Genomic DNA, 57,266 nt, shown 5'->3' with positions numbered 1-57,266 from the left:
AGGTCTCCGTCCCAGGCCAGTGACGCTATCCGCCACCCGGACAGGCAAGAAGTGGTGGATTCATCCATAGTCGCGATGCCGTATGGATGATCTGCACACCGAACGAGGTCATGCGTTCCGCGCAGGGCATGGCGACATCTGTTTCCTGGGCATCGGCGCACCCACGGGGAAATCACTCATTGACGCGCAGAGGACATGTCCCTACTGTTGCGCCACGCGGTCGCCGGGCTGAGGCAGACCGCATGTACCGGATCGTTCCTTTTTCCGCGGATCGCCTGATCGTGATCGCGGATGCGAACGAGTTCCGGAATGTCATGGCCGTTGGCGACGGCTATTGGCTCCTCGGGTCACATGTCGACCTGATCGTTCATGACGCAGTTCTCAGATTCCCCTGTTCGCCCCTTTGGCGCTGATCCCTGCCGCACCCCGTATTCACCGCGCCCCGCACCTGTCATCGGTGCGCTCCACAACGCGGGGCCGTCGTGTTCCCAGTCGTGTTTCCAAGAAAGGCATGGCCACAATGAACGAGCAGTCACACAGAAGCATGAGCCGCCGGTCGGTCCTGCGGGCGGCCGGAGCCTCCGCGCTCGCGGCACCCCTCGCGGGGAGTCTGCTCACCGGGTGCAGCACCAAGTCGACCCCGTCGGCCAAGCCGAACACCACGGTGACCGTCACCTCGTACGGCGGCTCGTACAACGACCAGCTGACGAAGACCCTGCTCAAGCCGTTCGAGAAGAAGTCGGGTGTGCGCCCGTCGCTGCTGGCCAACACCAGCCTCGCCGGGCTCAAGGCCCAGGTCCAGTCCGGCGATGTCCAGTGGGATCTGGTGGAGTTGACGGCACCGGAATACCTCCAGGCCGTCGATGAGGGGCTGTTGGAGAAGCTGGACTACGGCGTCATCAGCGACAAGGGGCTGCCCGCCTATGCGAAGGCCGACTACGGCATCAAGTATCTGAGCTTCCTGTTCGTGATGGCCTGGGACCAAAAGCACATCCCCGACGCGCAGGCGCCCAAGAATTGGGAGCAGTTCCTGGACCAGGGGCGCTACAAGGGCAAGCGATCCGTCTACGCGCAGTTGTCCGACAGCTCGATCCTGGAGGCGGCACGACTCGCGGCGGGCGTACCCTTCGACAAGATCTACCCCCTCGACGTCGATGCCGCCCTGAAGTACCTGGCCCAGCACCCCGGGCGGGACGGACTGATCTACCACACGGCCAATCAGGAGCCGATCCAGCAGCTGACCTCCGGTGAGGTCGCGCTCTCGACCAGCTTCAACAACCGGATCAGCGCCGCCCGCAAGGACGGGGCAAGGCTCAACTTCACCGCGAGCAACAGTGTCGTCGCGGGTGACTACTTCGTGGTCCCCAAGGGCGCCAGGAACAAGGAGGCGGCCTTCCGGCTCCTGGACTTCATGAGCAACGACGCCGCGGCCGGCGCCGACTTCATCCAGACCACCAACCTCACCCTCGCCAACACCCCGGCCCTGGCCAAGCTGCCTTCCTCGGTGGCCGATTCGCTGCCCACCAGCCCCAAGCTGGCGCACTCCATCCTGGTACGCGACGACGCCTGGTGGGCCAAGAACCTCAAGGCGACCGAGCAGCGCTTCAAGCTGTGGCAGGCGGGCAGCTGATGACCTCCACCATCACGCCTGCCGCGGCGTCCGCATCCACTTCCGCCGGTGCCGGTGCGCCGCGGCGGCGCCGGCGCCTGCGCGGCACCTGGTTGCTGCTGCTGGCGCCCGTACTCGCCTTCGACGTCGTACTCTTCCTGACGCCGCTCGGCAAACTCGTCGCGGCGAGCACGCACGGCCACGCCTACCAGCGCGTGCTGAAGGACCCGCTGGTGTCGCGGTCGCTGCTCAACACCTTTGAGATCAGCGCGCTGTCGACGCTCGCCACGGTCGTGCTCGGATACCTGCTGGCCGTGGTGATCTGGCGGCGCGGGCCGCTGGCGCGGGTCATCCTCTTCGCTCTTGTGCTGCTGCCCTTCTGGACGGGCGTCCTGGTGAAGAACTTCGCCTGGGCGGTCCTGCTGCAGGACAACGGGCTGGTGAACACCGCACTGCAGGGGCTCGGCATCACCGACGCCCCGCTGGCCCTGCTCCACAACCGTTTCGCCGTGGTGCTCGGCATGGTGCACTACCTGCTGCCGTACGCCGTCTTCCCGATCTTCGCAGCCCTGACCGCCATCGACGACCGGCTCGAACTCGCGGCCCGTTCGCTGGGGGCGGGCGAGGCGTCCGTCTTCCGCCGGATCATCCTGCCGCTGACCGTGCCGGGCGTCTCCGCAGCCGGTCTGCTGGTGTTCATCATCAGCACGGGATTCTTCATCACGCCCGTCGTGCTCGGTGGCCCCGGCGACATGATGATTGCCAATCAGATCGATTTCTACGCAAGGCAGTTGACCGATTTCGCCGGTGCCTCGGCACTCGCGCTGCTGTTGACCGTCATTGTCAGCGTGCTCGTCGCGATATACCAGCGGATCCTTCGTGCAGGAGGCGAATATGAGGCTCGCTAGACCTCGACATGTGTCCTCGCTGATCGCCTCGGTGCCGGTCTTCGTCTTTCTGGTCGTGCCGACGCTGATCGTGCTGCCGGTGGCGTTCACCGGCAGCCGCTACATCACCTTCCCGCCCCGGCAGTTGTCCACCGAGGCGGTCACCGGCTTCTTCAGCGATCAGGCGTGGATGTCGGCCCTGTCCGCCAGCCTCCAGGCCGCCGGTGTCGCGGTGGTGATCGCGGTGCTGCTCGGCGGGACGGCCGCGGTGGCGCTGCACGGGCGTACGTTTCCCGGGAAGGCGGCGATCACAGGCCTGCTGCTGGCACCGATGATCGTGCCCGCGGTGGTGCTGGCTCTGGCGTTCTACCAGTTCTTCATCTCCGTCGGCATGGTGGGGACGGTCCTGCCGATCGGCCTCGCCCATGCCGTGATCGCCGTGCCGTACGCCTTCCTCACCGTGCGGGCCAGTCTCGCCGGGCTGAACCCGGCGCTCGTCCGCTCGGCGAGCAGCCTGGGCGCGGGAGCGTTCTCCGTCATGCGGTTCGTCTATCTCCCGGTCATCCGGCCGGGGCTCGTCGCGGGGGCCCTGTTCGCCTTCTCGGTGTCCATCGACGAGACGGTCATTGCGCTGTTCCTGCAGTCCCCGAACGCGACGACGCTGCCGGTGAAGATGTTCACCGACATCCAGTACAACCTGACCCCGAAGATCGCCGTGTCCTCGGCGATGCTCGTCACCGTCGCCACGCTCGGTCTGCTCGTACAGGTCTGCTTCACCATCCGCCGCCGCTCCGTCGCGCGGCTGCTCCCCTTGACCGCCCCCGAACAGACAGGGTGATCCATGACGACCACGACCACGACCACGACCACACAGCAGACCTCCGCCTCGGCTCCCCACGAGGAGTGTCGGGGCGCCATCGAGCTGCGGGGCGTCCGCAAGATGTACGGGAATGTCGCCGCCGTCGACGATCTCGATCTGGCGGTCGAACCCGGCGAGTTCGTCACCTTGCTCGGGCCGAGCGGTTCGGGCAAGACCACGACGATGATGATGGTCGCCGGCTTCGAGGAACTCACCTCCGGCACCGTGCTGATCGACGGCGAACCGGTGGACCGGCTGCCCCCCAAGGACCGCAACCTCGGCGTCGTCTTCCAGAGTTACGCGCTGTTCCCGCACATGAGCGCCGCCGAGAACGTCGAGTTCCCGCTGCGCATGCGAGGGGTGCAGCGCGGCGAGCGGCGCACGCGCGCGGAGGAGGCGCTCGCCCGGGTCGGGCTGGCCGGGCTCGGCGACCGTCGTCCGCGTCAGATGTCCGGCGGCCAGCAGCAGCGCGTCGCGCTCGCGCGTGCCCTGGTGTTCAACCCCGCGGCCCTTCTCCTGGACGAGCCGATGGCCGCCCTGGACAAGCGCCTGCGCGAGCAGATGCAGGACGAGGTCAAGACCCTGCAGCAGTCGCTCGGTATCTCCGTCCTGTTCGTCACCCACGACCAGGACGAGGCCATGTCCATGTCCGACAGGATCGTGGTCATGCGCGACGGCAGGATCGTGCAGGAGGGCGCCCCCGAGGACGTGTACGCGCATCCGCGTACCGACTGGGTGGCCAACTTCCTCGGCGACACCAATCTGCTGCCCTGCACGGTGCTGGAACGCAAGGACGGCGAGGCCGTTGTCGACCTCGGTGCCTGGGGAGTGGGCCGGGTTCGGGACCGCGGGGCCAAGGGCGACGCGTACGCGGTCTCCATCCGCCCCGAGCATCTGCGGTTCGTCGACGCCGACCGCTGCGAGAACCGCGGCTCCGGCCGGGTGCTGTCGTCCACCGGCCTCGGCGCCACGATCCGTCATCGGCTGCACGTGGGTGGCCAGGACGTGGTCATGCGCGAACTCGGCACGGGCTCGCGCGCGACGGGCATCCTCGACAGCGAGGTGACGGTCGGCTGGTCCCCGGAGGAGGCTCAGCTGCTCGTCCTGGAGCCCTGAGGACTGCCGGGACGGGGTACTTCAAGGTGGTTTCGCAGCGGGTCGCTCGGGCCCGTCGCGGAACTCATCGCAACGAGGTGCGCCCGTCCATGGCCCGTGCGGCCACCCACAAGGCGATCTGCGTGCGCGATCGTACGCCCAGTTTGTCGCGGACCTTGTCCAGATGCGTGGCGACCGTACGTATCGAGAGACCGAGCCGGTCCGCGATGTGCCGGTTGGTCAGTCCGTCGGCGACCAGTTCGGCCACCATGAACTCCCTCGCGGTGAGCGTGGACTGGTCGTCGACGACCTGTCCGGCGTCCGTCCTCGTTCGGTGGTCACCATCCCTGTTCCGCAGGGCGTACGCGACAAGCCGGTCCCCGAGCAGCCGGTGGCCGCCGCTGACGGCCGCGTCCCGCGCGGCCGCCGACAGCCGTGTCCTCGCACGAGTCGCCGTCTGTTCCACCTGGCGGCGCCATGGAGCCTCGGGCTCGGTGTCCAGCCTGCGGCGTGCCTGCGCACTCGCCTCGTACAGCCGTAGGGCTCGCTGCAGGTCGCCGCTCTCGGCGGCCACGAGGGCCAGGCCCTCAATGGGGTACAGAGCGTGGAAACTTGCTTCGGGGACGATCCGCAGGACTTCCGCGAACAGCGCCTCGGCGCTGTCCAGCCGGCCCAGAGCCAGCCGCACGGCGCCCGCGGTGTGCAGAGCGGCCGCGGCCCGGCTCCACGGCGCGTGCTCCCTGAGCACCGGCAGGCAGCGGGACATGAGCGCGTCGGCCTCGAGTTCCCGGCCGGCTTGGAGCAGCGCCCACGCCAGGTGATGGGTGCACCAGGCCGTGTCCTGCGGTTTGCCGAGCGCGGCGACGAGGTCCAGGCAGGCGCGCAGATCCTCGACGGCCGCGGCGAATTCGCCGCGGCACAGCCGTGCCGCGGCCCGCGCGTCCAGTGCGTTGGCGAGGCCGGCAGGGTGGTTGCGGGTGCGCTCCAGGTCCACCGCCTGCTCGCCGAGGCGCAGTGCCTGTGCCAGGTCGGCCTGCTGGCAGGCCACGCGAGCGGCGAGCGCCGGCACCGCACCGCCGAGCGCCCGGCCGTCGGCCTCCTGCAGAAGTCCGCTCAGCAGCGTACGGGCGGCCGACGGCTGCTCCTGCTGGAAGTGCACCCGAGCCAGTTCCAGCGCCAGCCGCACGTGCGAGCAGCTGTCGCGGCCGGTCGTCCACGCCAGGGCCGCCGCGAGATTGTCCCGTTCGACGGCAAGCGGGCCGCCGGCCTGGTCGGCGAACACCTCGTCGCCCACCCGCTCCGCCAGATCGATCAGCCACTCGGTGGCCCGTTCCCAAGTGGTGTGCAGCTCGCCGGACGCGTGCAGGCGCTCCAACGCGTAGACACGGATGGCGCCCAACTGTCTGAATCGCGCGGGCTGCGCGTCTCCTGGCACACGTGCGATGAGGGACTTGGCCTCAAGGGCGCACAGGACACGGAGTATCTGCCGCGGTGCGATGCCGTCACCTGCGCAGACCGCCTGCGCCGCAGCGGTGTCGAAGCCGCCGACGAGGACCGCGAGTCGCCGGAAGACGGCCTGCTCCGCCGGTTCTAGCAGCCGATGGCTCCAGTCGATCGCGGCGACCAGTCCGCTGTGGCGCGGCGGCCCGGTTCTGCTTCCGTCGGTCAGCAGAGACAGCTGGTCGTCCAGTCCGGCCAGGATGTCATACAGGGGAAGGGTGCCGACCCGGCGAGCCGCCAGCTCGACGGCGAGAGTCAGACCGTCCAGTCGGCGGCAGATCTCGGCAACGGCCCGGCCATTGTCGCGGCGGAGCGTGAATCCGGGTGCGCAACTCGAGGCACGTTCGACGAACAGCCGGACGGCATCCGATCGCAGCAGGGCTATCGGGTCCTCCCCGGCGTCGGCCGGTGGCAGGGACAGCTCGCCGACCCTGAACACGATCTCGCCGGGTACCCGCAGGGCCTCCCGGCTGGTGGCCAGGATCCGTAGCCGAGGGCAGCGGCCGAGGAGCGCCGCGGTCAGTCGGGCGCACGGCTCGGCCAGATGCTCGCAATTGTCCAGGATCAACAGCCGGGAAGCGTCGCCGATCGCGCGGGCCAGAACGTCGAGGCCGGATGGTCCCGCCCCTTCGCCCACGGCGAGCGCGGCGGCCACGGACTGCGCCAGCAGAGCGCCGTCCTGCAGTGAGTCGAGTTCGACCAGGTCGACACGTCCGTCACGGCCGGGCAGGCCCTTGGCGAACTCCAGCGCCAGGCGCGTCTTTCCGACGCCGCCGGCACCGGTCAGCGTGACCAACCGCGAGGTCCTCGGCAGGCTGCGCAAGCGCGACAGTTCCTGCCGTCGGCCGACAAAGGAGTCGAGCGCCCGTGGCAGATCGCGCGCCTGGGCGATCGAGGAGACAGCGGCCGACGCGGCAGGTGATGCAGGTGACGCGGCCGTCAGGGCCCGACGGGAATCCCCGCGCGCCGCCCGTTGCCTGAGCGCCCGTTGTCTGCACGCGTTGGAGCAGTAGCGAGCCGGGCGACCGCCGTGCGGTCTCGGGGTCAGCGCTGCGCCGCACACCTCACACGTCTGCCTCCGGCTCATCCTCGATTCCTGGCCGCACATTCCACGGACGAAACACTGACGGTGGCGCCCCGAAGCGGAGTGCAGGGCAGTCCTGCACTCCGACCATCGCTGGTGGGACCGGGTCAGGGCGTGGCGGCGGGAGCTATACCGAGTACGACGGTGCCGGTCACTCCCTTGCTGAGGTCGCTGCCCACCGGTGTGATGGTCAGCAGGGTCGAGGATCCGCCGTTGCGGTAGATGCCGTCCCTCGCGTTGAGCGTGCGGGTGGCCGTGTTGTTCCTGTAGGGGGCCAGAGCGGCGACCCTGGTGTTGTACGTCTCCGGGAAGTAGAGCTGGCCGGTGTGGGCCACGTGACCTCCCCGGTACACCCCGCCGGAAACGGTCCCGCCGACATGTGTCTTCACGTGGATGTGCAGGGCACGGCCGACGTACCAGCCCGGGTAGACCGTGGTGAATTCCGCGACACCGGCGGAGTCGGTCAGTTGGACGCCGCGCAGGAAGGTCGTATCCGGGGTGGAGCCGCCGGCCACGTAGCCCGAGTAGATCCCCAGCGCGTCACAGTGCCAGATGTCGACCGCTGTGTTGGGCAGCGGGGCGCAGGTTGCGGTGTCGATCACCGTGACGCGGAGGGTGAGCGGGACGCCGGCCTTGCCCTCGGTGATGTTCTTGCGGACCGTTTCCAGGTCCAGGTAGTAGGGCCCCTCGGTCTGTTCGGGCGTGAGGACGCAGGCGGCGGCCGGCTGGGCGGGTAACTGGGCTGCGGCGTTCCGGTCCGTGGCAGCGGTCGGCTCTGCGGCCGCGGAGCCCGTCAGCCCGAGGGCGGCCACTCCGAGGGTCGCCCCGCCGAGGGCGGCGATGACGGATCTGCGGGTTGCGCGGGCCGGACCGTCGGCGGGCTCAGGGGCGCGCTCCGGTTCCGCGGACAGGGGGTGGGGGGTATCAGTCATGCTTCGACAGTGGCGCGTGCGGCGGTCCAGGGCATCGATCAGATGACCGGTGAATTGGGCGTGTTACGAAACTCGGCGCGCCGACGTCCCACCGCCCGCGGACGGGTCCGGAGCATCGCCGGGTGCGGGCCCGCGTGGAACACGCCTTCGCCCGCATGAAGCACTACAGGATCCTCCGCGACTGCCGGCAGCGCGGAGAGGGTCTCCCCCACGCCGTCCAAGCCGTCGCCCGCATGCACAACCTCGCCCTTGCCGCACCAGCACGCCAACAGCCCACCTCAGGCTGTCTGATCACGGCCTTCTGCAGCACGCTTCAGTAGGGAACCGTCCCGCACCAGGTCTCCGCCCAGGCGGAGGCACCGTATTTGTTGGCCGCGCGCACCGCGACGCAGATCTCGTCACCGGAGTACGGGCCCTGGATCGTGTAACTGGTGTTGCCCGTGGAGTAGACGGTGTCGACGTTCTTCTCGGTAAAATTGCTGCCCTTGTTGGTGTAGTGGATGTCGTAGCGGGTCGCTCGGGACACCGCCGACCAGCTCACCTTGAGCGGCATGGAGCACGCGCCGACGCAGGAGTTCGTGTACTCGACCCTGTAGCTCTTCATGGCGGGCGGCGCGGAGCCGGTGGACGAGCCGCCGGAACCGGTCGAACCGGTGCCGTCCGTGCCCGAGGAGGCGGTTGAGCCCCCTGCGTCCGAGTCCGAGGAGCCGGAGGGCGAGTCGCCGGAGGCGGCTGAAGTCCCTCCGGGCGTTTCCGAACTCCCGCCGTCACCCTGCTCCTTGGGCCTTTCCTTGACCTTCCCGCTGTCCTTGCCCTTCCCTCCCTTGGAAGGTGAGCCGCTCGGCCTGCTCGGCGAGGTGCTGCCGTCGGGGGTGGCGCTCACGCTGCTGTCGGGCGACTCGGCGTGCGCTCCGTCGCCGCCGCCGCTCCAGGGCTGGAGTACGGCCAATGTGCCTCCGCCGACGGTGAGAACGACGACAACGGGCAGCGCGATGATCGTCCGGCGCCGACGGGGGCGCCGAGCACGCTGCTCCTCCCGCTCGGAGCTGTTGCCCGCCTGGACGACAACGGGCGGCTCGGCCTGCGGGCGCAGGCCGACGGTCGCCCGGTCCGCGGGCTTCTCGCGCAGTGGCTGCACCTCGGCGTCGAGCAGCCGGGCGGCCTGCTGTGCGAGGTGCGTGACCACCTCGGCGGGCAGCCACGCCCGCCCGGCGGTCTCCGGCCCGACCTGCTCGAGATCCGCCAACAGCCCGTCCACACCCGGCCGTTGCTCGGCGTCCTTGGTCAGAGACCGCGCGATGAGCGACCGGAGAGCGGGATCCTCGACCCCCTCCAGATCCGGCTCTTCCTGCACGATCCGGTACATGACGGCGTGCTGGTTACTGGCCCCGTGCCCGAAGGGCAGCCGCCCCGTCGCCGCGTACGTGAGCACGCACCCGACGGTGAACACATCGCTCTTGGGCCCGGCGCTCTGCCCGCGAATCTGCTCCGGCGACATGAAACCGGGCGACCCGACGACCATCCCCGTGCTGGTCAGCAGCGACTCGACGGAGGTCTCGAGGGCCCGCGCGATCCCGAAGTCGATGACCTTGGTCCCGTCCACGGTCAGCATGACGTTCGAGGGCTTCAGGTCGCGGTGCACGATCCCCGCGTCATGGATGTCCTTCAGGGCGCGCAGCAGCCCGTCGGCGAGGGTGTGCAGCGAAGCGGTGGGCAACGGCCCGTGCCTCCGCACGACTTGCTCCAGCGAGAGACCCGGCACATACCCGGTCACCACCCACGGGGGCTCTTCGTCGGGCCCGGCGTCGAGGACGGGCGCGGTGTACCGCTCGGCGACCCGCCCCGCCGCCTCGATCTCCCGCCGGAACCGCGCCCTGAACCGCTCGTCGGACACATGCTCCTCGTGCACCACCTTCACGGCGACGGTGCGCCCGCTGTCCGACCGCGCGAGGAACACCCGCCCCATGCCGCCGGCACCGAGCCGGCCAAGCAGCAGATACGGCCCGATGCGTGCCGGGTCGAAGGCGGTGAGCGGCTTGATGCCCCCGTCGACGTAGTCCTCCCGCTCGCTGCGCCCGTCCCCGTTCGTACCGCTCATGGTGGTATGGGTCCCCCGAACTCGTTCCGCATGGTCATCAATGCAACGTCGTTGAGAATAGGGGCCGTTGATGATTCCGGTGAAACCGAGGACGTCCGGAACGGCCGGGACGGTTCTACTCCTGCGGCAAGCAGCACCGGCGTCCAGGCCTGGTGAGGACGGCAGCCCGCTGCCGCCCTACATGGCGTGCGACGTGGACGGCGGAAGAAGAACATGGCGCGGCTCGCCCACGATTGGGTGACCTACTGGCGGGCGGCAAGCTGCGCAACAACTCTGGAGTCAAGGACTCTCACACGCAGGAGCCTCACCGCGGCCTTCACGTCCCGCGCGCCCAAAGCCGTTGCGCCGTCCGGCATGCCGGAAGGCAGGCCGGACGGCGCAACGGAGTTGAACGTGTGGGTCAGTGCGCCGCGGTTGCGGCGCCGGTCGTCGTGCCGGTGGTGGCTGCCACCGGACGAGGTGACAGGAGACGTTCGGCGAGGTGGCCGAAGACCAGGCCGAAGGACACCCACAGCGTGGCCTGGATGGCCAGGGCCGCCAGGCGGAACTGCCACAGCAGGGTCGCCGAAAAGTCCTTGGGCACTTCGTTGATCGCCGGCAGGAACGCGTAGGCGAGACCGACGGCCGCGACGAAGGCCGCCGCCGCGGCCACCGTGGCGTACCAGTTGCCCAGGCGCGGGGCCAGGCGCTTGCCGAGGATCGTCGCCGCGACGGCGAGGAGCACGCTCAGCGCGACCATCAGGAAGTACAGCGTGGTGCGCTTGCCGATGGTGTCGGGGTCTCCCACCGACGGCGGGTTGGCCGGGTACTTCAGGAACGGCACGACGTATACGGCGATCAGCGCGCCCAGGGAGACCAGGGCCGCTGTGGCGCGCGGACCGAAGCGGCCGATGCGGCCCAGGGCGACGCAGACGGCCAGGCCCGCGATGCCGCCGATGGCGACGCCGTAGATCAGGACACCGGTGGCCAGACCGGCGGTCGACTGCATGGTGCGGCTGACGAGTTCGACGCCGTGCTCATGGCTGTGGCCGTCCTCGTAGGCGATGGCGGAGTCCACGCGGGGCTCGCCGAGCAGGTAGGCGACGATCAGCGCCAGCACGCCGGCCGCGAGGCCGGCGAGCATGCCGCGGACGAGTAGCGCCCTTACCGATATGGAGTTCATGATTTTTCTTCGATTCCCCCGGGGACGAGGCCGAGACTGTGAGCGGTGTCAGCTGTGTCAGTGGCAGGGGAAGCCGAGCAGGTGGCGGCCGTCGTGCACCCACTCGTGCACGTTCTCGCCGGAGATCAGGGCGGTGGCGCCCTGCTCGGCACCGACGAAGTACAGGAGGATCAGCGCGAGGATGCCGATGAAGGCGGCCCACGGCGCGATCGCCTTGAGGGAGATGGGGGTGATCTCCGACACCTGGGGTGCGCTCGGCGCGGGAATGGCGGACTGGGCCATGGAGAACCTCCTGGGAACAACGCGTCCCGGTCATTGGTGCACTTCCGACGGCCTGGGTCTGACTCGCCCGGCGGTGGCCCCGAAGTGCGGGTCCTGTGCCGGACATACAGTGGCGCGACCGTGCCGGGTTCTCACCGGACTTCCATACGCCGTCGATGTCCATGAGACCGTAGCGCGCGGCGGCCACGGCCGCTACGGCGCACGTGGCGGAATGTGCGCCCCTACGTGGGCGAATCGGTACAGATGAAAGGAAAGTTGGTGGCGCGTATCACCATGCTGTCACCGGCGGTCAACGCGGCCCTGCGACAGGTCCGGTTCGACGACGCGCCGCTGGACGAGTCGGCCGCGCAGCGGGCCCGTGCGGCCGCGGGTGCTCTGCCGCCGCAAGAAGTGATGTGCACCGCCCCGTCGGAGCGGTGCCGCGGTACCGCCGAAGCCCTCGGCCTGGATGCCGCTGTGGTACGGGAGTTGCGGGATCTCGATGTGGGTCGTTGGCGGGGCCGATCGCTGGACGACGTCGCCCAGGAGACCCCGGAGGAAATGGCCGAATGGCTGCACGATCCGGCCGGGGCGCCGCACGGCGGTGAGTCGGTGCTGGATCTGGTGGACCGCGTGGGGAACTGGCTGGAGTCGTGGTCCGGACACGGCGGGCGGATCCTCGCCGTCGCCGAGCCCGCCGTCGTGCGGGCGGCCCTTGTGCACGCTCTCGCGATCCCGGCGCAGACCTTCTGGCGGCTCGACGTGGCCCCGCTGAGTGCGACGGAGCTCAGCGGCCGGTCGGGGCGGTGGAATCTGCGCTGCGGGCGGCCGTTGACCGCAGCGGGGTAACGGGTGGTGTGGCCACGTCGACCTCAACGCGTGTTCCCTGCTCATCGTGGGTTCTCCCTGGCGCTGGGGCGAGGGACCGCCGTGCGTGCGTTCCCGCGCGGCGGCCCCTCGCATGTCAGGACTCGGTGCCGGTCGGGGCCCGCAGGAGAACAACATGCGGGCGGGCAGCGCGTTGACCTGGGAGGTCAAGTCCCAGAGCCCGCAGGTAAATTCTCTCCGAGCCCTCGGGGTGGAGCGGACCTGGCGGGCGGCGATGACGAGGTTCTCCAGGGAGGCGCGGGCCTCGGGCCGGCCGCGGGTCTTCAGGCCGCAGTCGAGGTTGACCCGGAGTCGTTCGCTCGGGATTACCTCAAGTCCCCTGTGCGACAAGTTAGTTGCCTCGGTGGCGCCGGGGATGCGCGGTGAGTGGATGTCGTAGATGCTGGGGCCGACCGCGCGCGGGTGACAGACCGCGGCGAGTTCGTCGACGACCGGGACGACGACTTCGCTCGCCCGCCGTGTGGCCGACAGCGGCGGATCAGGCGGCACGGCGGGCGAGCGGGGCGCCCACTGTTCCGTCGGCCCTTGTGGGGACGAGAGTTGCCCGCCCTTGGGTGATCAACGGTGCACCGTCTGGGTGATACGCCACAGGCGACGGGGCAGGTCGCCTTCCTCGAAGGGGAAGACATCTTCCAGAGTCCAGCCGTCGGCGAGTGCGTCGACCAGGTCGCGGGAGAAGTAGTGCACGGCGAAACCTCCATGCTCGTAGATGTCATCGCCGTGAGCGGTGCCGGCGCCGTAGTGGGCGTCACCAGTGTGCCGCACGGTGTAGACGAACACGCCGCCCGGTCGCAGGACGCGGCGGACCTCGCCGACGAGAGCGCGGATCTCCGCGGTCGACAGCGCCATGCACAGCAGCATGTGCGCGAAGACCGCGTCCACCGAGGCGTCCGGAAGAGGCAGCGGGTCGCGGACGTCATGCAGGACGGTGGTGACTCGCCCTGTGACGTCCTGGGCCTTGGCGCTCGCCCGGAGCTGGTCGAGGCCGGTGGCGCTGAAGTCGGTGGCCCGCACGGTAAAGCCTTCGCGCGCGAAGTAGAGGGCGTCGCGGCCGTGGCCGGCTCCGAGTTCCAGTACGTCCCTCGCCCCTGCCGCACGAAACACTGCGCAGGCGTGGACCGCGGGCGCGGACGGCTGCTCGCCGTACATCCCCGGATGCGCGGTGTACGTGTCCTGCCAGTGCACACGCTGGGCCTCGGCCAGTTCGTTCTCGTCCGCCATGACTCCTCGGTTCCCACGTCTGCCTGAAGCCCGTCAGGAGCCGGGCATCCTCGCCGCTATCGTGCCAGCAGGTCCCTGAGTGCTTCGGCGATGTCGGTGGGAGCCTCCTCGGCCATGAAGTGGCCGCACGAGACGGTGGAGTGCCGCAGGTCGCGCGCCCACGCGCCCCACAGGGCGGCGGCTTCATAACCGAGCGCGGCGCCCCAGTCCTGCTGGAGGACGGTCACCGGCATGGTCAGCTTGTTGCCGGCCGCGCGGTCGTCCTGGTCGTGTTCGACGTCGATACCGGCGGATGCGCGGTAGTCGGCGACGATCGAGGGCACCGCGTTGCGGCAGGCCCGGAGGTAAGCGGCGCGGATGTCGCTCGGAATGGCTTCGGGGTCGTTGGCCCACAGATCGAGGAAATGACCGAAGAAGGCGTCTGGGTCGGCGGCGATCATGCGCTCGGGCAGCCCGGCCGGCTGGGCCATGAGGTACAGGTGGAAGCCGACGGCCGCACTCCTGCCGTGCAGCGCTTCCCACATGTCGACCGTCGGCAGCACGTCGAGACACGCCAGGTGGGTGATCACATCGGGGTGGTCCAACCCCGCCCGGAGGGCCACCAGGGCTCCGCGGTCGTGACCGGCCAGGGCGAAGCGGTCGTGTCCCAGCTTCCTCGCCAGGGTGACGATGTCGCGGGCCATGGTCCGCTTGGAGTAGGTGTCCGGCCCGCCTTCCACGGGCTTGTCACTGTCCCCATAGCCGCGCAGGTCGGGGCAGATGACGGTGTGGTCGGCAGCGAGGTCCCTGGCGACGTGCCGCCACATCAGATGGGTCTCGGGGAAGCCGTGGAGAAGCACGACCGGCGTGCCGGACCCGCCCACGGCGACGCTGAGGGAGACATCGTCGGCCACCGCTACGCGCTGATGGCCGAAACCGGTGAGGGTGGGTTCCATGGCTGGGCTCTCTTCGTTCCCGTGGGGCTTGGTCATCCGGCTGTCCGCGACGTGTCCCGGTCACCCGATGTGTCCAGCGTGCGGGGCCTCAATGAGCAGCCGATGAACGCCGGACACGCTGTACGTTGGGCCGGGAGCGGGAGCAGCAGAGAAGGACGGACGCCGGCATGAGCGTGGACTTCGGGGTCCTGGGGCCCGTCCTGGCCTGGGACGAGACCGGAGAAACCGTCCCGCTCAAGGGCCCCATGCACCGCGCGGTGCTGGCCCGTCTCATCGTCGCCCGCCGACAGGTCGTACCGGTCTCGCGGCTGGTGGAGGATCTGTGGGAGGAACCGCCCGCGGACGCGGTCGGCACGATCCGGACCTTCGTCGCCGGCCTGCGCCGCTCCCTCGAACCCGACCGGCCGCCTCGGGCCCCGGCGCGGCTGCTGGTCACCGAAGGCCCCGGCTACGCGCTACGGGCAGCGCACGACGATGTCGATGCCTGGCGGTTCGAGAAGGCCGTGGGTTCCGGGGCCGGTCTTCGTCCCGCTGACCTCGTGTCCCGGCTCACCGACGCGTTGGGATCGTGGCGGGGGCCCGCCTACGCCGATTTCGCGGACGAGCCGTGGGCCCGCGTGGAACGCTCCCGCCTGACCGAACTCCGCCTCCATGCCGTCGAGCGCCGTGCCGAAGCCCGGATCGCCCTGGGCGCGGCCGCCGAGGCCGTACCGGATCTCGATGCGCATGTTGCGGAACATCCATGGCGTGAAGAAGCCTGGCAGCTTCTCGCACTTGCCCTGTATCGCTCCGGACGGCAGGCGGACGCGCTGTCCGTGCTCCGTCGCGCGCGGCAGATGCTCAGAGACCACCTGGGCGTGGATCCCGGCCCGAGGCTGCGCCGGCTGGAAGCGGACGTACTGCAGCAAGCCGATCACCTGGACCCGGGGCCCGGCGGTACGGCGGACCAGGTCTGGGCTCAGGCGGCAGCAGCCTACGAGAGCGCCGTCGCCTCCCGTGCCCGGACCCGGCTCGAGTCCACCGCCGGCCTGATGCGCGACCTGGCGGTGACGGGAGGGGGCGGGCTGGAGGCCGCCCGACGCCACCGGGTTGCGGCCGTGGCCGCGGCGGAGCAGCTGGGCGACCCCGAACTCACGGCACGCGTGATCGGCATCTACGACGTGCCCGCGATCTGGACCCGGTCGGACGACCCGGTGCAGGCCGCGTGGTTGGTGGGGGCAGCGGAACGGACCTTGCAGCTCCTGCCCGCCACGAACCAAGGCGGGACACATGGACGGCTGCCCGCCACGAACCAAGGCGCGGCACATGGACGGCTGCTCGCCACCATCGCCGTGGAGTCCCGCGGAACACTCCCCACCGAACCCGCGACTGCGGGAGCAGGTGCACGCGCCTTCCAGGCCGCCCGGCAGGCCGAGCAGATCGCACGGCGCCTCGACAACCCGTCGCTGCTGGCCTTCGCCTTGAACGGCGTCTTCATGCAGACGTTCCACCGGGCCGGTCTGGCTGCCCGTCGCGACGCGATCGGCGCCGAAGTGGTGTCCCTGTCCGCGCGCGACAACCTCGTCACGTACGAGGTACTGGGCCACCTCATTCGCCTTCAGGCACGATGTGCCCTCGCCGACTTCTCCGGAGCCGGCCGGCACGCGGCGGCTGCGAACGCGCTGTCCGAACGACACGAACTACCGCTCGTGTCCGTCTTCACCACGTGGTACCAAGCATTGCGCGCCGCCATGACGCAGCCTCTGCGGGCGGCCGAATCCGCGTACGAAGAGGCCGCAGGCCGCTTGGACGGGGCCGGTATGCCGGGGCTGCAACGCGGTCTGCTGCCGCTGGCCCGGCTGAGTCTCTACGTCCGCCACGGCAAGCCGGCACTCATCGGCGAGATGGACGGGCAGACCGATTGGGGTCCCTACGAACCCTGGGTGCGCCCCCTTCTGCTCGTTTCCCAAGGGAACGACGACGATGCCCGCCAGGCGCTGCGGGACATCGCTTCCCCGCCGCGCGATCTGATGTTCGAGGCACTCTGGTGTCTTCTCGCGCAGGCAGCGATCAGTGTGGGCGACCACACGGTGATGCGGCGTGCGTACACCCAACTGGAGCCGGCTTCCGCCGAACTCGCCGGAGCCGGAAGCGGTCTGATCACCCTCGGACCGGTGTCCGAACAGCTCAAAGCGCTGGCCTCGGCGCTCGCCCGCCCATAGCGCCTCGCGGCACGTGTGGCTTCATTCAGCGTAAAGGCGTCTGCATTCTTCCGACAAAGTGCAAGGGCGGCGGGTAGCCTCCAAGCCGCATTCCGCGAACTCGCAGCGAAGGAGATCCACATGGCGTTACGCCGATCTGCGCTCAACCTTGCCGCCGCGGCGGGCCTGGCCCTGTCCGCGGCGCTGACGGCACCGGCCGTCGCGGCGGCTCCGGCGACGCCGGCAGCGCCGACCACGGCCGCCGCCCGGACCGCCACGGTGGACATTGAGGACCAGAGCGGCAGCTACGTCTACGGCACCTTGACCTGGTCCAATCGGGCGGTCGGCTTCCAGGGAGTGCTGATCGCCAAAGGCTGCCGAAGGGCGTGGTTCAGCACGTACGATGCCTCTGACAACCCGCTCGCCGCCAGGAGCACCAGTACTCACTGCAACACAGCGGATTCGATCCCCCCGTTCTCGATTCCCGCGAATGTCGTCGGCGGCGCTGCGTACGTCCGGGTCTGTCTCGAGGACGAATACGCCGTCCCCACTACAGGCTGCCAGGTCTACTTCCCGAGCTGACCAATTACTGGCCGTTTCCCCCACGGCTGGAATCGGTGGGGGAAGCGGCCAGTAAGCCAGCTCGCTCCGAAGCCATGATCCACGTCGCGGCGATCGACCTCATAAGCCGCAGATTCACCCGTGAATCCGCCCCGAACTGGCGCGACACCCAAGCCTGGAACCAAACACGACTGGCCGGAAAAACGCTCTTCAACAAAGGAGAGCCGCGATCCTCCGCGCACCGTCCGACGAAGTCGTCGTCAGCCGGGCCCACGACCCGTCCCGGAAGGAGATCTTGAAGTCGGACTCGGCCATGCTGAATCGCTTGATCTCCGCGCCGACGATTTCCTTCCGAGGCAGCGACCAGAGGACGGCCTCGGATCCCGGAACCTTCTCGCCACCGCCCCATGCGAGGAACCGACTGCCCCGCGCCGTGTCCTCGTACGACGTGATGCGCACGAGGCCATCAGACTCGTCCAGTTCGATCTCGGTCACCATGCGCCAGGACCGCCTGGAGGGGTCGAGCTGCCAAGGCAGCGTACGAGCCGTCTCGCCCACGCCCGCCCACATGACGGGGAAGTCGTCGACTTCGTTCTCGCGCTCCTCCAGCTTCCCCCGCTTGTCGGGCGACGCGGGACTGCCGAGGGCGCTGGCGATGATGTACAGCGGCAACATCAGCAGCCCGGTGACGAGAGTATGGACGTGTCGGCCGAGCTTGCCGAAGAACCCCCGCACCGCGAAGGTCTGTCCAGGGGGCCAGCCGGGCAGGTCGGGTTCTATATCGTTGCGCTCGTGGTCGCGGAAGGAGCGCCGCTTCTCCACCGAGGCGGCAGTACCACTCGCGAACTCGACCCGGTGGCGCTCCGGTTCCTCGTCCATGACCCTTCCTTCCTTGCCGCCTTGGCGAGGTCAACTATGCCAAGTGAGGGCACAGCACCCGCACCCCGGACCTGACTACAACCACCGCGGTGTGAGCCGTGCGCGGTGAGCTCGATCCTCTGGGACCGTGATGCCGTCACCGCCGACCTCACCCACAAGTGGAGTTCCGGGAATGGTGGAAGGCCACGTCAACCGCGTGAAAACCCTCAAGTGGGCCCTATACGGCCGTGAATCCTTCCGACTCCTCCGCATCCGGATCCTCAACCGGACATGAGGTTCACGGAACTCCGACAGCGTTTTGCTCTGTCCGCAGTTGCGTGACTCTGTCGGTGCGGTCGGGCGGCGCATCCACGAAACCGCGGACAGAACCCCGAGATTTCCCGGCTCTGCTGGTGATCCGCAGCTGGTTGGTTCTCAGGCGGTGTCGGGCTCAGTGGACGGAGAACCCGCCGTCGACGAAGATCGACTGCCCGGTGACGTAGCCGGAGGCGCGGCCGGCCAGGAATACCGCCGCTCCGGCGAAGTCCTCGGCCAGGCCGTTGCGCCCGACCATCGTGCGCGCGGCCAGCGCCGCCACCTTCTCCGGGTCGGAGGACAACCGCGCGTTGAGCGGTGTCATGACGAAGCCGGGCACCAGCGTGTTGCAGGTGACGCCGTGGGGCGACCACGCCTCGGCCTGCGAACGGGCCAGCGACTCCAGCGCCCCCTTGGAGACCCCGTAGACGCCGCTCTGGACGAACGCCCGGTGCGCCTGCTGGGAGGTGATGTGGATGATCCGCCCGAAGCCCCGCTCGGCCATGCCGGGCCCGAACCGCCGGCCCAACAAGTAGGGCGCCTCCAGGTTCACCGCCATCGTCGCGTCCCACGTCTCCTCGCCCAGCTCGTCCATCGGCGGCCGCAGGTTGATCCCGGCGCTGTTGACGAGGATGTCGGGCTCGCCGAACACCGCGGCTGCCTGCTCCGCCGCCGCGCGCACCCCGTCGCGGGTGCTCAGGTCGGCGCTCACCCAGGCGGCCCGGCAGCCGTCCGCCGCCAACTCGTCGACCGTGGCGGCCAGTTCCGACTCCTTGCGCGCCACGATCACCACGCTCGCCCCCGCTCGCGCCAGAGCCCCGGCAATCGCCCGGCCGATGCCGGAACTGCCGCCCGTCACCACGGCGACCCGGCCGTCCAGCGAGAACAGTTCGGAGAGGTAGTTTTGCGAGATCATGTCCGCACCCTAGACGGCGCGTCCATGGCGAGAGTGTCCAGGGCGGAACGCGGCGGGTGGGGAGATCAACCGCTCAGCTCTGGCCATCCCATGGGCGCCGTGTGGGGAATGCAGACCTCCGCCTCCCGGCGAGGCGCCTGATCGTGGTCTCCCCTTCTCGGAAACTCCCTCAGAGACGGTCGGCATCCAACGCTTCCCACTCCGGCGCCGGGATACGGAGGAGCCGTTCCATCTCTTCCGTGCCGGGCAAGGCGCCGTGATCTCCCGTCACTTTGAGCGCGGACACGGCCGTGACGTGACCGAGGCGGAGGGCTCGCGTCATGGTCACTCCTCGTACCAGGCCCGTGAGGAAGCCGGCCGCGAAGGCGTCACCGGCGCCGACCGGCTCCACGACCGTCGTCCGCAGGGCCGGCACCGTCCGGATGCCGTCCGCGGTGAGCGCGGACGCGGCGCGAGCCCCGTCCTTGACGACCAGGATCCGCGGATGCGGGAGCAGCGCGCGGATGCCCGTGGCCGTCAGTTTGGCGCCCCACAGGTCCTGCGCCTCGTCGAGCCCCACGAAGACGATGTCCGCCCGGTCTGCCAGCTCACGCAGAAGGGCGGGAGCCGCGCCGTCCGGCCACAACGCGGCGCGGTGATTGACGTCGAAGCTGACCGCATGGGGTCGCTCACCGGCGGGAACGGCGAGAGCACGCGTCACCAGGCGCCGACAGGAGGAGGACAGTGCCGGTGTGATGCCGGTGAAGTGGAGTACGGAGGCCGTGCGCACCACGTCCTGTTCCAGGAGTTCGGGACCGAGGGCGGAGGCCGCCGAGTCGCTGCGGTAGTAGTGGACACGGGTGCCGGTGGACAGCGGGTTCTTGACGAGAAGGCCCGTGGGACGGTGGGGGTCGGTGCGCACGTGCGAGACGTCGACTCCGGCGGCCGCGACGGCAGCCCGGACACGCAGTCCCAGTGCGTCGTCCCCAACGGCCGAGACCCAGGCCACGGGGATGCCGTGATCCGCCAGGTACATGGCGACGTTCGACTCGGCTCCGGCAACCGACAGGTGCAGCGCCTCGGCGTCCAGCAACGGCCGGGGCGGGTCGGGGGCCAGGGCTGCCATCGTCTCGCCGATGCACACAACCGGGTCGGTGCGGGGAAGCCAGGGGGTGTTCATGCCGGCTCCGCCGCGACCGTCGGCCGCAGCCGCCCAGCGGTGTCGAGTCGGCAGGCGGGCGCCGGTGTCCCCGGTACGTCGACCGGCACGGCGAAGAGTGCGCCGTCGTGCGGGCCGGGTGCGGCAAGACCGACGCGGGCGGTGGTGACGTGCAGGACGTCGTGTCGAAGGCAGACACCGGCGGGTTGACGCGCCGGCAGTTTCACGGTGCGGTCGAGTCGGCCGTCCGGCAGATACCGGCGTACCTCTCCCGTACCCCACATGGCGATCCAGACGGCTCCTTCGACATCGACCACCATGCCGTCGGGGCTGCCTTCGTCCACGGTGACATAGGTCTCGGGTGCGCCGAGGTGGGCGGTCATCGGGTCGACCGGGAAGCGCCGGACGATCCCCCGGGCACTGTCGGCCAGGTACATGGTGCGGCCGTCGGCGGTGAACGCGGGCCCGTTCGGCACAGTGATGCCGTCGAGGACGCGGACCACCGTGCCGTCGTGGTCCACCCGGTAGAGCGCGCCGACGCCCTCGTCGGCCTCGTAGGACATGCTGCCCGCCCAGAACCGGCCGGACGGATCGGCGGTGGCGTCGTTCATGCGCATGGGCAGCGGAGCCGTCGCCTCGGGGCGCGCCAGCCACGTCGTGGAGCCGTCGGGGGCGAGCAGGCAGATCCCCGTCCCGGCCGCGGCGATCCAGGTGCCGGGGCGGTCGGCGACGGGCGCCACCGCTCCGAGAGGTTCCGGCAGTTGAGCCAGTTCCCTCAAGGGCGCTCCAGGGTCGTCGGGGGCGCTCAGCAGCCGGCCCGCGAGGATGTCCACGAGCACCATGCCGTGCTCCGTCCAGCGGATGCCCTCGCCGAGTTCCAGTCGGTCGGGACGGAGGGCTTCGATCACTGCGTGACCTCCTCTACGGCGGCTCGAAAGGCGCGGGCACGGGCACGGAGGCCGGTGAGGCTGCCGCCGTCGGCGGCGTCGCCGACAAGCGGTGAGCCGACGCCGACGGCGGTTGCTCCGGCGGCCAGATAGGCGCGGGCGGCCCGTTCGTCGATGCCGCCCACCGGGACGAACGGCTCGCGCGGGAACGGTCCGCGCAGGGCCCTGAGGTAGGCGGGGCCGCCGGCCTGGGCAGCGGGGAAGATCTTCAGCGCGGCGGCACCGAGGGCACGTGCGCTCAGGATCTCGGTCGGAGTCATGACGCCGGCCAGGACGGGCATGTCCAGTTCGCGTGCGGCCTCGGCGCCGTCTCCCAGTGCGGGGGTGACGGCGAAGTCCGCCCCGGCCAGGTGGGCAGCACGGGCATCGGCGGCGGTCAGGACGGTGCCGACGCCGAGGGGCCGGTCGGGGCCGAGGTCCCGTCGCGCCCGCTCGATGACGGACAGGGCGTCCTTTCCGGTCAGCGAAACCTCGATCAGCTCGATGCCCGCGTCGGCCAGGGTCAGCACAGTGCGCAGCGCGGCGTCGGGGTCGGATCCGCGAATGATCGCGACCAGGCGGTGGGCGGCCAGGGCCGCTCGAAGATCCATGGACGAGTCTCCTTGTCTCACAGGCCGGTTCAGGGACAGCGGCAGTTCGCGGTCAGGGTCAGCCGCCAGCGGACTTCCCCGGACGCCGGCACGCAGGCGGCGTCACCGGGGCCCGCCTCGGCGAGGTCGAAGACCCGGCCGAGCATCGGCTCAACTCCCGTACTGCGATAAGGACGTTCGGCGGGAAAGCCCCCGAGATTGCGCCACAGGCCGATCGACATGGGCTGCCCGTCGGCTTCGAGAGTCAGCGCGAGGCGGTCCTCGCGGTCGTGGACGCAGCAGCGTGATACGTCCACGACGGCTCCGACCGCGGTGCCGTCGTCGGGACCGAGCCGGTCCAGGCTCAGTCCGCAGGGGGCGGGCCAGCCTCCCTCCACCCAGCGGGCGCCCGTCGGCCATGCCCGGCCCAGCAGCGGGGCCGCTTCCGGGAAGAGACGGGTGCTCGCTCCCGCGCGGGCGTGCAGAGCAGCGTGCTCGGACAGATCGAGCAGCGCGTGCGCGGCCCAGACGAAGCGGAAACCCGCGTCGGCGGTCAGGAGGTAGTCGGCCTCGGCGCCGTCGGCCGTGGGCCGCATCGCGCGCGTCAGAACGAATCGGCTCCCGCGCACGGTTTCCGTGCCGTGCTCGTCACGCGTCCAGGGCCGTGACCAGGCTTCACCGTGGTCGGGCGCACCCCGCACGGTGGGGACGCATTCCTCCAGCCCTCCCGCATCCACGAAGGCATCGCCGGGGGACACGCTCTCGCGCTGCGGGGACTCGCGCCTCCACAGCCACTCGCGGTCTGCTGCCCGCAGCGACGTCCACCGACCGCCGTGCGCGGGATCGGTGACGATGTCCAGGGGCACCGTCACCACTCCGTGAAGGAGCCGTCGGCATGCCGCCACACCGGGTTGCGCCAGGCGTGACCGGTGCGGTCGGCCGCGCGTACGGCCGCCTCGTCAACGGTGACGCCCAGGCCGGGTGCCTCGCCGCGAGGTGCGTGCCCGTCCACGAACCGGAACGGTTCGGGGTCGACGACGTAGGAGAGCAGGTCGGCGTCCTTGTTGTAGTGGATGCCTCGGCTCTGCTCCTGGATCAGGAAGTTCGGTGTCGCGAACGCGATCTGGAGACTGGCCGCCAGGGCGATCGGGCCGAGGGGGCAGTGCGGTGCGAGGAGGGCGCCGTAGGTCTCGGCGAGCGACGCGATGCGGTGCACTTCGGAGATACCGCCGGCGTGGGACAGGTCCGGCTGGGCGACGGCGATGCCCGCGGCGAGGACGGGCAGGAACTCGCTGCGCCCGTAGAGCCGCTCGCCGGTGGCGAGCGGTACGTCGGTCGCCGCGACAAGGCCGGGTAGCAGGTGCCCTTGTTCGGGTACGACGGGTTCCTCGACGAACAGCGGGTGCAGACAGGCGAGTTCGGCCAGGACCCGGCGAGCGCCGGCGGCCGTGAAGCGGCCGTGGAAGTCGACGGCTACGTCACGGTCCGGGCCGAGGACCTCGCGGGCGGCTGTCACACGGGCGACGACCGCCGCGGTCTCGGCCGCGGTGGCCACCGGCGATGTGGCCCCGGCACCGTTCATCTTGACGGCGGTGAAACCGGCCTCCACCTGGGCGGATATCTGCTCGGTGAGCTCGGCGGGTTCATCACCGCCGACCCAGGCGTAGACCCGGACCCGGTCGCGCACGGGGCCGCCCAGCAGGGCGTGCACCGGGGCGCCGTACGTCTTTCCCGCGATGTCCCACAGGGCCTGGTCGAGACCGGCGACGGCACTGGACAGGACGGGGCCGCCGCGATAGAAGCCGCCCTTGGTGAGTACTTGCCAGTGGTCCTGGATGCGCAGCGGGTCCTGGCCGACGAGGTATTCGGCCAGGACGTCCACGGCGGCCCGGACCACCTCGGCGCGTCCCTCGACGACCGGTTCACCCCAGCCGACCACGCCGTCGTCGGTCTCGATGCGACAGAACAGCCAGCGTGGCGGGACGAGAAAGGTTTCGATGCGAGTGATCTTCACTGAGCGCGCGAGCCTTCCGTCTCGTCGGAGCCGCCGATGCGGTCCAGATCGCGGCCGGCCTGGTCGAGCAGGGCGCGCATCGCGGCCTCGGCCGCCTGCGGGTTCTGCTCCCGTACGGCGTCCAGGACGGCGTGGTGGGCCGGTACGGGGTCCTCGCTGTGCGGGTGGCTGTGCACGATGCGGTCGCGGTGGGCCAGGCCCGACTCGATCACCATCTCCATGCGTTCGAGGAGTTCGTTGTGGGTGGCGGCGAGCAGGGCGCGGTGGAAGGCGAGGTCCGCTTCGACGGCGTGTGCCGCGTCGGTGCCGCGCTCTGCCATCGCCTCCAGGGCCTTGTCGAGGGCGGCGAGGTCCGCGTCGGTGCGCCGTTCGGCGGCGAGGCGCACGGCGGCCGGTTCGATGATGGCGCGCACTTCGGCGAGGTTGTGCAGCAGCGCGCGGTCGGCCTCGGTGGTGCGGCCGCCCTCGAACTGCCAGCGCAGTACGTCGGCGTCGAGCAGGTTCCAGTCGGCCCGGGCCCGTACGAAGGTGCCGCGCTTCTGGCGGGCGTCGACCATCCCCTTGGCGGCGAGCACTTTGAGGGACTCGCGCAGGGCGGTGAGGCTCACGTCCAGCTCGCTCTGCAGTGCCACCAGGTCGAGCGTGGCGCCCTCGGGGATCTCGCCGCTGAGGATACGGCGGGCGAGGGCTTCCACGGTCTGACCGTGCACGCCGCGACGGGCGTAGGGCGTCATGTCGTACAGCCTTTCTGCTTCGGAGGTGAGCGTGGTCATGCCGAGGCCTTGACGACGCTCCAGCCGCCGTCCACGACGAGACTCGTCCCGGTGATGTAGGAGGCTTCGTCGGCGGCGAGGAACGCGATGGCCGCGGCCACCTCCTCGGGGGTGCCGAAGCGAGCGGCCGCGGTTTCGGCGATGCTGCGTTCCCTGTCCGCGGGGCGCACCCTGTCCCAGGCGGCGGTCAGGATCGGCCCGGGCACGACGGCGTTGACGCGTACCTCGGGACCGTATTCGACGGCGAGTTGACCGCACAGGGACAGCAGGGCTCCCTTGGAGGCCGCGTAGGCGGGATGTCCGGGGATGCCCTTGTAGGCGTGGACGGACGAGGTCAGTACCACCGCCCCCGAGCGGACCCGCAGATCGGGTACGACCGCCTGGAAGCCGAGGAAGCTGCCGGTCACGTTGACGGCGAACTGTCGCTGCCACGAGGCGAGGGACATCTCGTGAGCCGGGGTGACGTCGACGGTGTAGGCGTTGCTGACGAGGACGTCCACAGGTCCGAAGTCGTGGGCGGCGGCCACGATCCGTGTCCAGTCGTCCTCCGCGGCGACGTCGGCTGCGACGAACCGGGCGAGGCCGCCCTCCTTGGTGATCTGCTCGGCCACGGCTTCGCCGCGCTCCTCGGCGATGTCGGCGAGCACGACGGCGGCTCCCTCCAGGGCGAGGCGTTCGGCCGTGGCGGCTCCGATCCCGGAGGCGGCGCCGGTGACCACGGCCGTGCGGCCGGTGAAGCGGGCACCGTACCGTCGTGCGGACTGGTCCATCGTGGGGTTCGACTCCTTTGTGGGAACGGAACTGCTGGTCTGCCGTGCTGGGCAACATATGCCGGACCGGGTTCTACTGCCGTGTCAGCACCACCAGTTCGGCGTCGTGGCCGGCGCTCCAGGTGAAAGGCACCCCGTAGTGGAGCAGATGGGCTCCGCTGTACGTAGTTCCCGTGGCGTTGTCGCGGTAGCGGGCATCGGGGTCCAGGCCTCGCAGCCGGAGCCGGTCGGCACGGCCGGGCACGAGCGGAGCGCCGTCGAGGCGTCCCGTGCTGAGCGCGGCGACGACCGTGCGGCCCGCGTCCGGGGCGTCGTACTGCACGCCGCAGGTGGAGTCCTCGGGGGTGCCGAGCAGCCGGGCCTCGCCCTCGTGGATGACCTGACGCGCCTCCTTGTAGCGGGCGATCCACCGGGCGGCCTCGGCTTGCTGTTCTCCCGTCCAGGCACGCAGGTCGGCGCCGATGCCGAGCACGCCGCACATGGCGCTCACGAAACGGAAGGCGAGACTGCGAGGGCGTGGGTCGAAGACTCCGGGGGCGTCGGTGACCCAGGAGCTCATGACGTGCGGGGCGTGGGCGTGCAGGAAGCCGTACTGGATGGACAGTCGGTCCAGGGGGGCGGTGTTGTCGCTGGGCCAGACGACATCGGTCCGCGCGAGGGTCGCGTGGTCGATGCGGCCGCCGCCGCCCGCGCAGCCCTCGACGGTGACGGCAGGGTGGGCGGCGCGCAGGTGGTCCAGGACGCGCAGATATCCGGCGACGTGCCGGGCGTCCAGGTCGAGCCGGTCGGCGCGGTCCGTGCCCGGACGGCCGCGTTCGGTGGGCGGCCGGTTCATGTCCCACTTCAGGTAGCCGATGTCGTACGCGGTCAGCAGCCGGTCGAGCGTGCTGATGACGAAGTCCTGGACGTCGGTGCGGCCCAGGTCCAGCAGCAGCTGGTTGCGGACCAGGCGGGCCGGGCGGTCGTCGATCCGGTAGACCCAGTCGGGATGTTCGGCGTACAGGCGGCTGCCCGGGCTGACGGCTTCCGGCTCGACCCACAGGCCGAAGTCGAGGCCCAGGGCGCGTACGTCCTCGACGAACCGGCCGAAGCCCTGGTGGAAGGCCGCCGGGTCCGGGTACCAGTCGCCCAGTCCCCCGGTGTCGTCGGCGCGGCCGGTGAACCAGCCGTCGTCCACGACGAACAGTTCGACCCCGATGTCCGCGGCTGTCTTGGCCAGCTCCAGCTGGCCCGCCGCGTCGACGTCGAAGCCGGTGGCCTCCCAGGAGTTGTAGAGGACCTTGCGGGGGCGGTGCAGCCGCTCACCCGCCAGACGGCGCTCGTAGCGGTGCCAGACCCGCGCCAGTCCCTCCAGCCCATCAGGGCTGAACGCGCAGGCGAGACGAGGGGTGGTGAGGGTCTCGCCGGGAGCGAGGAAGACCGCGCCCTCGTGCGGGACTCGGCCGGCCCGGACGCGGACGGTACCGCCGGGTTCGGCCTCCGCGGTGATGTGCCAGTTGCCGGGCCATTCCAGGGCGACTCCGTAGGCGGCCGGCGCGTCCCCGTCCTGCACGGCGAGCCACGGCGCGTACGCGTGTCCGGGCACGCCCTGAAGGCTGCCCATGGTGAACGTGCCCCGGTTCAGGTGGAGTTGGGTGCGCTGGAACTCCTGCGACCACTGACCGGTGAGGTACGTCAGCCGTGCGCCGGCGGTGACGGGGATGTTCACGGCCGCCGAGTCGAGCCGCTCCAGGCGCAGTTCCTCGTCTCCCGTGCAGGTGAGTTCGGTCCAGCGCAGGACGACGTCCGTGTCCGGCACGGTCGCGTAGCACAGAACGGTGCGCAGACCCAGGACGTCGTCGGTGAAGGCGAGCCGCAGGGCCCCCGCTGCTTCCTCCGCGCCGTCGAAGTCCCACCACACGCCGCGCTCCGCGCCCGGACGTGCCGCCACGAGGTCGGCACCGGTGAACGGGCGCAGCCCATAGGGGAGATATTCGGCGGGCGCGGCATCCGCGGGGGTGATGAAGTGGGTGCGTCTCGACCAGTCCAGGGCCGACGGGCCGTCTTCGGCGCCGAGCGGCCCCCAGGCGTCGAGCTCGGCCCACCGGTCGTCCGGGGAGAGGCGCACGGTGTAGCTGGTGTTCTCGGTACGCAGGGTCCAGCGCCGGTACGACGTCACTTCACCGCTCCCAGGTTGAGGCCCGCCACGAAGTGCCGCTGGAACCGCAGGAACACGGCCACGGTGGGCGCGGCCGCGATGACCGACCCGGCGGCGATCACGTTCCACATCGACACGTACTGTCCCTGAAGCCCGATGAGGGCTGCGGTGATCGGCATCTTGGTGTCGCTGCGCAGCACGGTGATCGCCCAGAGCAGGTCGTTGAAGATCCAGGTGAAGGACAGCGCGCTGAGCGCGGCGAGCGCGGGGCGGGTCAGCGGGAGAATGATCCGCCAGAAGACCTGCCAGGGACCTGCGCCGTCGACGACCGCCGCCTGCTGGATCTCGGGTGGAATGGCGCGCATGAAGCCGTGCAGGACGAAGACGTAGAAGCCGACACCGAAGCCGATCTGCACGCCGATGAGGGCCGGCAGGGTGTCGAAGATGCCCATCAGCTCGCTCAGCTTGGAGACCGGTATGAGCAGGATCTGCGGCGGGAGCAGGTTGCCGCCGAGCATGAGCAGCAACAGGAAGCGACGGAAGGGCAGTTCGTAGCGGCTGAGAGCGAACGCGGCCGTGGCGGCCAGGGCCAGCGTCACCAGGACGCACGGCACGGTGACGACCAGGCTGTTGATCAGGGCCCGCTGCTGGCCGCCGTCGACCCAGGCCTGGCGGAAGTTGCCGAGAGTGAAGGAGCGGGGCCAACTGCCCAAGCCGTGTGCGGCGATGTCGTCGAAGGAGCGCAGGCTGGTCACCAGGACGAGGGCGATGGGCAGCAGCCACAGGACGGCCAGGGTGCCGGCGCCCAGGTGGAATCCCGCGGTCGCGGCTCGTTTGCGGCGCAGTGCCGTGGACGTGGCGGACATCAGTCGGCCTCCCGGAACGCTCGGACGAGGTAGGAGCAGATGACGCCGAAGGCGAGGACGAAGATGACGACGGCCAGGGCGGAGCCGTAGCCGAGCCGCAGGGACTGGAAGGCGGTGGAGTACATGTACGTGCTCAGCAACTCGGACGAGTGGTAGGGGCCGCCGCGGGTCAGCGACCACACGACGTCGAAGGAGCGCAGCGAGTCGATGACGATGACGGACAGGACGACGGCGTTGACGCTGCGCAGCTGGGGCAGGGTGACGTGGCGGAAGCGCTGCCACGCTCCTGCGCCGTCGACCTTGGCCGCCTCGTACAGGGCCGGGTCGATGCCCTTGAGGCCGGCGAGGTAAAGCACCATGACGTAGCCGATCTGCCGCCACAGCGCGGGCACGATCACGGCGTACAGGGCGGTGTCCTGGTCGGCGAGCCATGCGTGGCGCAGGCTGCCGAGGCCCACCGATTCCAGGAGTTGGTTGAGGACCCCGTCGGGCTGGTAGATCGCCTGCCAGACGAGGGCGGTGGCGACCAGGGAGAAGACGACGGGCAGGAAGAGGGCGGCCCGGTAGAAGCCGACGCCGCGCCGTTCCTGCTGGAGCAGCAGTGCGGCGGCCAGGCCGAGGAGCGCGGACAGGCCGCCGAACAGGAGCAGCCACAGCACGGTATGGCCGGCCGCGCTGCGGAAGGTGTCGTCGTGGGCCATCTCCCGGAAGTTGTCCAGGCCGATGAACTTCGGCGCCGAGACGCCGTCCCACTGGGTGAGCGCCAGGTAGAAGCCCTGCAGCGCGGGCCAGAACACCCACAGTGCCTCGGCGAGCAGCGGGACGAGGACGAAGGCGAGCACCAGCGGGGGGGTGCGGCCCGGACCCCGGACCCGCTTGCCCCGAGGGCGCGGCGGGGCCGGGGTCTTCCGTTCGGGGGCGGTCAGGACGGCCACGTCAGGCCTGCCAGATCTTCTCGGCGTCGCGCTGCCAGTCGGTGAGGATGGAGCCGATGGACTTCGGCTTGGCCAGGAACTTGGTCAGCGCGGTGTCCGCGGTGGGCTGGAGGGCGTCGCTGGAGTCGCGGTTGAAGAACTGGGTGATCTCGACGGCCTCCTCGATGTGCTTGCGGCCCTTCTTCACCAGGGCGGTTCCGGCGTCCTTGGCGTCGGGGTGGCACGGCAGGACGGTGCCCGAGGATCCCTTGATGTAGATCTCCTGGGCCTCGGCCGTGGCGAGGTAGCGCATCAGGTCGGCGACCTGGTCGTGGCGGCCGGTACGGGCGCTGGCGAAGTAGCCGTCGACGGGCGCTTCCTCGGCGAGCGGGACCTTCGGATCGATGACGGGGAAGCGGAAGAAGTCGATGTCGTCGAGGGCGTCCTTGGGGGCGGCGTCGGCGAAGAAGGTGCCGATCAGCATCATGCCGCTACGGCCGTTGAGCAGTGAGGTCGTGGCGTCCTGGAAGGCGACGGCGGTGCCGTTCGGGTCGAAGTAGGGCAGCACCTCCTGCCAGCGGTCGAAGACCTTGCGCACCTCCGGGTCGTCGAACCGGTGCTTGCCGGCCAGGAGTTGACGGTGGTAGTCGGCACCGTTGATCCGGATGTCGAGGTAGTCGAACCAGGCCGAGGCCACCCAGGGCGTGTTGCCGCCCGCGCCGACGCCGATGGGGGCGACGCCCTTGCTCTTGAGCTTGTCGCACAGGTCGAGAAAGTCGTCCCAGCTCTTCGGCTCGCTCACACCCCACTTGGCGAAGTTCGACTTCCGATAGAACATGCCCCACCAGTAGTAGGTGTTGGGGACGAAGACCTTCTTGCCCGAGCTCGCGGTGCACAGCGTGTGCAGCGCCTTGGAGTATCGCTTCAGGTCGGGCGAGGCCCAGACGTCGTCGAGGTCGAGCAGCAGGTTCTTCTTCGCGTAGGCGTCCGCCACCGAGCCGGGGTACCAGGTGTACACGTCCGGCGGGTTGGCGGAGGTCAGATACGTCGGCAGCTGGGTGCGGAAGGTCTCCGCGGCGACCGTGTTGAGGCTGGCGTGCCCGGACCCCTTCTTCCCGTAGGCGGCGACGATGTCCTGCATCGCGGCCTTGGCCTGCGGGGCGGACAGGTTGGACTGGAGGGTCACCGCGCCTTTGGAGGAGCTCTTGCCGGAGGAGGTGGAGGTGACACAGCCGCTGAGCAGTGCCGCCGTCCCTGCGGCACCCGCTCCGGCGAGGAACCGGCGTCGGCTGGGCTGATGGTTCGTCATGGAGGACTCCCTGTGGCTCCGCGCGGCGGGGCCGGCCCTCCTGACGGCCGGGGCCCCGCTCGCGGCGGATCCAGATTCGCGTGGCACTCCGACCACGTCAAGAATAATTACTAATTTATTTGAACTGGGTTCGGTACACGTAGCCGTCAACGCCACGGAACACGGCGTCGACCGTTCCCTCCGGCCCGGCCGCAGCACCCAGCGCACCGTCGAAGGCGGCACTGGGGAACTCCTGCCGCTTGGTCCAGCCCTGCCAGGCACCGTCCTGGTAGCGCTGTTGCCAGAGCGTGTAGTCGGCGGCTCGCGCGTACAGCACCACGCCGTCGCCCACGCCGACCAGCGTCGGACTGCCGCTGATGGTCCCGCCGAGCGAGCTCCATGCCGACCACTCCCCCGACGTGTCCCGCGTCCGCGTCCATACGTCGTCCGCCGCTGTGCGGACGGCCACCTGGACGCGCCCCTGACCGTCGACGACGGCGGATGGCCTGCCGTACGTGGGGCGATCACCCGGCGCGCCGAGCGAGGACCAGTCGGACGTCGGCCCGCGCTGCACGATCCGCCCGTCGGCACCGCGCGCGAACAGCGTCCAGTGCGCGAGGTCGGTGAAGGCCACGGACGGCGCGTCGGTCAACTGCCCGCCCAGGCTCTCCCATTGACCCCAGCGCCCGTCGGCGAAGACCCGTCGGTACGCCCGGGAGTCCGCGCCGCGCACGAAGACGTCGATCCGGCCGCCCGCCGAGGCGTAGGCGGCGGGCTGCCCCAGGATCCCGCCCTGTGCGGGACCGCCGAGGTCCCTCGTCCCGCCGTCGGTGTGCTGGACGAGCGAGCCGTGCGGGCCCCGCAGGAAGGTGGTCAGCGTGTCGCCGTCGCGCACGACGGCCGGACTTGCCGTGCCCTTCTCGCCCAGATTCGTACCGGGCAGGGCATCCGCCCCGGTCAGCTTCAGGAACGCGGTCCCGTGCGCGGGAACTTCCACGGTGTACGACCCCGTATGTCTGCCCCGGTCGGCGCGTGCCCGCAGGTCGCGGACCTGGACCGGCCCGCCGAGCCCGACATCGGCGAACCGCACCGTGCGCTCGGCGGGCTGGTCGGAGCGGTTGAGCAGGACGACCGCGCGCCGGCCGTGCCCCTGGAGGACCTTGCTGTACGCGTCGCCGACCGAGTCCGTCGCCACCCGGACGCCCTGGACGGCGAGCGGGTCCTGGTCGACCGCGATGATCTCGGGGTTGCGGAGCGTGCCGATCATCGAGTCGGACAGGGTGCGCGGGTCGGAGCCGAGCATGAGCGGCGAGCCCATCTCGGCCCACATCACGAACTGGGTGGTGGACTCCTCCTGCGTGAGTTCGTACGACCCGTCGGTCATGCGCCGCATCGGGATGAGGTAGTCCGGGTCGTTGTAGCGCCCCGGCCCCTGCGCCTCGGGATGCCAGGCGTTGGCGTCCATGTTGCGCAGCACGTTGGGCCACTGGCCGGGGCTCGGGGTGCCCCAGGCGATGTCGGTACCGGTGCGCCAGGAGTCGGCGATCGTCGGGGCGTAGACGTACGTGTTGTGCGCGTCCTGCTCGGGCGTGTGCGGCAGGCCCCAGTCGTCGGTGAGCGGGTTGCACAGGTTCAGCAGCATCCGGCGGCCGGACTTGGCGACCGCGTCGCTGAACTCCTTGAACGCGGGCCCCGGATCGAGCTTCGCCCCGATCCCGCACAGGAAGTCGACCTTGATCGCGTCGATCTTCCAGTCGGCGAACTGCCGCGCGTCCTCGGTGTAGTGGCCGCGGCTTCCCAGGCCGCAGCTCTTGCCGCCGTCGTAGGCGCCCGCATCGGTGTAGATGCCCGCCCGCAGACCGCGATTGTGCAGGTAGGACACGAGCGCCGGGATGCCGGAGGGGAAGCGGTCCGGGTTGGCGACCAACCGCCCCTGTGCGTCACGGGGGTTGTCGGCCTGCCAGCCGCCGTCGAGCCACACGATGTTGTAGCCACTGTCGCGCAGACCGCTGCCGACCAGCTTGTCGGCGACGGCGCGTACCTCCTTCTCGGTGGGCGCGCCCAGCCCGTAGTACGTGTTCCAGCCCATGTAGGGCGTCGGTGCGAGACCGCTGTCGTAGTACTCCGGCGCACCCTGGTCGACGGCGGTCCGGGCCGTGGCGGTGGGGGCCGCGGTCACCGCGAGGACCGTCGCGATCGCGGCCGTCGTGGCTCGGCGTTTCCGTCTGAGACCTGCGGAGGTGCGGGCCTGCGGGTGTGAAGTCACTTGCCTCTCCCGAGGGTTGGGAAGCAGGAGGACGTGACGCGGGCCGCGCTGCAACAGGGGCCGTCGGCGTCACGGCGAAGACTGTGGCGCGCGGCCGAAACCCTGTCAATATTTATTACTAATTTATTCAGAGACCTCTCGCGGTCAGGCCGGAATCCTTGACAGCCCCTCTCTCGGGGTGCAGTGTTCGGCAACGTTGTCAGAGCCACTTTGGCAACGTTGTCCTCTGACTTGCCACAAACCCCCTCGGTCCCCGAACCTCCCTGTCCGGAGCCATAGTTGATGTCTGATCAGTCGCCCCGGCCGTCCCGTCGCACCGTCCTCTCCGCCGGCTCCACCCTGCTCGCGGGCTTCGGGCTCGGCATGGCCCTGCCCGCCGACGGATTCGCGGCCGAATCCGGCCAGCCGAACCGGCCCGCCGCGCCCGGCGAACTCGCCGCCCACCGCCCCGTCTCGGTGTCCTCCACCGACTACGCCCCCACACCCGGTGCATTCGCGGTCGACAACGTCGACACCGTCGGAGTGCGCGGCACGGGTTGGCGCGCCGCGCCCGGCGACCCCCAGTGGATATCCGTCGACCTCCAGGCGCCGTGCGAGGTCGAGTCGCTCCGCCTCACCTTCGAAGCGACGGCGAGCGACCCGCCCTACGTCGACGCCCCCGGCGGCAACCCGCGGGACAACACGACGGGGCAGGAGATCCTGTCCAGTTGCGCGGTCGACTTCGTCATCGAGACCTCTCGGGACCACACGGCGTGGACGGCCGTACACCGAACCGACTCCGGTACGGGCGGGGTCGTGGAGATCACCCTGGCGAAGCCCGTGACCGCCCGCTGGGTGCGGATGACCGTGCACAAGCGCTCCAACGCCAACCCCCTGGGCCTCAACGGCCTTCAGGTGTACGGCACCTGTCACACCGCCCGGCCCGACGCCACCGGCTGGACCGACTGGGGCACCCACCACCGGACCCCTCCGGCTCTCGAGATCTCCGAGGACGGCACCGTCCCGCTGGAGTCCGGCTGGGACCTCACCATGGACGACTGGGCCGGCGGCGACGGCGCCGCGCTGTCCGGGCCGGCGGCGGACACCAGTCGCTGGCTGCCCGCGGCCGTCCCCGGGACCGTCCTGTCCTCACTCGTGCACCAGGGACATCTGCCCGATCCGGTCGCCGGCTTCAACAACCTCCACATCCCGGAGGCCCTCTCGCGCCACGCCTGGTGGTATCGGCGCGCCTTCCGTCTCCCCGAGGACCTGCACACCGGCGAGGGACGTCGCATCTGGCTCGAGTTCGAGGGCATCAATCACACCGCCGACATCTGGCTCAACGGGAGCAAAGTCGGCGATCTCACGTTCCCCTTCGCCCGCGCCGCGTACGACGTGACCGAGTTGCTGACCGACGGCGAGCAGGCTCTCGCCGTGCAGATCACCCCCATGCCGTACCCGGGCAGCCCGGGCGACAAGGGCCCGGCCGGGCTGGCCTTCGTGGACGCCGGCGCGAACATGATGAACCGCAACTCGCCCACCTATCTGGCCTCGTCGGGCTGGGACTGGATGCCGGCCGTACGGGACCGGGCCGCCGGCATCTGGAATCACGTCCGGCTGCGCTCCACCGGGGCGGCCGTCCTCGGCGACCCCCGCGTCGACACCAGGCTCCCGGACCTGCCCGACACCCGTACGGCCGAGCTGACGATCGTGGTTCCCGTGCGCAATGCCGACGCGGACGCCAGGCGCGTCGCCGTATCGGCGGCCTTCGACGGCGTACGACTGAGCCAGACGGTCACCGTGCCGCCGGGTGAGAGCGTCGACGTCACCTTCACCCCCGCCACCCACCCTCAACTGCAGTTGCACGAGCCGAAGTTGTGGTGGCCCAACGGCTACGGCGACCCCGCCCTGCACGAGCTGACCCTCGCCGCCTCCCTCGCGGGCGAGGAGAGCGACCGGCGGACCACCCGCTTCGGGATCCGCCAGTACGGCTACGAGTACGACGTGCCGTTGGCGTTCCAGTCCGGCAGCGACGCGTACGCGCAGACGGTGAACTTCGCCCGCCAAAAGGCCCGCTACGTCAGGATCATGTGCCGTACGCGCGCCACCAGTTGGGGATCGTCGATGTGGAATCTGACGGTCTCGGACAGCTCGGCACCCGACACCGACCTGGCCCTGCGGAAGAAGGCCACCGCCTCCTCCGTCGACGACACGGCCAACCAGCCCGGCAACGCGACGGACGGCGATACGGGCACCCGCTGGTCCTCCGCCTTCGAGGACGACCAGTGGATCCAGGTCGACCTCGAGTCCTCGCTGTCCTTCGACCGCGTCGTCATCACATGGGAGCAGGCCTACGCCAAGACGTATACCGTCCAGGTCTCCGACGACGGCGGCACCTGGACGGATGTGACGGCGGTCGACAACACGGCGGTACCGCTTCCCTTCCGGACGGCGGGTGCCGCGAGCCTGCAGAACGTTGACTTCGACGCCGCCACCGCACGGTTTCTGCGCATCTTCTGCCGTACACGGGCGACCAGTTGGGGGGCGTCGATGTGGGGCCTGTCGGTCGTGGACAGCGCCTCGCCGGACACGGATCTGGCTCTGCACCGGACGGCCACCGCGTCCTCCGTGGACGACTCCGGGAACCAGCCGGGCAACGCGGTGGACGGAAATCCCGCGACCCGCTGGTCCTCGGCCTTCGAGGACGACCAGTGGGTCCAGGTCGACCTGGGGTCCAGCGTCTCGTTCGACCGCGTCGTCATCCTGTGGGAGCAGGCCTACGCCAAGACGTACACCCTCCAGGTCTCCGACGACGGCGACAGCTGGAGGAATGTGAAGTCGGTCGACAACTCCCCCGTGCCACTCAAGATCAGTGTCAACGGTGTCCGTGTCTTCTGCCGCGGCGGAAACTGGGGCTGGGACGAACTGCTGCGACGCATGCCCGCCGAGCGGATGGACACAGCCGTGCGGATGCATCGCGACATGAACTTCACGATGATCCGCAACTGGGTGGGCAGCAGCAACCGCGAGGAGTTCTACGCCAGTTGCGACGAGCACGGCCTTCTGGTGTGGAACGACTTCCCCAACGCCTGGGCCATGGACCCACCCGACCACAAGGCCTTCGTCGGCCTTGCGCAGGACACCGTACGGCGCTACCGCATCCACCCCAGCATCGTCGTGTGGTGCGGCGCCAACGAGGGCAACCCTCCGGGCCCGGTCGACGACGGTATGCGAGCCGCGGTGCGGGCCGAAGCCCCCGATCTGCTCTATCAGAACAACTCGGCCGGCGGAATCGTTTCCGGCGGCGGCCCCTACGGCTGGGTCGAGCCGGAGCGGTACTACTCCGCGTCCACGTACGGCAGCGGGAGCTTCGGCTTCCACACCGAGATCGGCATGCCGGTCGTGTCGACGGCGGAGACGATGCGCCGCCTCGTGGGCGACGAGCCCGAGTGGCCCATCGGCGGACCCTGGTATTACCACGACTGGAGCACCAGGGGGAATCAGGCGCCGCAGAACTACCGGGCCGCCATCGAGAGCCGGCTCGATGTCGCAGAGGACCTCGAGGACTTCTGCCGCAAGGCGCAGTTCGTCAACTACGAGAACACCCGCGCCATGTTCGAGGCCTGGAACGCGCATCTGTGGGACGACGCCAGCGGACTGATGCTGTGGATGTCCCACCCCGCCTGGTACAGCACCGTGTGGCAGACGTACGACTACGACTTCGATGTCAACGGAACCTACTACGGCGCCCGCAAGGCGGGCGAGCCCGTCCACGTGCAGGCCGGCCCCACGGACGGGCGAGTGATCACGGTGAACCACACGCCGATGACCATCGCCGGCGCCACAGTCTCCGCGCGCTGTGTCGACCTCTCCGGCCGCCTGCTCGCCCCGGAACAGCGCAAGACCGTCGACATCGCCCCCTCCGCCACCACGTACGCGTTCACCGCCGGCTGGACGGACGGCCTGCCGGACTTCCATGTGCTGCGACTACGCCTCACCGACGCCCGCGGCAGATCGTTGTCCGAGAACACGTACTGGCGCTACCGCGATGCCCGAGACATGCGGGCGCTGAACGACCTTGAAAAGGCCCGGGTGTTCCTCGACATCACCGAAACAGACCACTCGGGTGAACGCCATGGACTCACGGCCCGGCTGTACAACCGGGGCTCGTCGGTCGCGGCCATGGTGCGTGTCTCGCTGCACGACGCCAGGACCGGTCACCGAGTGCTGCCGACGCTCTACAGCGACAACTACCTGTGGCTGCTCCCCGGGGAGTCCAAGACCGTCACCGCGTCCTGGCCGGCCGACGCTCTGACGTCGAACAAGCCGGAGCTCCGGCTCGAGGGCTACAACCTGAAGCAGACCGCCGCACGCCGCTGATGCCGAGCGCCCGGAGCGCGTGCCCGAGCCCCGGGACTGTCCGAACCCCTTGACTTCTCCGCCCTCGTGAACGAGGAGTTCCGAGCCCGTCGCCCTACGCGTCGCGCGTCGCCGCCCGACCGGGCGGACTCGACTGGCCGGCCATGACCTGGGCGCAGCAGAGAGCCTGGAGCCGTATCGAAGGCGTCGGCATAGCCCCGTAGGACAACGCACCCAGGAGGGTGGGCCCACACATCAAGCGGCGCGACGCACCAGTGGCGGCCACTCCACAAGGATCACCCGACCGGCGGTCCCTTGCCCTGCTTGGCGTCACCGACTCTGCGGGGGCTCCGGCCCGGGCAGATACTCGCGAGGACGGGGTACGCGCGCGGCGGGCGGCAGGAGGTGTGCGAGCGGATGCAGACATCTGGCCGGGGCCTCACGTGGCTGCGTGCCCACGATCCGGAGTGGGCCGCGACCCGCCGAGCCGCACGTACCGCGCTGGTGATGCCTGCCCTGTTCGCACTGTGCAGCCAGGTGCTGCACGCGCCGGCGATGGCGACCTACGCGGCCTTCGGCTCGTTCTCGATGTTGTTGCTGGTCGAGTTCACCGGCCCGATGGTGCAGCGGCTGCGCGCCCACCTGGGCCTCGCGGTGGCATGGGCGGCGCTCATCTGTCTGGGCACGCTCGTGGCCCGCGAGACCTGGCTCGCGGTCACCGTCACCGTCCTGCTCGGCTTCCTGGTGCTCTTTCAGGGCGTGGTCAGTTCCGTCCTCGCGGGGGCGACCACCGCCCTGCTGCTGGCCTTCTTCCTGCCGGTGACCTCGCCCGCGCCGCTGTCGCAGCTACCCGACCGGCTCGCCGGAGCGGGCCTTGCCACCGCCGGCACCATGCTCGCGATCTCCCTGCTGTGGCCCCGCCCCACCGCCGACCCGCTCTGCGCGCCCGCCGCCCGTGTCTGCCGTGCGGCCGCGGCACGGCTGCGTGCCGACGCGTCTCATCTGGCCGCAGAGCCCGACGCTCCGAGCGCCGAGCAGTGCGAGGCCACCGCCGATCAGGCCACCGCCGCGGCATCCGACCTCCGGACCGCCTTCGACGCCACCCCCTACCGGCCCACCGGACTGTCCACCAGCTCCCGCGCCCTGGTCCGCCTGGTCGACGAACTCACCTGGCTGTGCGCCATCGTGGCCGACAGCGGCCCCCCGGACCACGCCCACCCGCCGTGCGACCCCGAGGCACACGTCGTCCGGCGGGTCGCCGCCGCGGTCCTGGACCGGGCGGCCGACCTGCTCGAAGATCCGTGCCGCGCACCCGACGCGCTCCGCACCTCGTCGGCCGACCTGAACGAGGCCATCACCGGCATGGAGCGCAGCGCCACCGCCCGCCTCCCCCTGCACCCGCCCAGAGCCGGCACGGAGTGGGAACCCCGCGCCTTCATCGAAAGCCTGGACCTGTCATTCCGCGCCCAGGAGCTGGGCTTCGTAACCCTCCAGATCGCCGGCAATGTGGACCTGGCCGCGGCGGCCCAGCGACGCAGCTGGCCGGATCGGCTGCTCGGCCACGAGCCCGGCGCCCTCGCCCGACCGCTGGCGTCGGCCCGCGAACGGGCTGTCGCCCACCTGAAGCCGCACTCGGTCTGGTTGCACAACAGCCTCCGGGGGGCGATCGGCCTGGGCATCGCGGTCACTCTGGCGAACCTGACCAGCGTTCAGAACTCCTTCTGGGTCATCCTGGGAACCCTCTCCGTGCTGCGCTCGAACGCGCTCAACACCGGGCAGAACGCGGTTCGCGCCGTGGGCGGCACCATCGTCGGGTCGCTCATCGGGGCCGGATTGCTGCACCTCATCGGCCATCACGGCACCGCGCTCTGGTTCCTGCTCCCCCTCGCCGTACTGGTCGCCGGCATCGCCCCCACCGTCATCTCCTTCGCCGCCGGCCAGGCAGCCTTCACCATCACCCTGGTCATCCTGTTCAACATCGGCCAGAACCCGGACTGGCACATCGCGCTGCTCCGCACCCAGGACATCGCCCTCGGGTGCGCGGTGAGCGTGCTGGTGGGCCTGTTCTTCTGGCCGCGCGGCGCCGCGGCCGCCGTCGACCAGGCGCTCGCCGAGGCGTACACGGACAGCGCCCGCTATCTGGCCGGCGCGGTCGAGTACGCGGTCGGCCGCTGCGGCTCCATCCCTGTGGCAGCCGATGTCCCCCTGCAGGAGAGACGCCAAGCGGCCGCCGCGGCCCGAAGACTGGACGACGCCTTCCGCAGTTACCTCGCCGAACGCGGACCCAAACGCCTGCCGCTGGCGGACATGACCACCCTGGTCACCGGCATCGTCGGACTGCGCCTCGCCGCCGACGCGGTGCTCGGACTGTGGCAACGCTGCGCCGAGCAGCAGCACACCGAAGCCGACCGGGCCGAGGCTCGCCTCGTACTGATGGGTACCGCCGGTCGAGTGTCCGCCTGGTACCGCGACCTGGCCACGAGCCTCGGCCGGCACACCACGCCCCCCGATCCACTGCCACGCAACCCTGCAGCCGAGGCACGTCTGGTCGACTCGCTCCGCCGCGACCTGTGGGACGAGAGCGGGCAGGCCACGGACACAGCCGTCCGCATCATCTGGACCGCAGACCACCTCAACGCCGCCTGCCGCCTCCAGCCGAGCCTGGCCGCCGCCGCGAGGCCGGACAGTCCGTCCTGACCACGGGAGCAGCCCGCGCTGTCCCCGCCGTCCGTCATGCCGTATCGCCGCTTCTCGGTTCCGGCGGGGCCGCGTGCCACAGCGTACGCAGTTCCTGCCAGTCCGGTGGGGGCCCGGTGAGGACCCGCGTCGGGGACTGGGTGTGTGGTGAACGGCGCCTGAGTCCGTCCACCACCACGTCGAGGTATCTCAGGCGCAGTTGGCGCGATCGTGGGGAGCAGGATCTCCAGATGGACGAGCAACAGGAGTACGTCGGCCGACACGACATCGGCTCGCAGCGCCCCTTCCCGCTGCGCCCGGTCCACGATGACTTCGACTGCTTGGTGCAGGCGGACCGTCGCGTCCTCGATGTCGTCCGTGCCCGGCAGCCGGCCACCGATCTGCGGCAGCAGGCACCCCGGCTCGGTGATCAGGGCGCGGCTCATGAACCCGAAGAGGGCCTGCCAGCCGTCGGGCGCCTCGCCGGCGGCGGCTCGGGCGATGTCGGTGAGGCGGTTCATGGCGGTGAGGCGCATGTGCTGTGCCAATTCCTCCTTGCAGGTGTAGCGGCGGTAAATGGTGCCCATGCCCACGTCGGCCCGCCGGGCGATGTCCGAAACGGATGCCTTCCACCCCAGTTCCGCGAAGGCGTCGCGGGCAGCGCTCAAAAGCCGTGCGTCGTTGCGCTCCGCCTCTCGGCGACGTCCTCGTTCGGGGCACATCAGCGCCTCCTCCGGTGGGGGACTTGCGTGACGGATTCATCGGGGATTTCTTCGTGGTCGGCTCTCGGGCGGCGAGTCAGGCTGCGCAATGGGGAAGACCCCCGTGCAGGGCGACCATGTCCGCGAACGCGGCCTGTACGTCGAGGGGTGCTGCGGACTGCGCGCCACGCCGCTCGGCGTAGGCACGGATCAGGTTGCCCACCAGCCGCTCGCTGTCCAGAAGTTGGGCGTACGGTCCGCCATCCGCGGTACGCGCCAGGTCCAGCGGGGTGAGACCTTCGGCGATGCCGGTGCAGGCCAACGCGTCGACCCAGCCCAGGTAGTCGGCGTTCGCATCCAGCAGTTCGGGTCCGCCCAGCGGGCCGTGACCGGGGACGACATGCAGGGGTTCGAGCGCACGCAGCCGGTCGATGACGCGCAGCGAACCGCTCAGCGAGCCCATGAGCACGAAAGGAGTCGCACCGGAGAAGACGAGGTCTCCGGTGAACAGCACCCGCTGGTCGGGCAGCCACACCACGGTGTCGCCCGCGGTGTGTCCCGGGCCGAGGTGCAGGAGTTCCACCCGCAGGCCGAGGCCCGGAAGTGACATCCGGTCCCGGTAGGTCACGTCGGGCAGAGCGGGTTCTATGCGGCCCCAACGCACCTGCGGCCACAGGTTCTTCAGTGCCAGACCGTACTCGGCCATCTCGGCCGCCGCCCGCTCGTGGGCGACGACGGTGGCGCTCTCGGCGAAGAGGTGGTTGCCGAAGGTGTGGTCGCCGTGGCTGTGGGTGTTGACCAGGGTGCCGACCGGACGCGCGCTGAGGGTGCGGACGGTCTCCCTCAGCATGAGGGCCCGCGCCTCGGTGGCCGCGGTGTCGACGAGAAGGGTGCCTTCACCGCCGGTCACGATGCCCGCGTTGTTCAGGCACCAGCCGCCGTCGGGCTGGAGATAGGCGTACACGCCTTCGGCCAGCTGTTCGATCCGATAGGCGATGAGGGTGTGCGGAGTGGCTTCCATCGCATGCTCCCGGGGCAAAGCGGTCGGGGACGGGGGCGTCAGGTTCGACCCGCCACAGAAGCCGATCGCGCCACAGAATGGGTCAAGTCGATGACGGACGTCGCGCCGCGCGAAGGTCTGCCAAAATTCTCCCTTTCTTTACGCAACACCGAATCCGGCCACGGAACACCCCCTTCCGATTTTTACCTCGGCTTAACCGCGATGGCACCGAATTTACTGCGGAGCAAATCGATCCGAAAAGCCTTGACGCACTGCCCGGTAGCACTTGTACGATCGAGTCGAGACGCATTTCTAAACGATACGACCTGCTGCAACACGGCCGGGAAGATTCATTCTGCAATACCGTGCAATATTCAACGGGGGTCGGATGAACATAGGGATTCTGGGTCCGTTGGTCGTCCGGTCGCGCGGCGGTGAGGCCGCACCCACCGCACCCAAGCCACGACAGCTGCTGGCCCTGCTGGCGGCCCGCGTGGACCAAGTGGTCTCCGTGGACATGCTGATCGACGAATTATGGGAGAGCCGTCCGCCGTCGAGCGCGGTGACCACCGTGCAGACCTACATCGTGCAGTTGCGCAGGGCTCTCGCGGGCGCTCTGCGGATCAGCCCCGCCGAAGTCGCCGGGGACGTCCTTCCGTTCATGGGCTGGGGGTACCGCCTGGCGTCCGCCGGGGGAACGCATGACGCGCAGACGTTCCTGCGCTGCGCGGAAATGGGGCGCGAGGCGCTGGCCGCCGGCTCGCACGACCAGGCGTCGGTGATATTGCGTCGGGCGCTGCGCATGTGGCGCGGTCCTGCACTGGCGGGCGTACGGCTCGGACCCCACTTGTTCGCACACCGCACGAATTTGGAGGAATACCGCCTGGCGGTCGTCGAGCAACGGGTGGAAGTGGATCTGCGGCTCGGGCATCACCATGAGTTGATCAGCGAGCTGTCCGCGCTCGTACTCCAAAATCCCCTGCACGAGAACCTGCATTCGCTCTTTATGATGTCGCTGTACCGGGCAGGGCGTCCCGGTCAGGCGCTCGATGTTTTTCACAAGCTCCGGAAATGCCTGAGCGAAGAGCTGGGAATTGATCCATCGCCGCGCATGCGCCATCTGCAGCAGGCCATCCTCGCGGCCGACCCACGGCTGGAGGCGGAAACGCGGTCGAGGCTGTTCCGGCTGGAACTGGATCTGCCGTCGGGACCGGGCAGCCCCAGCTTTTCTCGGGTCATCCGGTGACCGGGTGATGCCGTGAGCCCGGAGGGCTCCCACGAGGGCCGCTGAGCCCGATCCGCGCCTGCCGTCAGTCCAGCCCGCGCCTGCCGGGTGTCCAGAACGGCTTGACCAGGACGGACCGACGCGGCCAGCCGCGCTCCTTGACGAGGTGATCCCGCACAGCCTGACAAGTGCGGGCCTCGCCGGCCAGATACGCGACTCCGGGTTCGCCGGGCAGGTCGAGTGCCCGTGCGGCCGCGACCAGCGAAGCGGACGCGGCCGCGGTGGCGCCGCCTCGAAAGCTCCACGTCAGTTCCGAGGCCCGCGGCAGCGGCAGCCGGTCCTGCGGCCCGGCGACCTCGACGGCACCGTGGACGGGCGCCTCGTCCGGCAGCCCGCGCAGCATCGCGCCGAAGGCAACCGAGGCGGTCTCCTCACCGGCGAAGAGGTGGTACGCGGCGGATTCGACGACGCAGAAGTTCCCCTCGGGTTTACGGAAGGAGACCTCGTCCCCCACCCGCAGCGAGCGGGCCCAGCGGGAGCCGGGACCGTCCCCGTGGTCCAGGGGACACAGCTCCAGTCCCTCCCCGTCGTACGACCAGACCGAGTACGTACGCAGCACATCGCGCAGCATCCCGGCCCATACCGGCGCCCCCAGATCCTTGACATGCACGCGCACCTGTTGACCCGGGGTCCAGCTCAGCCCCCGTATCTCCGGCCCGCCGACGCGGATCCTGCGCACGCGGGGCGTCACCTGTTCGAGTTCCTCGACCCGTCCGCGGACGAAGAACAGACCCAGCAGCGGGTCGAAAAGGAGGTCGGCCGGACGGCGCCGGCCGGAGGTCGATTCGGTGGGCATCTGCACACTCCTGGCTGCTCACGATCGGACTGCTCACAACTGGCCGCTCACAAGTGGCTGTTCGCGACTGGCCGCTCACAAGTGGCTGTCCACAATCGGCCTTTGACGACTGGCCGCTCACAACTGGCCTTCCATGACTGGCTGTTCACGAACTGATAAGAAGGGCTTTCTGCAAGGTGCGCACGCTGCGTGAGGGGTCGATCCCCAGTTCTTCGCGGAGGTTCTTGCGCAGCAACTCGAAGGCGTCGAGGGCCTGTCTGGGGCGTCCCGCCCGGTACAGCGAGATGATGAAGAGGGAGTGCAGGTTCTCGTACAGGGGATACTGTGCCGCCAGCCCGGAGAGCTCGTCGATCAGTTCGTGGTGACGGCCGAGGCGTAGATCGGCCTCCACCCGCTGTTCGAGGGCGCCCAGCCGGGTCTCCTCCAGACTGGTCCGGTGCGCCAGCAGGTGCGGCCCGATGCGGACGTCCGCCAGTGCCGGACCGCGCCACAGCCGCAGCGCGCGACGCAGCAGCACGGACGCCCGCTGGTGATCGCCGCCCAGCAGCGCGTGTCGGCCCAGCTCGGCCTGGCGCGTGAACGCGCCGGCGTCCACCTGGTCCGGGTCGGCGGTCAGGCGGTATCCCCAGCCGACGAAGGGGAGTACGTCCCGGGTCACTTCGGCGGTGTCGGTCCGCGGAGTGCCTGCGAGTGACCGGCGCAACTGCACTATGTAGGTCTGTACGGCGGTCAGGGCGCTCCTGGGCGGATCCCTCTCCCACAGTTCGTCCACCAGGAGTTCCACGGGCACCACCTTGCCCACGCGCGCCGCCAGCAGGGCCAGCAGCTGCCGCGGCTTCGGTGCGGTGGGTACCGCCTGCCCGCCGACTGATCGCACGGTCAGGGGGCCGAGAATTCCTATGTCCACGTCGCTCGCCTTCGCGCAGGGATGGACCACGGGCTACCGGCCGGCCATCACCTCGGCGACGTCGAATCCGAGGTCCCGCAGAACGGCCTGGGCGCCGGCCCTGGCCCCACCCGTGACCCCGGATCCGGGGTGCGTGGACGGCCCGACCAGATAGAAGCCCTCGCCGGGCAGTCGGTACCCCATGTTGGGCAGAGGCCGGTATCCCATGAACTGGAAGAGCTGCGACCCGAAGTGGCCCGGGTCGCCGTTCGGCCACGAGGCGTTGAAGCGTTCGCCGTCCATCGGACTGTCGACGACCCTGCCGAGCACCTTCTCACGGCTCATGTTCGTGGTGAGGCCGCAGAAAGTGTCGAAGACTCGGTCGAAGAGCTCTTCTTTGCGCTCGTCCCAGCGTCCCTGGTCCAGTTCGAGGGGCGCGTAGCTCAGCAGATAGAGGGTGTGCTGCCCGGCGGGCGCGCGGGTGGGGTCCCAGGCGCTCGCCACCGCGATGCTCGGGATGTTGCTGATCGGAACGCCGTACTTCAGTCCGTCGAAGGTCCGCATCAGCTCGGGCAGGGGTACGGCGATCTCCTGGAAGCCCGCGCTCCCCACCTCGGGCCCCGCCTTGAAGACCGGTGCCTCGCTCAGCGCCAAGTGCCCGGTCAGCAGGGCGAATCCGACGGATTTGATCCGCCGCACTTTACGTTCCCAGTCGGCTCCGAAGCGGTGGTCGACCATGCCGGGCAGCTGTTTGATGTTCAGGTCGGCCACCACGGCGCGCCGGGCCTCGACGTGCTCTCCCGAGGCCAGTACGACACCGGTGGCCCGGTCGCCGGTGAAGGTGAACCGCTCGACCGGGGCACTGGTCCTGATGACTCCGCCCAGCTCCTCGAATGCCCCGACCAAAGCCCTGGTCAGCGATCCGGAGCCGCCGACGGCGTAGCCGAGACCGTAGCGGTGGATGACCGGCACCATCATCAGCAGGAAGGCTCCGGTGCCGCCCTCTTCAGGGGCAGCCAGGATCTCCGACACCCAACGGGCCAATGCCGCCCGGACCTTGGGGCTCTCGAACCACTCGTTGACGACGTCGAGGTAGCTCATCATCAGCATACGGAGCAGTTCCTGGCCGACCTCGGACTGGTCGAGCTGTCCGAAGAACGCGCCCAGCGGCGGCGGGGGTTCGAAGAGGCCCGCCATCAGCATGTCCAGCAGTCCGTCGGCGAATGCGTGGAAGCGCAGATAGTTCTCCGCGTCGCTCGGGGAGATCCTGGCGATGGTCTCCGCCGTCTTGGTCACGTCCCGGTAGAAGGCGATGTAATCGCCGTCGGGGAAGGTGACGGCGATGCTCGGGTCCGGAAAGACGTACTCAAGGCCGTGGCGGGCCAGCAGGCCCAGCTCGTCGTCGCGGATCAGGGGGTTTCCCTGGATGAAGATGTGCGCGATGGCGTGCAGGTCGTGGTGGAAGCCCGGCACGGTCACCTCGCGGGTGATGACACCGCCGCCGACGTAGTCCTTCGCCTCCAGCACCACCACGTCCAGGCCCGCCTTGGCGAGGTAGGCGGCCGCGGTCAGTCCGTTGTGGCCCCCGCCGACGACCACCACGTCGTGCACGTCATGCTGCGTCATGGTGCGCTCCTTCGAGGCCGGGGTCCCCGGCCGGGCCGCCGGGACCACCGCCGTCGCGCCGGAAGCCGCCGTCGATGTCCCACACCGATCCGGTCACATAGCTGCTGACGTCGCTGTCCAGCAGGGTCAGCACGGGGTGGGCGATCTCATCGGCCGTGGCGATCCGCTTGATCAGGTTGGTGCCGATCACGGCCTGTTCGAGGCCGGGTAGGTGCGTGGCGCCGGTGCGCAGGCCGGGGGTGTCGGTGATGCCCGCGCAGACGGCGTTGACCCGGATGCCGCGCGGTGCCAGCTCGATGGCCCAGGTGGGCACGAGGTAGTGCAGAGCCGCCTTCGTGGCGCCGTACACACCCATTCCGGCGGTGGGGTGCCTGCCGATGGACGACGAGATGACGACGGCCGACGCGCCGGGGCGGCCGGCCAGCGCGGGAGCTGCCGCTTTCATCAGCGCGATCGTCCCGCGGAGGTTGACGCTGATCACCCGGTCGACCTCGGCCATGCTCTGCTCGGTGAGGGGCCCGGGTATCAGGATGCCTGCGTTGCACACGACCAGGTCCAGGCCCTCGTGGAGGGTGAGGGTGTGCGCGACGGCGTGTTCTGCCGTCGCCGCGTCCGCCAGGTCGCCGGCGATCCAGGACGCCGACGGGCCGAGGCGGTCGGCCGATGCCTTCAGTGGCCCTTCCCGGCGGGCTGTGATGACGACGTGCGCACCCGCCGCCACGAGCGCCTGGGCGATGGAGAACCCGATGCCTTCGCTCGCGCCGGTGATGAGTGCGACCTTTCCCGCGATTGCCATGAGCCGGCCCTTCCCGTTCGATTGCGGCTTGCTGCTACGGCTGCGGTTTGTGTTGCTAGGGCTGCGCTGCGACGGATGCGGGGGTGTTCCGGCGGCGCCGGGCGGCCGCGGTGAGCAGCCTTCCGTCGCGTACGTTGAGGCTGAGCAGGGTGATGTTCACCGCGCCGCCGAGGAACTCGACGGCCTGGATCACCGAGAACTCCGTACCGAAGTGGCGGTCGGAGGCAAGCACTTGGAGCGTGACGGCGCACGGCACGAGGACCAGGAGTCCGATCGCCGCGGCCGCCGCGATCCGGCGCTGCTTGCGCCGGATCAGCGGGGCACGGCGCCGGTTCGCGCCCAGGGAACGCCCGGTGCCGCCCGTGATCGCCATGCACGGCACCAGCGCGAACAGGGCGAAGGCGATCGCTGTTTTGACCACCTGTACGGCGTGGTCGTCGCCGAAGATCTCGACTGCGGCCGATGCCGTGAAGAACAGACTGATCAATGTCAGCGCGAGAACCCCGGCAACGGCGTGCACTCGGGTTTTCATGAACTTCTCCCCGCTTCGGGTTCAAGATCGCTCGATCAGCGTCCCGGATTCAAGAGCGCCCGATCGACTCCAGATTTTCGATGAGGCGCGTGATCGTGCCGAGCAGCGCGGCGACCTCCGGCACATCCAGACCGCGGGTCGCCAGATCGTTGACCTCGCCGGCGGCCGCGACCAGAGGTTCCTGGAGCTCGCGGGCGCGATCACTCAGCAGGACCTTCGCCTGGCGTCTGTCCTGCGGATCGGGAACGCGGTGGACCAGCCCATCGCGCTCCATCCGCTGCAGGGTGTTCGCCATGGTCGGCTGCTCGATCTGTACGCGCTCGCACAGCTCTCGCTGGGTGAGCCCGTCCTGCTCGTACAGCGCGAGCAGTTGGGCGAACTGCCCCGGCACGACCCCGTGCTCCGCTATGCGCAGGCGCAGGGCGCGTTCCAGAAGCCGCGCGAGGTGGTTGACCTGGTACCCCAGTGACTCCTCCCGGGGCAGCCGGCTCGTGGGCCGGCTGGAGAGGCCTTCGGGCTTCGTGGTCACGGTCCACCTCCGGCTCGGCATCGGCTGCTTCGATTAGTCCATAGCTTGCTATGCATGTCAAACCGTGAGCGGAGCGTAGCGCGTCCCGCTGTCGCTGACGCCGGCGCGCTTCCACCCCGAAGCGCTCTGATGTCAGGGCCGCGCCTGCGCCCCGAGCCGGTCGGCCATCCAGTCGCTGAAGCGCGGGATGAAGTCGCCGAAGTAGTTGGTGGCGACATGGCGTTCGCCGGGGTAGCGAATCAGTTCGGTCGTTTCCGCGGCCCAGTCCAGCATCCGCTCGCAGGAGTCGATGGGGATGATGGTGTCGAGTTCGCCGTGGATGGCCAGCAGCGGGATGCGCAGCGGCGGGATCTCCCGCAGGTTCAGCTTCGTGCGGGCGAGCTCGGCCATGGCGTCGTCGTCGGACTGGTCGAAGACGAACCGAAAGTCCTTCTTCACCATCACGTTGACGTCGGAGTAGTTGTCGAGGTCGAAGCCTCCGGAGAGGTTGACGCACGCCCGGAAGCCCGGGACCGTCGCGGCGGCGCGGGCGGCGAGGTAGCCGCCGAAGCTCACGCCGAAGATCCCGATACAGTCCTCGTCCACCTCGGGACGCCGTACGACCTCCTCCATCACCGCGGCAACCACCCGCTCGAATTCGACCGCCATCGGTGTCCTGCCGATGTGCACACCCTGGCCGGGGCCGTCGAAGACGACCGCGGCCATACCGCGGGCGATGAACTCCCTGGCGAAGGCGTACAGTTCGACCTCCTTGGCCGAGTCGAGGCCGTTGATCAGCAGCACGGTCGGCCACGGGCCCTCGCCCGGCGGCCGCATGAGGTAGCCGGGGACCTCCAGCCCGTCGGAGGTGACATCCAGTGCGGTGACGACCTCGTTCAGGTACGGGATGCCGCGTTCGAAGACCTCGGTGACCCGGTCGCGGCTGTCGATCTTGGCCTGCGCGTCGTCGAAGTAGAAGAACTCCGCGTAGTGATGGCAGGCGGCGGCCTTGCGGTTGGCGGTGCGGAACGTCTCCAGGTGACCCGCGGCGAGCGCCTCGGCGGCGCGCTCCTCGTAGTGCACGCCGAGCGCGGACCACCGCCGGTGCCAGTCGGCCCAGTCCTCGTGCGTGCTCTCTTTGCGCAGGTCCTTGAGCACCATGGTGATGTCGCCCCAGTCGAGGCTCGCCAGGCCCAGGCGGCTGAAGAACAGCTCGCAGTTCTCGAACGTCTCGGCCGAGATGCCGTTCCCGGCGTTGCGCGGACCCCAAGCGTCGCGCAGGCCCTCGTCCGCGACGAGGTCGCGGTCGGTCTCCAGCCACCCCTTGAGCGTGGCCAGCACGTTCTCCGTCGTACGGAACAGGGTGTCGCCGAGGTCGGCGGTGTCCGCTCCCTCTTCCTGTCCCCCGTCCTGCCGCGGTACGAAGATGTGCTCGACGACCAGACGGGTGCCGCCGTCGGCCGGTTCGACGGTCCAGCTGCCCTCCATCTCGGCGATGGCCGGCGGCAGCGTCACCATCCGGAAGTCGATGCGGAACTCGTCGGGCCGGTACCAGCGGTGCGAGCGGACGTCGTTCACGCCCAGCTCGTTCGCCACCGTCATATCCATGACCACCTCGTGGGCGCCGACCTCGGTACGGCGGACCTCACGGGTGGTCGGGAAGATGTCCGGCCAGCGCTCGACGTCGGTGCAGGAACGCCAAACGCGGTCGGCCGGGGCCTCGATGACCACGGTGTTGACGACGGAGTTCTTCTCTGCCGCCGAGGCCTTCGCCTCCGCCGCCGTGGAGCTCCTCTTCCCGGAGGCCGTGGGGTTCTTCTTCTCGGATGCCGTGTGCGTGCTCAAGGAGTCCTCGCATCGCGTCGTTGGTGCCGGTCTCGTGGCTGCCCGGACGCTCTCAAGCCCCGCTCAAGGACGGCTCGAAGGCCGGTCAAGGACACCTCGACGCAGGTTGGAAGCCCACATGGGTCCGGTTCGCGAGCTCCTTGTGCGGACCTTGAGTCGTCCTTGAGCCACGGTGGCCAGGTTCTGACGCAGCCAAAGGGGACTCATCCACGAAAGGCAACCCATATGTCAGCGACGGACCCTGCTGTGGACGCCCGCCGCGCCCCGGAGCCGGGGCGAGCGCCCACGGCCCCCCGCCGGGTGGTCATCACCGGCATTGGCGTCGTGGCGCCCGGCGGTACGGGCACCAAGGCGTTCTGGGACCTCATCACCTCAGGTCGCACCGCGACCGGGCGCATCTCCTTCTTCGACCCCGCCCCGTTCCGCTCCCAGGTCGCGGCCGAGTGCACGTTCGACCCCGTCCAGCAGGGACTGACGCCCCGTGAGGTCCGCCGGATGGATCGGGCGACCCAGTTCGCGGTCGTCGGGGCCCGGGAGGCGGTTCACGACAGCGGCCTGGACTTCGGCGCCCCGGATCCCGCGCGGATCGGGGTGACCATCGGCAGCGCGGTCGGCGCCACCATGGGACTGGAGGAGGAGTACGTCGTCCTCAGCGACAGCGGCCGCAAGTGGCTGGTCGACAACTCCTACGGAGTGCCTCATCTGTACGGGCACTTCGTACCCAGCAGCATCGCCGCCGAGGTCGCCTGGACGGTGGGCGCCGAGGGGCCGGCCGCGGTCGTCTCGGCCGGCTGTACCTCGGGTCTGGACTCGGTCGGCTACGCCCGCGAGTTGATCGCCGAGGGCAGCGTCGACATCATGGTCGCGGGTGCGACCGACGCCCCGATCTCCCCGATCGCGGTGGCCTGTTTCGACGCCATCAAGGCGACCACCGCCCGCAACAACGACGCCGAGCACGCCTCGCGCCCGTTCGACAAGAGCCGAAACGGCTTCGTACTGGGCGAGGGCGCGGCCGTCTTCGTCCTGGAGGAGTACGAGCACGCCCGGCGGCGCGGCGCCCACGTCTACGCCGAGATGGCCGGCTTCGCCTCTCGCTGCAACGCCTTCCACATGACCGGACTGCGGCCGGACGGACGGGAGATGGCGGAGGCGATCACCACCGCGCTGGCCGAGGCGCGGATGAACGCCGAGACCGTGTCGTACATCAACGCACACGGCTCGGGCACCAAGCAGAACGACCGCCACGAGACCGCCGCCTTCAAACTCAGCCTCGGGGAGCATGCGTACGACGTGCCGGTCAGCTCCATCAAGTCGATGATCGGGCACTCGCTCGGCGCGATCGGCTCGATCGAGATCGCCGCCTGCGCGCTGGCCATCGAGCACGGCGTGGTGCCGCCCACCGCGAATCTCCACACCCCTGATCCGGAGTGCGACCTGGACTACGTACCCCTGACGGCCCGTGAGCAGGACGTGGACACGGTACTCACGGTGGGCAGCGGTTTCGGCGGCTTCCAGAGCGCCATGGTGCTGACCCGGCCCGGCGGGAGGACGGCCATATGACCGCGGACGTGGTGGTCACCGGGATCGGTGTGGTCGCGCCGAACGGCCTGGGCACCGAGGAGTTCTGGACCGCGACGCTGAAGGGGGTCAGCGGCATCGACCGGATCAGCCGCTACGACCCCAGCGGTTATCCTTCGCCGCTGGCCGGGGAGGTCCTGGGCTTCAACGCGGCCGACCATCTCTCCAGCCGTCTGCTTCCGCAGACCGATCGAATGACGCAAATGGCGCTGGCCGCCTCGGACTGGGCGCTCGCCGACGCCGCGGTGAACCCGGCGGCGCTGCCGGAGTTCGGCATGGGCGTGGTGACCGCGAGCTCCTCGGGAGGGTTCGAGTTCGCCCAGCACGAGCTGCAGAAGCTGTGGAGCAACGGCCCCGAATACGTCAGCGCCTACCAGTCCTTCGCCTGGTTCTACGCGGTCAACACCGGCCAGATCTCGATCCGGCACGGCATGCGCGGCCCGAGCGGGGTCCTGGTGACGGAGGGGGCGGGTGGCCTCGACGCGCTCGGTCACGGTCGGCGGCACGTACGCAAGGGCACCGGCCTCGTCGTGTCCGGCGGGGTGGACGCCTCCCTCTCCCCCTGGGGCCTGGTTTCGCAGATCACCAGCGGACGGCTCAGCCGGTCCGCCGATCCCGAGCACGCCTACGCACCCTTCGACGTCTCCGCGGACGGTCACGTGCCCGGCGAGGGCGGCGCCATCCTCGTGCTGGAGAGCGAAGCCGGCGCCCGGGACCGCGGTGCGCGGATCTACGGCACGATCGCCGGCTACGGCGCGTCCTTCGATCCCGCGCCCGGCTCCGACCGGGAGCCGGGGCTGCGCCGGGCCGTCGAACTGGCCCTGGCGGACGCCGCGGTCGCGCCGCCGGAGATCGACGTGGTGTTCGCGGACGCGGCCGGAGTGCGCGATCTCGACCGGACGGAGGCGCAGACCCTGGCCGCCGTTTTCGGCCCGCACACCGTGCCGGTCACCGCGCCCAAGACCATGACCGGCCGGCTGTACTCGGGCGCGGCCTGCCTCGACGTGGCGACGGCACTGCTGGCCATGCGGGACGGGATCGTCCCGCCGACCCTGCGCGTGCCGGACCAGGCGGCGGACTGCCCGATCGCCCTGGTCCGGGACACCGCGCGCGAGATGACCGTACGCACCGCGCTGGTGGTCGCCCGCGGCCACGGCGGATTCAACGCGGCCGTCGTGCTGCGCGCCGCGCCCGACAACAACTGACCACCCATCGACGGCAGTTCACTCCGTCCTACGACACCCCCCGCCAACGGCGGCAACCCGAAAGCGAGGACCTCACCCATGGCCATACACGAGCTGACCCTGGCCGGCCTGACCCGCATCCTGCGCGAGAGCGCGGGTCAGGACGAGGACGTCGACCTCGACGGCGACATCCTCGACCTCACCTTCACCGAACTCGGCTACGACTCCCTGGCGTTGCTCGAAGCGGCCGGCCGCGTCGAGCGCGAGACGGGGGTCAAGCTCTCCGACGACGCCGTCGGCGAGGCGGAGACTCCCCGGCTGTTCCTGGCCCTGGTCAACGAGCTGGTCACGGTCGGCACCTGAACCGCGGGCTTCCACCATCCATCGGTCACAAGACTTCCACCGGTCAAGGAGAGCACAGAGTATGGCGAATGACAGCGCCGACGTCGTGATCGTCACCGGCGGCACCAGCGGAATCGGCCTCGCGGTCACGGAGACCCTGGCCCAGCAGGGCGCGAAGGTGTTCATCTGCGCACGGCACGAGGAGGACCTGGCCGTCACCGTCAAGGATCTGCGCGAACGCGGTCTCGAAGTGGAGGGGCAACGCTGCGACGTCCGGTCCCGCGACGACGTGCGCGCCTTCGTCGAGGCCGCCGTGCGCCGCTACGGTGCCGTCGACGCCCTGGTCAACAACGCCGGACGCAGCGGCGGCGGCATCACCGCCGACCTCGCCGACGAGACCTGGTACGACGTCATCGACACCAACCTCAACAGCGTCTTCCTGATGACCCGGGAGGTCCTCACCACCGGCGGGCTGCGCGACAAGCCGCGCGGCCGCATCGTCAACATCGCCTCGACGGGCGGCAAGCAGGGCGTCGTCCTGGGAGCGCCGTACTCGGCGTCCAAGCACGGCGTTGTCGGCTTCACCAAGGCCCTGGGTCTGGAGCTGGCGAAGACGGGGATCACCGTCAACGCCGTGTGCCCGGGCTACGTCGAGACGCCCATGGCGCAGCTGGTACGCACCAACTATGCGCGCATCTGGGCCAGCGACGAGCAGGAGGTCCTGGAGCGGTTCCAGACCAAGATCCCGCTCGGCCGCTACTCCACCCCCCAGGAAGTGGCCGGCCTGGTCGGCTATCTGATGTCGGACCTCGCCGCCTCCATCACCGCACAGGCGCTCAACGTCTGCGGCGGACTCGGCAACTACTGACGGCTCGGCAACCACGGACAAGGACCGGTGAACCCATGAGCGATGTGCAGCACGCCATCACAATGGCGGCCACACCCGAGACCGTCTACGAACTGCTGGCCGACGTCTCCGCGTGGCCGGTGAACTTCCATCCCACCGTCCACGTCGAACGGCTCGAACAGGACGAGTCCCACGAACGCATACGGATCTGGGCAGTCGCCGGCGACCAGGTCAAGGCCTGGACCTCACGCCGGGAACTGGACCCTCAAGGCCTGCGCATCGCCTTCCGGCAGGAGGTCTCTCAGCCGCCGATCGCCGCGATGTCCGGCGCGTGGGTGCTGCGGGGTCTGCCGGACGGCGGGACCGAGGTCGTCCTGGAGCACAGCTACCGTGCGGTCGACGACGCCCCGGACGACCTCGCCTGGATCACCGAGGTCACGGACCGCAACAGCCGCACCGAGCTGGCGAATCTCAAAGCGCTGGCCGAGCAGGCGGCCGACCGGTCCGAACTGCGGCTGACCTTCGAGGACACGGTCGTCGTCGACGGCGAGGCCGGCGATGTGTACGAGTTCCTCTACCTCGCCCAGAAGTGGCCGGACCGGCTGCCGCATGTCGCCCGCATGGACCTCAGGGAGGACGAACCGGGCGTCCAGATCATGGAGATGGACACCATCACCGCCGACGGCGCCATGCACACCACCAAGTCGGTGCGGGTCTGCTTCGCCGACGAACGGATCGTCTACAAGCAGACCGTCGTGCCCCCGCTGATGACGGCCCACACGGGCGAGTGGCGGGTGACGACCGTGCGCGGCGGCGTCTCGGTGACCTCCCGGCACACCGTCGCGATCCGGCCCGAAGCCGTGCCGGGCGTCCTCGGCGAGGCCGCCACGGTGGCCGACGCCCGGGAGTTCGCCCGAACCGCGCTCAGCGGCAACAGCCGGATCACCTTGGAACACGCCAAGGCGTACGCCGAGGACATCACCGCCGGTTCGCAGGTCTGAGCAGGTCCACGCGGACGCCGGCGCCGTCCGAAAGGGACGTACCGTCATGTCCCGGCTGCGCTGGGAGGGTTCCGCCGAGGTGCTGCGCGACACCGCCGTCACGCAGCCCTCGGTGTTCCCTGGTCACGCCGGGTGTCCCGCGCGCGAGCTGCGTTGCCGCCGCGACGGACGGCCACCGTGATGAGCCCGGATGTGGCCGCCGCCGAGCGGATCTGCGCCGCCGTGGTGCGGCACGGGCCAGGTCGTGGAGGTCGGCAACGACAACGGTCCCGCGCAGATCGTCGTGTCAGGTCACCGCCCGAGCCGCTGCGCCGCACGGGCTGTGACCCGCCGGCGAAGCCCAGACGCCGACGGACAACGCGGCCCGGCCAACGCATCACGGGTCGGCCCCATCATGCGGATCACGCGGACACCCCGTGGAGAGAGTGGACCACTATGCACACGGCTGAGCAGACCGCTTCCGACACCTCCGACGAGACCACCGGACCGGGCCGAAGGCTCGTCGCCGACCGCCCCGCGGCGCCGACACTGCACGACCGGCTCAGCGAACTGGACCAGATCAAGGAGTCGGCCCGGCGGGGCCCCGATCCGGCCGCCACTCAGCGGCAGCACGCCAAGGGCAAGCTGACGGCCCAGGAGCGCGTCGAACTGCTCCTGGACGAGGGCTCGTTCACCGAGGTCGAGTCGCTGCGACGACACCGGGCCACGGGCTTCGGCCTGGAACGGCGGCGGCCGCACTCGGACGGCGTGGTCACCGGCTGGGGCACCGTGCACGGGCGGACCGTCTTCGTGTACGCCCATGACTTCCGCATCTTCGGTGGCGCGCTGGGCGAGGCCCACGCCGAGAAGATCCACAAGCTGATGGACCTGGCGGAGGCCGCCGGAGCCCCGCTGGTCTCGCTGAACGACGGCGCGGGCGCCCGTATCCAGGAGGGCGTCTCGGCCCTTGCCGGCTACGGGGGCATCTTCCGGCGCAACACCCGCGCCTCCGGTGTCATCCCTCAGATCAGTGTCATGCTCGGGCCCTGCGCGGGCGGGGCCGCGTACTCTCCCGCGCTGACCGACTTCGTCTTCATGGTCCGGGAGACCTCGCAGATGTTCATCACCGGCCCGGACGTCGTGCAGGCCGTCACCGGCGAGGAGATTTCCCAGAACGGGCTGGGCGGAGCCGACGTCCACGCGGCCACCTCCGGCGTCGCGCACTTCGCCTACGACGACGAGGAGTCCTGCCTGGCGGACGTACGGTTCCTGCTGACGCTCCTGCCCTCCAACAACCGCGAACTCCCACCCGCCGCACCGTGCGACGACCCGGTCGACCGGCGCACCGACGCTCTGCTGGAACTGGTCCCCCACGACCCCAACCATGCCTACGACATGCGCGCGGTCGTCGAGGAGATCGTCGACGACGGCGAGGTGTTCGAGGTGCAGCATGCCTGGGCAACGAATGTCGTCTGCGCGCTGGCCCGGCTCGATGGCCACGTCGTGGGGATCGTGGCCAACCAGCCCGCGTCGTTCGCCGGTGTACTGGACATCAGGGCATCCGAGAAGGCCGCTAGCTTTGTCCAGTTCTGCGACGCGTTCAACATTGCGCTGGTCACCCTCGTGGACGTGCCCGGCTTTCTGCCGGGCATCGACCAGGAGCACGGCGGCATCATCCGGCACGGCGCCAAGCTCCTGTACGCCTACTGCAACGCCACCGTGCCGCGTGTCCAGCTCATCCTGCGCAAGGCGTACGGCGGCGCGTACATCGTCATGGACTCCCGGTCCATCGGCGCGGACCTGTCGCTGGCCTGGCCGACGAACGAGATCGCGGTTATGGGGGCGGAGGGCGCGGCCAACGTCGTCTTCCGCCGGGAGATCGCGGCCGCCGACGATCCCGAATCGGTGCGGCAGCAGAAGATCAAGGAGTACAAGTCGGAGCTCATGCACCCCTATTACGCGGCCGAACGGGGACTGGTCGACGATGTCATCGACCCGCGCTGCACCCGGTCGGCAGTGATTCGCTCCCTGACGATGCTGCGCAGCAAACACGCCGACCTGCCGTCACGCAAGCACGGGAATCCTCCGATGTGACGTACGGCCGGCGTGGCCGGCCGCGCCGCCGGACTGCCCGGGGCGCAATCGCCTTGTCCCACGCCACCCTGCCGGTTGCTGGAAGTCCCGACCCACACGATCACGAGGGGAATTGAGCCATCGTGCGCAAGGTGCTCATCGCCAACCGTGGCGAAATCGCTGTCCGCGTGGCCCGGGCATGCCGGGATGCCGGGATCGCGAGCGTTGCC

Annotated in this window: 46 protein-coding genes and 3 pseudogenes; 18 read left to right on the top strand and 31 right to left on the bottom strand. The window is 69.9% G+C overall.

The window, feature by feature from the left end; translation table 11 throughout:
* The first annotated feature begins 544 nt into the window (after positions 1–544).
* The 4 genes from ACIBK0_RS40405 to ACIBK0_RS40390 are packed head-to-tail and all read left to right on the top strand — an operon-like array spanning position 545 to position 4,471.
* The gene (locus ACIBK0_RS40405; protein WP_399091595.1) at positions 545–1,630 is read left to right on the top strand and encodes an extracellular solute-binding protein; all 1,086 of its coding nucleotides are present in this window, start codon (positions 545–547) and stop codon (positions 1,628–1,630) included.
* The gene (locus ACIBK0_RS40400; protein ID WP_399091592.1) at positions 1,630–2,517 is read left to right on the top strand and encodes an ABC transporter permease; all 888 of its coding nucleotides are present in this window, start codon (positions 1,630–1,632) and stop codon (positions 2,515–2,517) included. The genes ACIBK0_RS40405 and ACIBK0_RS40400 overlap by 1 nt, the downstream gene beginning before the upstream one ends.
* Positions 2,504–3,334, top strand: a complete 831-nt coding sequence (locus ACIBK0_RS40395; protein WP_399091588.1) for an ABC transporter permease — start codon at positions 2,504–2,506, stop codon at positions 3,332–3,334. Before ACIBK0_RS40400 ends, ACIBK0_RS40395 begins: the two co-directional genes overlap by 14 nt.
* A 3-nt stretch (positions 3,335–3,337) precedes the next feature.
* Complete coding sequence (locus tag ACIBK0_RS40390) at positions 3,338–4,471, top strand: ABC transporter ATP-binding protein (RefSeq protein ID WP_399091585.1); 1,134 nt, start codon at positions 3,338–3,340, stop codon at positions 4,469–4,471.
* 64 nt (positions 4,472–4,535) lie between these two features.
* Here the strand turns inward: ACIBK0_RS40390 and ACIBK0_RS40385 are convergent, their stop codons facing one another.
* Both ACIBK0_RS40385 and ACIBK0_RS40380 read right to left on the bottom strand, forming a co-directional pair.
* Positions 4,536–6,773, bottom strand: a complete 2,238-nt coding sequence (locus tag ACIBK0_RS40385) for an ATP-binding protein (RefSeq protein WP_399091582.1) — start codon at positions 6,771–6,773, stop codon at positions 4,536–4,538.
* Positions 6,774–7,141: 368 nt separating this feature from the next.
* Complete coding sequence (locus ACIBK0_RS40380) at positions 7,142–7,966, bottom strand: intradiol ring-cleavage dioxygenase (protein WP_399091579.1); 825 nt, start codon at positions 7,964–7,966, stop codon at positions 7,142–7,144.
* A 113-nt stretch (positions 7,967–8,079) separates the two neighbouring features.
* On the opposite strand from ACIBK0_RS40380, the pseudogene ACIBK0_RS40375 reads away from it, so the two are divergent.
* Positions 8,080–8,220: pseudogene (locus tag ACIBK0_RS40375) on the top strand (IS5/IS1182 family transposase); the annotation flags it as partial.
* 59 nt (positions 8,221–8,279) lie between these two features.
* Here the strand turns inward: ACIBK0_RS40375 and ACIBK0_RS40370 are convergent.
* The 3 genes from ACIBK0_RS40370 to ACIBK0_RS40360 all read right to left on the bottom strand — a co-directional run bounded on the left by ACIBK0_RS40370 (position 8,280) and on the right by ACIBK0_RS40360 (position 11,508).
* Positions 8,280–10,064: a protein kinase gene (locus tag ACIBK0_RS40370; RefSeq protein WP_399091576.1), complete on the bottom strand. Its 1,785-nt coding sequence runs from the start codon at positions 10,062–10,064 to the stop codon at positions 8,280–8,282.
* 400 nt (positions 10,065–10,464) lie between these two features.
* Complete coding sequence (locus tag ACIBK0_RS40365) at positions 10,465–11,226, bottom strand: CbtA family protein (RefSeq protein WP_399091573.1); 762 nt, start codon at positions 11,224–11,226, stop codon at positions 10,465–10,467.
* A 57-nt stretch (positions 11,227–11,283) separates the two neighbouring features.
* The gene (locus ACIBK0_RS40360) at positions 11,284–11,508 is read right to left on the bottom strand and encodes a CbtB domain-containing protein (protein WP_189192273.1); all 225 of its coding nucleotides are present in this window, start codon (positions 11,506–11,508) and stop codon (positions 11,284–11,286) included.
* 255 nt (positions 11,509–11,763) lie between these two features.
* Here ACIBK0_RS40360 and ACIBK0_RS40355 point away from each other — a divergent pair, with 255 nt between their 5' ends.
* Positions 11,764–12,336, top strand: a complete 573-nt coding sequence (locus tag ACIBK0_RS40355; RefSeq protein ID WP_399091570.1) for a histidine phosphatase family protein — start codon at positions 11,764–11,766, stop codon at positions 12,334–12,336.
* Positions 12,337–12,567: 231 nt separating this feature from the next.
* Here the strand turns inward: ACIBK0_RS40355 and ACIBK0_RS40350 are convergent.
* The 3 genes and pseudogenes from ACIBK0_RS40350 to ACIBK0_RS40340 all read right to left on the bottom strand — a co-directional run.
* Positions 12,568–12,807, bottom strand: a pseudogene (locus ACIBK0_RS40350) (5-methyltetrahydropteroyltriglutamate--homocysteine S-methyltransferase); the annotation flags it as partial.
* A gap of 126 nt (positions 12,808–12,933) precedes the next feature.
* Positions 12,934–13,596: a class I SAM-dependent methyltransferase gene (locus ACIBK0_RS40345; RefSeq protein WP_399091567.1), complete on the bottom strand. Its 663-nt coding sequence runs from the start codon at positions 13,594–13,596 to the stop codon at positions 12,934–12,936.
* 56 nt (positions 13,597–13,652) lie between these two features.
* Positions 13,653–14,531, bottom strand: coding sequence for an alpha/beta fold hydrolase (locus ACIBK0_RS40340; protein WP_399091564.1), 879 nt, complete (start codon positions 14,529–14,531; stop codon positions 13,653–13,655).
* Positions 14,532–14,698: 167 nt separating this feature from the next.
* Between ACIBK0_RS40340 and ACIBK0_RS40335 the strand changes: the two genes are divergently transcribed.
* Positions 14,699–16,732, top strand: coding sequence for a BTAD domain-containing putative transcriptional regulator (locus ACIBK0_RS40335; RefSeq protein WP_399091561.1), 2,034 nt, complete (start codon positions 14,699–14,701; stop codon positions 16,730–16,732).
* A gap of 120 nt (positions 16,733–16,852) precedes the next feature.
* Positions 16,853–17,293, top strand: a complete 441-nt coding sequence (locus ACIBK0_RS40330) for a hypothetical protein (RefSeq protein WP_399091558.1) — start codon at positions 16,853–16,855, stop codon at positions 17,291–17,293.
* A gap of 189 nt (positions 17,294–17,482) precedes the next feature.
* On the opposite strand, the gene ACIBK0_RS40325 is transcribed toward ACIBK0_RS40330, so the two are convergent.
* The 14 genes from ACIBK0_RS40325 to ACIBK0_RS40260 form a co-directional block, all read right to left on the bottom strand.
* The gene (locus ACIBK0_RS40325; protein WP_399091555.1) at positions 17,483–18,151 is read right to left on the bottom strand and encodes a hypothetical protein; all 669 of its coding nucleotides are present in this window, start codon (positions 18,149–18,151) and stop codon (positions 17,483–17,485) included.
* A 430-nt stretch (positions 18,152–18,581) separates the two neighbouring features.
* Positions 18,582–19,361 (bottom strand): SDR family NAD(P)-dependent oxidoreductase, encoded by a 780-nt coding sequence (locus ACIBK0_RS40320; protein WP_399091552.1) that lies wholly within the window; start codon positions 19,359–19,361, stop codon positions 18,582–18,584.
* Positions 19,362–19,530: 169 nt separating this feature from the next.
* The gene (locus ACIBK0_RS40315) at positions 19,531–20,520 is read right to left on the bottom strand and encodes a sugar kinase (RefSeq protein WP_399091549.1); all 990 of its coding nucleotides are present in this window, start codon (positions 20,518–20,520) and stop codon (positions 19,531–19,533) included.
* The gene (locus tag ACIBK0_RS40310; protein ID WP_399091685.1) at positions 20,517–21,341 is read right to left on the bottom strand and encodes an SMP-30/gluconolactonase/LRE family protein; all 825 of its coding nucleotides are present in this window, start codon (positions 21,339–21,341) and stop codon (positions 20,517–20,519) included. Before ACIBK0_RS40310 ends, ACIBK0_RS40315 begins: the two co-directional genes overlap by 4 nt.
* Before the next feature lie 62 nt (positions 21,342–21,403).
* Positions 21,404–22,036, bottom strand: a complete 633-nt coding sequence (locus ACIBK0_RS40305; protein WP_399091546.1) for a bifunctional 4-hydroxy-2-oxoglutarate aldolase/2-dehydro-3-deoxy-phosphogluconate aldolase — start codon at positions 22,034–22,036, stop codon at positions 21,404–21,406.
* Between the two features lie 29 nt (positions 22,037–22,065).
* Positions 22,066–22,887 carry a hypothetical protein gene (locus ACIBK0_RS40300; RefSeq protein WP_399091543.1) on the bottom strand — a complete coding sequence of 274 codons (822 nt, stop codon included), beginning with the start codon at positions 22,885–22,887 and terminating at the stop codon, positions 22,066–22,068.
* Complete coding sequence (gene dgoD, locus ACIBK0_RS40295) at positions 22,884–24,029, bottom strand: galactonate dehydratase (protein ID WP_399091540.1); 1,146 nt, start codon at positions 24,027–24,029, stop codon at positions 22,884–22,886. Before dgoD ends, ACIBK0_RS40300 begins: the two co-directional genes overlap by 4 nt.
* Positions 24,026–24,763: a FadR/GntR family transcriptional regulator gene (locus ACIBK0_RS40290; RefSeq protein WP_399091682.1), complete on the bottom strand. Its 738-nt coding sequence runs from the start codon at positions 24,761–24,763 to the stop codon at positions 24,026–24,028. The genes dgoD and ACIBK0_RS40290 overlap by 4 nt, the downstream gene beginning before the upstream one ends.
* 35 nt (positions 24,764–24,798) lie before the next feature.
* A complete protein-coding gene (locus ACIBK0_RS40285) occupies positions 24,799–25,572 on the bottom strand; it encodes an SDR family NAD(P)-dependent oxidoreductase (protein ID WP_399091537.1) in 774 nt (257 codons plus the stop codon).
* Positions 25,573–25,645: 73 nt separating this feature from the next.
* Positions 25,646–27,730: an alpha-galactosidase gene (locus ACIBK0_RS40280; protein ID WP_399091534.1), complete on the bottom strand. Its 2,085-nt coding sequence runs from the start codon at positions 27,728–27,730 to the stop codon at positions 25,646–25,648.
* A complete protein-coding gene (locus ACIBK0_RS40275; RefSeq protein ID WP_399091531.1) occupies positions 27,727–28,575 on the bottom strand; it encodes a carbohydrate ABC transporter permease in 849 nt (282 codons plus the stop codon). The genes ACIBK0_RS40280 and ACIBK0_RS40275 overlap by 4 nt, the downstream gene beginning before the upstream one ends.
* Entirely contained in the window at positions 28,575–29,510 is a 936-nt protein-coding gene (locus ACIBK0_RS40270) for a carbohydrate ABC transporter permease (protein WP_399091528.1), read from the bottom strand. The genes ACIBK0_RS40275 and ACIBK0_RS40270 overlap by 1 nt, the downstream gene beginning before the upstream one ends.
* Position 29,511: 1 nt before the next feature.
* On the bottom strand, positions 29,512–30,798 hold the full coding sequence (locus ACIBK0_RS40265; RefSeq protein ID WP_399091526.1) for an ABC transporter substrate-binding protein: 1,287 nt from the start codon (positions 30,796–30,798) through the stop codon (positions 29,512–29,514).
* A 115-nt stretch (positions 30,799–30,913) separates the two neighbouring features.
* Entirely contained in the window at positions 30,914–33,043 is a 2,130-nt protein-coding gene (locus ACIBK0_RS40260) for a glycoside hydrolase family 27 protein (protein WP_399091523.1), read from the bottom strand.
* A gap of 282 nt (positions 33,044–33,325) precedes the next feature.
* On the opposite strand from ACIBK0_RS40260, the gene ACIBK0_RS40255 reads away from it, so the two are divergent.
* Complete coding sequence (locus ACIBK0_RS40255; RefSeq protein ID WP_399091520.1) at positions 33,326–37,402, top strand: discoidin domain-containing protein; 4,077 nt, start codon at positions 33,326–33,328, stop codon at positions 37,400–37,402.
* Between the two features lie 396 nt (positions 37,403–37,798).
* Entirely contained in the window at positions 37,799–40,078 is a 2,280-nt protein-coding gene (locus ACIBK0_RS40250; RefSeq protein WP_399091517.1) for an FUSC family protein, read from the top strand.
* Positions 40,079–40,653: 575 nt separating this feature from the next.
* Here the strand turns inward: ACIBK0_RS40250 and ACIBK0_RS40245 are convergent.
* Positions 40,654–40,779 (bottom strand): annotated as a pseudogene (locus ACIBK0_RS40245) (TetR/AcrR family transcriptional regulator); the annotation flags it as partial.
* Between the two features lie 76 nt (positions 40,780–40,855).
* A complete protein-coding gene (locus tag ACIBK0_RS40240) occupies positions 40,856–41,779 on the bottom strand; it encodes an MBL fold metallo-hydrolase (protein ID WP_399091514.1) in 924 nt (307 codons plus the stop codon).
* Positions 41,780–42,146: 367 nt separating this feature from the next.
* Between ACIBK0_RS40240 and ACIBK0_RS40235 the strand changes: the two genes are divergently transcribed.
* A complete protein-coding gene (locus ACIBK0_RS40235; RefSeq protein ID WP_399091511.1) occupies positions 42,147–43,004 on the top strand; it encodes a BTAD domain-containing putative transcriptional regulator in 858 nt (285 codons plus the stop codon).
* Between the two features lie 64 nt (positions 43,005–43,068).
* On the opposite strand, the gene ACIBK0_RS40230 is transcribed toward ACIBK0_RS40235, so the two are convergent.
* From ACIBK0_RS40230 to ACIBK0_RS40200, 7 genes are all read right to left on the bottom strand, one after another.
* Positions 43,069–43,839, bottom strand: a complete 771-nt coding sequence (locus ACIBK0_RS40230) for a siderophore-interacting protein (RefSeq protein ID WP_399091508.1) — start codon at positions 43,837–43,839, stop codon at positions 43,069–43,071.
* 145 nt (positions 43,840–43,984) lie between these two features.
* Complete coding sequence (locus tag ACIBK0_RS40225) at positions 43,985–44,746, bottom strand: BTAD domain-containing putative transcriptional regulator (protein WP_399091505.1); 762 nt, start codon at positions 44,744–44,746, stop codon at positions 43,985–43,987.
* A 33-nt stretch (positions 44,747–44,779) separates the two neighbouring features.
* Positions 44,780–46,351 (bottom strand): phytoene desaturase family protein, encoded by a 1,572-nt coding sequence (locus tag ACIBK0_RS40220; protein ID WP_399091502.1) that lies wholly within the window; start codon positions 46,349–46,351, stop codon positions 44,780–44,782.
* Positions 46,338–47,147: an SDR family NAD(P)-dependent oxidoreductase gene (locus tag ACIBK0_RS40215; RefSeq protein ID WP_399091499.1), complete on the bottom strand. Its 810-nt coding sequence runs from the start codon at positions 47,145–47,147 to the stop codon at positions 46,338–46,340. Before ACIBK0_RS40215 ends, ACIBK0_RS40220 begins: the two co-directional genes overlap by 14 nt.
* 55 nt (positions 47,148–47,202) lie before the next feature.
* The gene (locus tag ACIBK0_RS40210) at positions 47,203–47,679 is read right to left on the bottom strand and encodes a hypothetical protein (RefSeq protein WP_189192255.1); all 477 of its coding nucleotides are present in this window, start codon (positions 47,677–47,679) and stop codon (positions 47,203–47,205) included.
* A 49-nt stretch (positions 47,680–47,728) separates the two neighbouring features.
* Positions 47,729–48,208 carry a MarR family winged helix-turn-helix transcriptional regulator gene (locus ACIBK0_RS40205; protein ID WP_399091494.1) on the bottom strand — a complete coding sequence of 160 codons (480 nt, stop codon included), beginning with the start codon at positions 48,206–48,208 and terminating at the stop codon, positions 47,729–47,731.
* Positions 48,209–48,340: 132 nt separating this feature from the next.
* Positions 48,341–50,032 (bottom strand): alpha/beta hydrolase, encoded by a 1,692-nt coding sequence (locus ACIBK0_RS40200; protein WP_399091491.1) that lies wholly within the window; start codon positions 50,030–50,032, stop codon positions 48,341–48,343.
* A 225-nt stretch (positions 50,033–50,257) separates the two neighbouring features.
* Between ACIBK0_RS40200 and ACIBK0_RS40195 the strand changes: the two genes are divergently transcribed.
* From ACIBK0_RS40195 to ACIBK0_RS40165, 7 genes are all read left to right on the top strand, one after another.
* On the top strand, positions 50,258–51,592 hold the full coding sequence (locus ACIBK0_RS40195) for a beta-ketoacyl-[acyl-carrier-protein] synthase family protein (RefSeq protein WP_399091488.1): 1,335 nt from the start codon (positions 50,258–50,260) through the stop codon (positions 51,590–51,592).
* On the top strand, positions 51,589–52,815 hold the full coding sequence (locus tag ACIBK0_RS40190; RefSeq protein ID WP_399091485.1) for a ketosynthase chain-length factor: 1,227 nt from the start codon (positions 51,589–51,591) through the stop codon (positions 52,813–52,815). The genes ACIBK0_RS40195 and ACIBK0_RS40190 overlap by 4 nt, the downstream gene beginning before the upstream one ends.
* Before the next feature lie 78 nt (positions 52,816–52,893).
* A complete protein-coding gene (locus tag ACIBK0_RS40185; protein ID WP_399091482.1) occupies positions 52,894–53,157 on the top strand; it encodes an acyl carrier protein in 264 nt (87 codons plus the stop codon).
* Positions 53,158–53,218: 61 nt separating this feature from the next.
* Entirely contained in the window at positions 53,219–54,004 is a 786-nt protein-coding gene (locus tag ACIBK0_RS40180; protein ID WP_399091479.1) for an SDR family NAD(P)-dependent oxidoreductase, read from the top strand.
* A 35-nt stretch (positions 54,005–54,039) separates the two neighbouring features.
* Positions 54,040–54,984, top strand: coding sequence for an aromatase/cyclase (locus ACIBK0_RS40175; protein WP_399091476.1), 945 nt, complete (start codon positions 54,040–54,042; stop codon positions 54,982–54,984).
* Between the two features lie 435 nt (positions 54,985–55,419).
* Positions 55,420–57,057 (top strand): acyl-CoA carboxylase subunit beta, encoded by a 1,638-nt coding sequence (locus ACIBK0_RS40170; protein WP_399091473.1) that lies wholly within the window; start codon positions 55,420–55,422, stop codon positions 57,055–57,057.
* Positions 57,058–57,179: 122 nt separating this feature from the next.
* Positions 57,180–57,266: biotin carboxylase N-terminal domain-containing protein (locus tag ACIBK0_RS40165; protein ID WP_399091679.1), on the top strand; the 87-nt coding region annotated here is incomplete at its 3' end.

The sequence above is a fragment of the Streptomyces sp. NPDC050564 genome, from assembly GCF_044457265.1.
Classification (GTDB): domain Bacteria; phylum Actinomycetota; class Actinomycetes; order Streptomycetales; family Streptomycetaceae; genus Streptomyces.
Note: the sequence above shows the minus strand (reverse complement) of the source record. Positions and strands in the feature narration are given on the sequence as shown.

Coding starts and splice junctions, on each gene's coding strand:
- ACIBK0_RS40405 (WP_399091595.1), top strand. CDS start 545: ATGAGCCGCCGGTCGGTCCTGCGGGCGGCCGGAGCCTCCGCGCTCGCG.
- ACIBK0_RS40400 (WP_399091592.1), top strand. CDS start 1,630: ATGACCTCCACCATCACGCCTGCCGCGGCGTCCGCATCCACTTCCGCC.
- ACIBK0_RS40395 (WP_399091588.1), top strand. CDS start 2,504: ATGAGGCTCGCTAGACCTCGACATGTGTCCTCGCTGATCGCCTCGGTG.
- ACIBK0_RS40390 (WP_399091585.1), top strand. CDS start 3,338: ATGACGACCACGACCACGACCACGACCACACAGCAGACCTCCGCCTCG.
- ACIBK0_RS40380 (WP_399091579.1), bottom strand. CDS start 7,966: ATGACTGATACCCCCCACCCCCTGTCCGCGGAACCGGAGCGCGCCCCT.
- ACIBK0_RS40370 (WP_399091576.1), bottom strand. CDS start 10,064: ATGAGCGGTACGAACGGGGACGGGCGCAGCGAGCGGGAGGACTACGTC.
- ACIBK0_RS40365 (WP_399091573.1), bottom strand. CDS start 11,226: ATGAACTCCATATCGGTAAGGGCGCTACTCGTCCGCGGCATGCTCGCC.
- ACIBK0_RS40360 (WP_189192273.1), bottom strand. CDS start 11,508: ATGGCCCAGTCCGCCATTCCCGCGCCGAGCGCACCCCAGGTGTCGGAG.
- ACIBK0_RS40345 (WP_399091567.1), bottom strand. CDS start 13,596: ATGGCGGACGAGAACGAACTGGCCGAGGCCCAGCGTGTGCACTGGCAG.
- ACIBK0_RS40340 (WP_399091564.1), bottom strand. CDS start 14,531: ATGGAACCCACCCTCACCGGTTTCGGCCATCAGCGCGTAGCGGTGGCC.
- ACIBK0_RS40335 (WP_399091561.1), top strand. CDS start 14,699: ATGAGCGTGGACTTCGGGGTCCTGGGGCCCGTCCTGGCCTGGGACGAG.
- ACIBK0_RS40330 (WP_399091558.1), top strand. CDS start 16,853: ATGGCGTTACGCCGATCTGCGCTCAACCTTGCCGCCGCGGCGGGCCTG.
- ACIBK0_RS40325 (WP_399091555.1), bottom strand. CDS start 18,151: ATGGACGAGGAACCGGAGCGCCACCGGGTCGAGTTCGCGAGTGGTACT.
- ACIBK0_RS40320 (WP_399091552.1), bottom strand. CDS start 19,361: ATGATCTCGCAAAACTACCTCTCCGAACTGTTCTCGCTGGACGGCCGG.
- ACIBK0_RS40315 (WP_399091549.1), bottom strand. CDS start 20,520: ATGAACACCCCCTGGCTTCCCCGCACCGACCCGGTTGTGTGCATCGGC.
- ACIBK0_RS40310 (WP_399091685.1), bottom strand. CDS start 21,341: ATGGTGCTCGTGGACATCCTCGCGGGCCGGCTGCTGAGCGCCCCCGAC.
- ACIBK0_RS40305 (WP_399091546.1), bottom strand. CDS start 22,036: ATGGATCTTCGAGCGGCCCTGGCCGCCCACCGCCTGGTCGCGATCATT.
- ACIBK0_RS40290 (WP_399091682.1), bottom strand. CDS start 24,763: ATGACGCCCTACGCCCGTCGCGGCGTGCACGGTCAGACCGTGGAAGCC.
- ACIBK0_RS40285 (WP_399091537.1), bottom strand. CDS start 25,572: ATGGACCAGTCCGCACGACGGTACGGTGCCCGCTTCACCGGCCGCACG.
- ACIBK0_RS40275 (WP_399091531.1), bottom strand. CDS start 28,575: ATGTCCGCCACGTCCACGGCACTGCGCCGCAAACGAGCCGCGACCGCG.
- ACIBK0_RS40265 (WP_399091526.1), bottom strand. CDS start 30,798: ATGACGAACCATCAGCCCAGCCGACGCCGGTTCCTCGCCGGAGCGGGT.
- ACIBK0_RS40255 (WP_399091520.1), top strand. CDS start 33,326: ATGTCTGATCAGTCGCCCCGGCCGTCCCGTCGCACCGTCCTCTCCGCC.
- ACIBK0_RS40250 (WP_399091517.1), top strand. CDS start 37,799: ATGCAGACATCTGGCCGGGGCCTCACGTGGCTGCGTGCCCACGATCCG.
- ACIBK0_RS40240 (WP_399091514.1), bottom strand. CDS start 41,779: ATGGAAGCCACTCCGCACACCCTCATCGCCTATCGGATCGAACAGCTG.
- ACIBK0_RS40235 (WP_399091511.1), top strand. CDS start 42,147: ATGAACATAGGGATTCTGGGTCCGTTGGTCGTCCGGTCGCGCGGCGGT.
- ACIBK0_RS40230 (WP_399091508.1), bottom strand. CDS start 43,839: ATGCCCACCGAATCGACCTCCGGCCGGCGCCGTCCGGCCGACCTCCTT.
- ACIBK0_RS40220 (WP_399091502.1), bottom strand. CDS start 46,351: ATGACGCAGCATGACGTGCACGACGTGGTGGTCGTCGGCGGGGGCCAC.
- ACIBK0_RS40215 (WP_399091499.1), bottom strand. CDS start 47,147: ATGGCAATCGCGGGAAAGGTCGCACTCATCACCGGCGCGAGCGAAGGC.
- ACIBK0_RS40210 (WP_189192255.1), bottom strand. CDS start 47,679: ATGAAAACCCGAGTGCACGCCGTTGCCGGGGTTCTCGCGCTGACATTG.
- ACIBK0_RS40195 (WP_399091488.1), top strand. CDS start 50,258: ATGTCAGCGACGGACCCTGCTGTGGACGCCCGCCGCGCCCCGGAGCCG.
- ACIBK0_RS40190 (WP_399091485.1), top strand. CDS start 51,589: ATGACCGCGGACGTGGTGGTCACCGGGATCGGTGTGGTCGCGCCGAAC.
- ACIBK0_RS40185 (WP_399091482.1), top strand. CDS start 52,894: ATGGCCATACACGAGCTGACCCTGGCCGGCCTGACCCGCATCCTGCGC.
- ACIBK0_RS40180 (WP_399091479.1), top strand. CDS start 53,219: ATGGCGAATGACAGCGCCGACGTCGTGATCGTCACCGGCGGCACCAGC.
- ACIBK0_RS40175 (WP_399091476.1), top strand. CDS start 54,040: ATGAGCGATGTGCAGCACGCCATCACAATGGCGGCCACACCCGAGACC.
- ACIBK0_RS40170 (WP_399091473.1), top strand. CDS start 55,420: ATGCACACGGCTGAGCAGACCGCTTCCGACACCTCCGACGAGACCACC.